Genomic DNA, 57,671 nt, shown 5'->3' on the forward strand with positions numbered 1-57,671 from the left:
TCTCAAGGAACGGACGCTTCCTTTGTACTCACCCTCTCGGGCTTTCCTCCGGGCTTTTCCCTTCGGTCTTGCGTTTCCGACTCTATCAGATCTTTCCGACCCGATTTCCTCGGTGCTTTCCGGTCCCTTTCGCTTTCGCTCCGGGGGCCTTTCGGCGTTTCCGACTTTATCAGAAGTTCTGAGTCGGATTTCCCGCCTCCCGTTCGGCCTTCCGGGCGCACGTCGGCGTCGGGGCTTCCTGTTCTGGCGGAGCCGTAAACGTACTGGAGCGGGGCGCCCCGATGCAAATCGAGGTGCCCCGCTCCCCTACTGCGCTGGTCAGACCTCTACGACGACCGGAAGGATCATCGGGCGCCGGCGGTAGGTGTCGGAGACCCACTTGCCGACGGAGCGGCGGATCAGCTGCTGGAGCTGGTGCGGCTCGACGACGCCGTCCTGGAAGGACTTGTTGAGCGCCTGGTCGACCTTCGGGAGCACCGCGTCGAAGGCGGAGTCCTCGATGCCCGAGCCGCGGGCGTGGACGTGGGGGCCGCCCACGATCTTGCCGGTCGACGAGTCGACCACGACGAAGACCGAGATGATGCCCTCCTCGCCGAGGATCCGGCGGTCCTTGAGGGAGGTCTCGGTGACGTCGCCGACCGAGAGGCCGTCGACGTACACGTAACCCGCCTGGACCTTGCCGGTGATCCGGGCGCGGCCGTCGACCAGGTCGACGACGACGCCGTCCTCGGCGATGACGATGTGGTCCTTGGGGATGCCCGTCATCGCGCCGAGCTCGGCGTTGGCGCGCAGGTGGCGCCATTCGCCGTGGACCGGCATGAGGTTCTTCGGACGGCAGATGTTGTAGAAGTACAGCAGCTCGCCGGCCGAGGCGTGGCCCGAGACGTGGACCTTGGCGTTGCCCTTGTGGACGACGTTCGCGCCCCAGCGGGTCAGGCCGTTGATCACGCGGTAGACCGCGTTCTCGTTGCCCGGGATCAGGGAGGACGCGAGGATCACGGTGTCGCCGGGGACGATCCGGATCTGGTGGTCGCGGTTGGCCATGCGGGACAGGGCCGCCATCGGCTCGCCCTGGGAGCCCGTGCAGACGAGCACGACCTCGTCGTCCGGCAGGTCGTCGAGGGTCTTCACGTCCACGACGAGGCCGGCCGGGACCCGGAGGTAGCCCAGGTCTCGGGCGATGCCCATGTTGCGGACCATCGAGCGGCCGACGAAGGCGACCCGGCGCCCGTACTCGTGGGCGGCGTCGAGGATCTGCTGGATGCGGTGCACGTGGCTGGCGAAGCTGGCCACGATGATGCGCTTCGGCGCGTTCGCGAAGACGTTCCGCAGGACGTTCGAGATGTCCCGCTCCGGCGGGACGAAGCCCGGGACCTCGGCGTTCGTCGAGTCGGACAGCAGGAGGTCGATGCCCTCCTCGCTGAGCCGCGCGAACGTGTGCAGGTCGGTGAGGCGGCCGTCCAGCGGCAGCTGGTCCATCTTGAAGTCGCCGGTGGCGACGACCATGCCCGCGGGGGTGCGGACCGCGACCGCGAGCGCGTCCGGGATGGAGTGGTTGACCGCGATGAACTCGCAGTCGAACGCGCCCAGGACCTCCCGGTCGCCCTCCTTCACCTCGAGGGTGTAGGGGCGGATGCGGTGCTCCTGGAGCTTGGCCTCGATCAGGGCGAGGGTCAGCTTGGAGCCGATCAGCGGGATGTCCGGCTTGAGCCGGAGCAGGTAGGGGACGGCACCGATGTGGTCCTCGTGGCCGTGCGTGAGCACGATGCCCTCGATGTCGTCGAGGCGGTCCCGGATGATGGTGAAGTCGGGCAGGATCAGGTCGATGCCGGGCTGCTCCTCCTCGGGGAAGAGGACGCCGCAGTCGACGATGAGCAGACGGCCGTCGAATTCGAAGACCGTCATGTTGCGGCCGATCTCGCCGAGGCCGCCGAGCGGGATGACGCGCAGGGCTCCCTTGGGCAGCTTCGGCGGGGCGCCGAGTTCGGGATGCGGATGACTCAAAAGACTCTCCTCACCACGCGCGCCACGTACCCCTTGGCACGTGGCGCGCATGACAATCGTGCACTTGCTGTTGTGGGTGTTCAGTTGTCCAGACCGTGTTCAGTTGTGAAGTCCGTTGTCAGAGTTCTACCCCGCCGGCGGCCAGGTCGAGCCTGAGCTGCTCCGTCTCCTGTGCGGAGAGTTCCACGAGCGGCAGCCTGAGCGGGCCCGCGGGGAGGTTCTGGAGGGCGAGGGCGGCCTTGGTGGTCATGACGCCCTGGGTGCGGAACATGCCGGTGTAGACCGGGAGCAGCTTCTGGTGGATCTCGGTCGCCTTCTGGACCTCGCCGCCCAGGTGGGCGTCGAGGAGGGCGCGGAGCTCCGGGGTGACCACGTGGCCCACGACGGAGACGAAGCCGCAGGCGCCCACGGAGAGCAGCGGCAGGTTGAGCATGTCGTCGCCGGAGTACCAGGCGAGGCCGGAGCGGGCGATGGCCCAGCTGGCGCGGCCGAGGTCGCCCTTGGCGTCCTTGTTGGCGACGACGCGCGGGTGCTCGGCGAGGCGGACGATCGTCTCGGTGTCGATCGGGACGCCGCTGCGGCCGGGGATGTCGTAGAGCATCACCGGGAGCTCGGTGGCGTCGGCGATGGCCGAGAAGTGCTGGTAGAGGCCCTCCTGCGAGGGCTTGTTGTAGTACGGCGTGACGGCGAGGAGGCCGTGGGCTCCGTCGCGCTCGGCCGTGCGGGCGAGTGCGATCGAGTGGCGGGTGTCGTTGGTGCCGATGCCGGCGACGACGTGGGCGCGGTCGCCGACCGCCTCCAGTACCGCTCGTACCAGCTCCGATTTCTCCGCGTCGCTGGTGGTGGGGGACTCGCCGGTGGTGCCGTTGATGACGAGGCCGTCGTTGCCCGCGTCCACCAGATGGGTGGCGAGCCGCTGGGCACCGTCGAGGTCGAGTGCGCCGTCCGCCGTGAAGGGCGTGACCATGGCGGTGAGGACCCGCCCGAAGGGGGTCTGCGGAGTGGAGATCGGAGCCATGGGTAACACGCTACTCGCTGCTCAGCGCCGGGTGTCCCCCTGGGGGACGGGAGAAAGGGAGCCCGGCGCTGCCTGCTCGGGGGTTCAGCCAGCGCCGGGTCCGTTTGATCAGCCTAGATGAACTTCGTGAAACGTCGCAATACGGACACTTCGCGTCACGAGTCGGACATGTGTGCCCTACGGGGCCACGCGCCCGTTCTTGTTGAAGGCGGCGTGGGTCAGCGGCATCAGCCGGGCCCAGTGCTCCTCCATCCGCTCGCCGACCATCTCGATCTCCCGCTGCGGGAAGGACGGGACCGCGGCCAGTTCGTGCTGGGTGCGCAGGCCCAGGAAGTGCATGAGCGAGCGCGCGTTGCAGGTGGCGTACATCGAGGAGAAGAGGCCGACCGGGAGGACCGCGCGGGCGACCTCGCGGGCGACGCCCGCGGCCAGCATCTCCTGGTACGTCTCGTAGGCCTGCCGGTACGAGTCCTCCATCGAGCGGCTCACCAGGTCGTGCTGCTCCCGGGTGCCCTCGACGAAGACGTACTTGCCGGGGCGCCCCTCCTGGACGAGCTTGCGGGAGGCGTCGGGGACGTAGAAGACCGGCTGGAGCTCCCTGTAGCGGCCCGACTCCTCGTTGTACGACCAGCCCACGCGGTGCCGCATGAACTCGCGGAAGACGAAGATCGGGGCGCTGATGAAGAAGGTCATCGAGTTGTGCTCGAACGGGCTGCCGTGGCGGTCCCGCATCAGGTAGTTGATGAGGCCCTTCGAGCGCTCCGGGTCCTTCTGGAGCTCTTCGAGGGACTGCTCGCCCGCCGTGGAGACCCGGGCGGCCCACAGGACGTCGGAGTCCGCCGCCGCGCTCTTGACCAGGTCGACGGTGACGTCGCTCCGGAAGTCGATCTTCACGTTCTCGGTGGGGCTGTCGCTCACCAGCGGTCCTTCCAGTCGGGGTGCAGCGGCCCACTTTAACGAGGGACCGAGGGGGGATCCTCCGGAGGGCGGACCCCCTCCTACCGGAGGACTACATTCGGCCGGTTTGGTGAAATCCTTGGCGAAATCGGGCACCAAAGGACCGGTTCTGTCGTCTGTACCTGTGAAGCACGACGACACCCGAGGAGAGTGGACCTGATGTTCCGCCGGCGAGAGCCCGTACCGTTCGCGTTCGTCGCGGAGGCCGACCACTTTCGCAGTAACGTCACTCCACCGCCCCGGGAGCGCCCCAGCGCCTCGCAGCTCGTGGGACGCACCCTGCTCGGGCTGACCGTCGTGGCCGGCCTCGTCGGGGCGCTCGTCCTCGGGATGCCCTCGCTCCAGTCGGGTGACTCGGCCACTCGTCAGCAGCAGTCCGAGGCCTCCGACAACCGCTGAGGTAGCCTCACCGGGCACCGCCCCTTCGAGCGTGCTTGTGAGTGAGGATCTGTCGTGCCCCTGCCCTTTCTGACGGCCGACCGTGCTTTTGACGCGAACGACCAGGTCGCCCTGCCGTTCGACGACCACGACCAGTGGCGTCGTCCGTACCGGCCGGGGTCCTGGCGGGTCGGGGCGGCGGCGCTTTCGCTGCTGCTCGCCTCCTTCGTCCTGCTCGCCGCGGTGATCGTCGCCGCGGCGGGCTCCGTCGGCGGCGCGACCGTCACCTTCGGCATCGCCGGACTGATCATCCTGTCCACCCTGCGGATGCTGCGGATGGGCACCTGGGTGAGCCGGGCCGGTGTGCGGCGCGTGGGCTTCCTGTCGACCGTCACCGTGCCGTGGGCCGAGGTGACGTCCGTACGGACCGTCCAGCAGCCGGTGCGCTGGCTGGGACTCCCCCGCACCGTCCAGGGGCAGGCCCTGGTGCTCGGCCGGCAGGGTGGTGAGCAGCGGGTGCTGCTCACCGACCACAACGCCGACTTCCTCTCCCGGGTCGAGGCCTTCGACCGGGCGGCCGACACGGTCGAGGCCTGGAGCGCCGAGTACGGCCCGGTGCCGGCCCCGGCGTCGGCACCGGCCGCCGCTACGCGCTGACCGGTCGCCCCTCGTGGAGCGCGATGGCCCGCTGCATCGCCTTGCGGGCCCTGGGGGTGTCGCGGGCGTCGTGATAGGCGACCGCGAGCCGGAACCAGCAGCGCCAGTCCTCGGGTGAGTCCTCCGTCTCGGCCTTGCGCCGGGCGAAGACCTCGTCGGCCGAGTCCCGGTCGATCCGGCCGCCCGCCGTGCGCGCCGGCTCGTCGACGGGCAGACCGCCCTCCGCCTCCAGTTCGGCGGCCAGGCGGTTCGCCCGGCGGGCGAAGCGGGTGTTCTTCCAGAGGAACCAGGCGCCGACCAGGGGCAGCAGGAACGCCACCGCGCCCATGCCCATGGCGGCCGGTTCGCCGGTGAGGAGCAGCAGGACGCCCTCCATCGCCACCACGCCGAAGACCAGCACGAGCACGGTGGAGAGGAAGACGTACGTGATCTTTCCGCCCATGGCCGTCAGCCCAGGTCCAGGAAGTGCTCCAGGCCGAAGGTGAGGCCGGGAGTACCGGTCACGCGACGGGCCCCGAGCAGGATGCCCGGCATGAAGCTGGAGTGGTGCAGGGAGTCGTGCCGGACGGTGAGGGTCTCGCCCTCGCCGCCGAGGAGCACCTCCTGGTGGGCGAGGAGCCCGCGCAGGCGCACGGCGTGCACCGGGACGCCGTCGACGTCGGCGCCGCGCGCGCCGTCCAGGGCCGTGGTCGTGGCGTCGGGCTGCGGGGCGCAGCCTGCCTTCGACCGGGCCTCGGCGATCAGCTGGGCGGTGCGGGTGGCGGTGCCCGAGGGGGCGTCGACCTTGTTCGGGTGGTGCAGCTCGACGACCTCGACCGACTCGAAGTACGGGGCCGCGATCTGGGCGAACCTCATCGTGAGGACCGCGCCGATGGAGAAGTTCGGGGCGATGAGGACGCCGGTCCCCGGGGAGGCGTCGAGCCGGGTCCGCAGCTGCGCGAGGCGCTCCTCGGTCCAGCCGGTGGTGCCGACGACGGCGTGCATGCCGTGCCGCAGGCAGAAGTCGAGGTTCTCCATCACCGAGGCGGGCGTGGTCAGTTCGACCACGACCTGGGCGTCCGCCTCGACGAGCTTCTGCAGCCCGTCGCCGCGGCCGAGGGCCGCGACCAGTTCCATGTCCTCGGCGGCCTCGACGGCCCGGACCGCTTCGGAGCCGATGCGGCCCCGTGCTCCGAGGACCGCCACGCGCAGCTTGCTCATTGCTCTTCCTTAAGGGGACTCGTGGGTCAGGAGACCGCTCGCTGGAGGCGGTCGGCCTGCTTGTCCTTCAGCGGGCCGATCACCGCGAGCGAGGGCCGCTGCTCCAGTACATCGCGGGCGACGTCCCGGACCTCGTCCGGGGTGACGGCGGCGATCCGGGACAGCATGTCGTCGACCGACATCTGGGTGCCCCAGCACAGCTCGCTCTTGCCGATGCGGTTCATCAGCGCGCCGGTGTCCTCCAGGCCGAGCACGGTCGAGCCGGAGAGCTGGCCGACGGCGCGGCGGATCTCCTCGTCCGTGAGGCCGTCGGAGGCGACCTTGTGCAGCTCGTCCCGGCAGATCTTCAGGACGTCGTGGACCTGGCCGGGCCGGCAGCCCGCGTACACCCCGAAGAGGCCGCAGTCGGCGAAGCCCGAGGTGTACGAGTACACGCTGTAGGCCAGGCCGCGCTTCTCGCGGACCTCCTGGAAGAGGCGGGAGGACATGCCGCCGCCGAGGGCGGTGTTCAGCACGCCGAGGGCCCAGCGGCGCTCGTCGGTGCGGGCCAGGCCCGGCATGCCGAGGACCACGTGGGCCTGCTCGGTCTTGCGGTTCAGGAGCTCGACGCGGCCCGCCGCGCGCAGGGTGCGCCGGCCGTCGCGGGGGGCGACGGGGACGGCGTCGGTGCGGGTGAGGGCGCCGGCCTTATCGAAGGCGCGGCGGACCTGGCGCACCACCGTGGCGTGGTCGACGTTGCCGGCGGCGGCGACGACCAGGTGGGTCGGGTCGTAGTGCTTCTTGTAGAAGCGGGCGATCTGGCCGCGGGTGAGCGCGTTGACGGTGTCGACGGTGCCGAGGACCGGGCGGCCGAGCGGGGTGTCGCCGAACATCGTCTGCGCGAACAGCTCGTGCACGACGTCGCCGGGGTCGTCCTCGGTCATCGCGATCTCTTCGAGGATGACGCCGCGCTCGGCGTCCACGTCCTCTTCGAGGACGAGCGAGCCGGTGAGCATGTCGCAGACGACGTCGATCGCGAGCGGCAGGTCGGTGTCGAGGACCCGCGCGTAGTAGCAGGTGTACTCCTTCGCCGTGAAGGCGTTCATCTCGCCGCCGACCGCGTCGATCGCGGCGGAGATGTCGAGGGCGGACCGCTCGTGGGTGCCCTTGAAGAGGAGGTGCTCCAGGTAGTGGGTCGCGCCGTTGAGCGTCGGAGTCTCGTCACGGGACCCGACGTGCGCCCAGATGCCGAAGGTGGCGGAGCGGACGGAGGGGAGGGTCTCGGTGACGATGCGGAGGCCGCCGGGGAGGGTCGTGCGGCGGACCGTGCCGATGCCGTCCCTGCCCGGGAGAAGCGTTTGGGTACGGGCGACGGCCCGCCCCTCCGAGGAGGGGCGGGCCGTCGCGCGGGAACTACGGGACGTCACTTGGCGGTGTCGTCCTTGTCACCCTCGGCGTCCTCGTCCGCGATCACGGGGATCAGGGAGAGCTTGCCGCGCTGGTCGATCTCGGCGATCTCGACCTGGACCTTGGAGCCGATCGCGAGCACGTCCTCGACGTTCTCCACGCGCTTGCCACCGGCGAGCTTGCGGATCTGCGAGATGTGCAGCAGGCCGTCCTTGCCGGGCATGAGGGAGACGAAGGCACCGAAGGTGGTGGTCTTGACGACCGTACCCAGGTAGCGCTCGCCGACCTCCGGCATGGTCGGGTTGGCGATGCCGTTGATCGTGGCGCGGGCGGCCTCGGCCTGCGAGCCCTGCTGGGCACCGATGTAGATGGTGCCGTCGTCCTCGATCGTGATCTCGGCGCCGGTGTCCTCCTGGATCTGGTTGATCATCTTGCCCTTGGGGCCGATGACCTCGCCGATCTTGTCCACGGGGATCTTGACGGTGATGATCCGCGGGGCGTTCGGGGACATCTCGTCCGGCGTGTCGATCGCTTCCATCATCACGTCGAGGATGTGGAGGCGGGCGTCGCGGGCCTGCTTGAGGGCCGCGGCCAGGACGGAGGCCGGGATGCCGTCCAGCTTGGTGTCGAGCTGGAGGGCGGTGACGAAGTCCTTCGTACCGGCGACCTTGAAGTCCATGTCGCCGAAGGCGTCCTCCGCACCGAGGATGTCGGTGAGGGCGACGTAGTGCGTCTGGCCGTCGATGTCCTCGGAGATCAGGCCCATGGCGATGCCGGCGACGGGGGCCTTGAGGGGCACACCGGCGTTCAGCAGCGACATGGTGGAGGCGCAGACCGAGCCCATCGACGTCGAACCGTTGGAGCCGAGGGCCTCGGACACCTGGCGGATCGCGTAGGGGAACTCCTCGCGGGTCGGGAGGACCGGCACGAGGGCGCGCTCGGCGAGGGCGCCGTGGCCGATCTCGCGGCGCTTGGGCGAGCCCACGCGGCCGGTCTCGCCGACGGAGTACGGCGGGAAGTTGTAGTTGTGCATGTAGCGCTTGCGGGTCACCGGGGAGAGGGTGTCCAGCTGCTGCTCCATGCGGAGCATGTTGAGGGTGGTGACGCCCAGGATCTGGGTCTCGCCACGCTCGAACAGCGCCGAGCCGTGCACGCGCGGGATGGCCTCGACCTCGGCCGCGAGCGTACGGATGTCGGTGAGGCCACGGCCGTCGATGCGGACCTTGTCCTTGATGACGCGCTCGCGGACCAGCTTCTTGGTCAGCGCGCGGTAGGCGCCCGAGATCTCCTTCTCGCGGCCCTCGAAGGCCGGGAGGAGCTTCTCGGCGGCGAGCTCCTTGATGCGGTCGAGCTCGGCCTCGCGCTCCTGCTTGCCGGCGATGGTGAGCGCCTTGGAGAGCTCGCCCTTGACGGCGGCGGTGAGCGCCTCCAGGACGTCGTCCTGGTAGTCCAGGAAGACCGGGAACTCGCCGGTGGGCTTGGCGGCCTTGGCGGCGAGGTCCGACTGGGCCTTGCAGAGGGCCTTGATGAAGGGCTTCGCGGCCTCGAGACCGGCGGCGACGATCTCCTCGGTCGGCGCCTCGGCGCCGTCCTTGACGAGCTGCACGGTCTTCTCGGTGGCCTCGGCCTCGACCATCATGATCGCGACGTCGCCGTCCTCCAGGACGCGACCGGCGACGACCATGTCGAAGACGGCGTCCTCGAGCTCGGTGTGCGTCGGGAACGCGACCCACTGGCCCTTGATCAGGGCGACGCGGGTGGCGCCGATGGGGCCGGAGAAGGGCAGGCCCGCCAGGATCGTGGAGGCGGAGGCGGCGTTGATCGCGACCACGTCGTACAGGTGGTCGGGGTTGAGCGCCATGATCGTCTCGACGATCTGGATCTCGTTGCGCAGGCCCTTCTTGAAGGAGGGGCGCAGCGGCCGGTCGATCAGACGGCAGGTGAGGATCGCGTCCTCGGAGGGGCGGCCCTCCCGGCGGAAGAAGGAGCCGGGGATCTTGCCGGCCGCGTACTGCCGCTCCTCGACGTCCACCGTCAGGGGGAAGAAGTCGAGCTGGTCCTTGGGGCGCTTCGAGGCGGTGGTCGCCGAGAGGACCATCGTGTCGTCGTCCAGGTAGGCGACGGCGGAGCCGGCGGCCTGCTTGGCCAGACGGCCGGTCTCGAAGCGGATGGTGCGGGTGCCGAAGGTGCCGTTGTCGATGACGGCCTCGGCGTAGTGGGTCTCGTTCTCCACTATGGGGTTCTCCTACGTGTTCGTCTTTGCGTCCGGGGCCCGTGTGGCCGGGGACGGTGTGCGACGGCGGCGCAGAAGCTCGCACTCGGGGGCGGGCCGGTCTTCGATCGAAGCACCCGGGATTCGGTTCCGGGGGCCACTACCGAGGACCGGCGGCTGGCCGGCGGCTTCTCGCTCGTCGTATGGGGTTGTAGCTACCAGACTAAATGTCCGGACGCACTTCGCGCACGTACAGCAGCACGTGCGACAGCGCGCAAGGCAGGGCGTACGGCAAAGGGAGCGGCCCCCTGACAGGGGGAACCGCTCCCTTCACGGCGTCTTACTTGGCGCCGCCGGCCGCACCGCGGCGGATGCCGAGGCGGTCGACCAGCGTACGGAAGCGCTGGATGTCCTTCTTGGCCAGGTACTGCAGCAGGCGGCGGCGCTGGCCGACCAGGATCAGCAGACCACGACGGGAGTGGTGGTCGTGCTTGTGCTGCTTGAGGTGCTCGGTCAGGTCCGAGATGCGACGGGACAGCATCGCGACCTGGACCTCGGGGGAGCCGGTGTCGCCCTCCTTGGTGCCGAACTCGGCCATGATCTGCTTCTTGACGGCGGCGTCGAGAGCCACGCGGATCTCCTCTTGGTTCGTGCGCCCGCGAGTGCCCCTGGTCCAGTTCTCAGGGGAAGCTTCCGTGACTCGGCGGGCGAAGGTCCGATGGGCGCAGCTTCCAGAGGCTCGGAGGCTTCCGGGAGCGCGTACACAAACGGCCGTCACACAGCGTACCAGGGCTCAGGATGTCATCGCCCGGACGGAGTGGTAGACGTCGAAGACCGCGAGGCAGAGCGGCAGCAGCGTGAGCAGGACGAAGGTCTCGGCGATCTCCAGGAAGCGGCCCCAGAAGGGGGTGACGCCCTTGCGCGGGACGATCAGGCCGATGGCGGTGATCAGCGCGGCGACGCCCGCGACGGCGGCGGAGAGCCAGATCGTACGGATGTCCAGGCCGGTGCCATCGCCCTTGAGGGCCTCCTGGATCAGCTCCGGGGGCGGGTTGAGGCAGAGGCCGAGGCCGAGCAGCACCAGGGCGCCGAGGCCGGCCCCGAGGGCGCAGCCGACCTGCGCGGTGTAGCGGAAGAGGTGGGCGCGCATCAGCATGGCGACGCCGGTGGCGAGCGCCAGGAGCTGTCCCCAGACGTTCTCGGAGAAGCCGAGGACGGCGGAGGCGGTGACGGCGACGAGGGCGCAGCCGCCGACGAGGCCGACCATGAGCTCGTGGCCGCGGCGGGCCTGCGCGGCGATGCGGACGGCGTCGACCGGGCCCTGGGGCTCGGCCTCGGTGCCGTAGCCGCCGACGGCGGTCCTGGGCGGGTCGAAGCCGATGGGGAGCCGGGCGAACCGGGTGGAGAGCCCGGGCAGGAAGGCGAGGGCGCCGACGGCGAGGGGCGCGCAGACGGCGGCGGTCTCGGACGGCTCCAGGTTCGTCAGCACGGCCACGAAGCCGACGAGGAGGCCGACGGCCGAGGCGAGGACGAACGCGACGAACGGGCCGTCGCCGCCCGGGGAGACGATCGTCAGGATCACGGCGAAGACGAGGACGGCGGCGCAGGCGAGGAGGAACTGGAGCTTGCCGATGCCCTGCCCGGCCGCCAGCGGCAGCAGTCCGGCGCCGGCGACGGCGGCGTTCGCCATGGCGCCGGTGCCCAGCGCCACGGCGGAGCCCCTGTCGTCGTAGACCCGGGCGCGGACGCCGGCGAGCGCCAGGAGCAGTACGCCGGTGACGGCGGCGAGGATGCCCGGCAGGCCGTGCGTGTCGTGCCGGGGGTCGGCCGTCCACAGGACGAAGGCGAGCAGGACGAGGAGGACCGCGCCGCCGAAGAGCCCGGCGCCGCGCATCAGGGCGTCGGACCACAGCGTGCGGTCGCGGGCCACGGCGGAGGCCACGGCGTCGGAGACGTCGTCGAAGACGGCGGGCGGCAGGGACTCGGCGAAGGGGCGCAGCGAGAGCAGTTCGCCGTCGAGGATGCGCTGGGCCGCGAGCGAGCGGCCGCCGTCGAGGACGGTGCCGTCGCGGCGCACCAGGTGGTAGCCGACCGGGGCGCCCGGCGCCGGGGTCTGGCCGGACAGGCGGAGGACCTCCGGATAGAGGTCCGCGACCGCGACGTCCTCGGGCAGGGCGACGTCGACGCGGCCGTCGGGCGCGACGACCGTGACCCGGCAGAAGCCGGTGCCGCCGTGGAACACGGCCGCGGGGGCCGACTGGCCCGGTCCGCTGGCCGTGGCTGGGGCCGTCATACTCACCTGCTGCTTCCCCTCGTGGTGGTCCTGGCCGGCAGGCCTGGCGGCGCACTCCGAGCGCTGTGGGATCCCGGTGCGACGCGCCCTGGACGATGCGCTCCGAACGATGCGTTCCGAATGACCCTTTTTTGCGATAGCTCATGGGCGCGCAAACGTTTCGGGTCACCCTACCGCCCACCCGCGACGGTGCACCAAAGTAAGATCCCTCCCCGCGGATGGAACTCGTCGCCACGGGGGCGCCCAGAGGAACTTTCCGTCCGGCAACGGAAATTGGTGAGCTGTGAGTCAGATCGTCGTCAAGCGCCCACCACGGGCTCTGCCCTCCGAAGTGCCGAGCGAGCAGGTGCAGTTGCAACCCCCTCCGGAGCTGCCCAGGGGACAGCAGGAGGGCGCCCTGATGCAGCTCCTGCCGATGCTCGGCATGGGCGGTTCGGTGGTCTTCTTCTTCATGACGCCGAACCCGATCATGCGCATCATGGGCATGATCATGATCGCCTCGACGGTCGCCATGGCGATCGCGATGCTGGTCCGCTACCGGCGCGGGACGCAGGGGCAGCTCGCCGACCTGCGGCGCGACTACCTGAAGTACCTGACCCAGACGCGGCGCGCCGTCCTGAGGACCGCCCGCCTCCAGCGCGACGCGCAGTTCTACCTGCACCCGGCGCCCGAGCAGTTGTGGGCGCTGGTCGCCGAGGGCAGCCGGGTCTGGGAACGGCGCATCGGCGACGACGACTTCGCGCAGGTCCGCGTCGGACTCGGCAGCCAGCAGCTCGCGACTCCGCTCGTCGCCCCCGAAACCGCCCCCGTGGACGAGTTGGAGCCGCTGACCGCCGGTGCGATGCGGCAGTTCCTCACCGCGCACGGCACCCTGGACGGCCTGCCCATGGCCGTGTCGCTGCGCGCCTTCTACCACCTCACCGTGAGCGGGGACGGCGACTCCGCGCGTTCCACCGCGCGCGCCATGATCGGCTCGCTCGCGGCGCTGCACTCCCCCGAGGACCTGGTCGTCGCCGTCGCCGTGGACGGCGGGGCGGCGCCCGCGTGGGAGTGGGCGAAGTGGCTGCCGCACGTGCAGGCTTCGGGGCCCGGGGACGGCGCGGGCAGCCGGCGCCTGATCACCACGGACGCGCGCGAACTGCAGGACATGCTCGACGCCCGGCTCGAAGGACGCCCCCGCTTCCAGGGCGCCGGCCATCCGCTGCTCGACCACCCGCACCTCGTCGTCGTGCTCGACGGCCAGTCGGTCCCGCAGACCTCGGCGCTCGCCTCCCCCGAGGGCATCCAGGGCGTGACGATCATCGAGGTCGTGCAGGGCCGGAACACCGGGGCCCGCGGCGACCTGTCCGTGATCGTGGAGGGCGACTCGCTGCGCCTGGAGTCCGGGCACGGGCACGTGTACGACGGGGCGCCCGACCGGCTGGGCCCGGACGTCGCCGAGGCGCTCGCCCGCCAGCTCGCCCCGCTGCGGGTCGCGTCCGGTGCGGACGACGACGAACCGCTGCTGGCCAACCTGGACTTCACCGACCTGCTGAACCTCGGCGACGCGGCGTCGGTCGACGTCGCCCGCACCTGGCGTCCCCGTTCCCGCTCGGAGCGGCTGCGGGTGCCGATCGGCGTCGGCGAGGACGGCGTCCCGGTGATGCTCGACCTCAAGGAGGCGGCACAGGAGGGCATGGGCCCGCACGGCCTGTGCGTGGGCGCGACCGGTTCCGGCAAGTCGGAGCTGCTGCGCACGCTCGTCCTCGGCCTGGCGGTGACGCACTCCTCCGAGACGCTGAACTTCGTCCTCGCGGACTTCAAGGGCGGCGCCACCTTCGCCGGCATGTCGCAGATGCCGCACGTCGCCGCGGTGATCACCAACCTGGCGGACGACCTCACGCTGGTGGACCGCATGGGCGACTCCATCCGGGGCGAGCTGAACCGGCGCCAGGAGATGCTGCGCGACGCGGGCAACTACGCCAACATCCACGACTACGAGAAGGCCCGCGCGGCGGGCGCGCCGCTCCAGCCGATCCCGTCGCTCGTCCTCGTCATCGACGAGTTCAGCGAGCTGCTCACGGCCATGCCGGACTTCATCGAGATGTTCGTGCAGATCGGCCGCATCGGGCGTTCGCTCGGCGTGCACCTGCTGCTGGCCTCGCAGCGCCTGGAGGAGGGCCGGCTGCGCGGCCTGGAGACGTACCTCTCGTACCGGATCGGTCTGCGGACCTTCTCCGCCGCCGAGTCCCGCGCGGCCATCGGCGTGCCCGACGCCTACACGCTGCCGAACGTGCCCGGTTCCGGGTACCTCAAGTACGGCACCGACGAGATGGTCCGCTTCAAGGCGGCGTACGTCTCCGGGGTGTACCGGACGAACCAGCACGCCGTCGTGCCGGGCGGGCCGCTGCCGGTGGACCGCCGGCCGGCCCTGTTCACCGCGGGGCACGTCCCGGTCCACCACGTCGAACCGGTCGCCCGGGGGCGGGTGCCCGAGGCCCGCAGGCCGGAGGACGACGCGCTGGCCGACTCGGTGCTCGACGTGATCGTGCGCCGGCTGGAGGGGCGCGGCGTCGAGGCGCACCAGGTGTGGCTGCCGCCGCTCGACAACCCGCCGCCGCTCGACTCGGTCCTGCCCGGTCTCGCGGGTGTGGAGGGCCGGGGCCTGACGCAGCAGGGGTACGAGGGGGCCGGCAGGCTCGTCGTACCGCTGGGCGTCGTGGACAAGCCGTACGAGCAGCGCCGCGACACGCTCTACCGGGACTTCTCCGGCGCCGCGGGCCACATGCAGATCATCGGCGGTCCGCAGTCCGGAAAGTCGACGCTGCTGCGGACGATCGTCTCCGCCTTCGCGCTGACCCACACCCCGCACGAGGTGCAGTTCTACGGCCTCGACTTCGGTGGTGGCGGTCTGTCCTCGGTCGCGGGGCTTCCGCACGTCGGCGGGGTGGCGTCCCGGCTCGATCCCGAGCGGGTGCGCCGCACGGTGGCCGAGGTCTACGGCGTCATGTCGCGCCGCGAGGAGTACTTCCGCAGTGCGGGCGTCGACTCCATAGCGACGTACCGCAGGCTCCGGGCCCGCGGCGACATCTCGGTGAAGGACCAGCCGTGGGGCGACGTCTTCCTCGTGATCGACGGCTGGGGCAACTTCCGCACCGAGTACGAGGGTCTGGAGGCCGCCGTCGTCGACATCGCCGCGCGCGGGCTCGGCTACGGCATCCACGTGATCCTGACGGCCTCGCGCTCCATGGAGGTCCGCGCCAACCTCAAGGACCACCTGATGAACAGGCTGGAACTGCGGCTCGGCGACACGATGGACTCCGAGCTGGACCGCAAGATCGCCGCCAACGTGCCGACGGGCGTGCCCGGCCGCGGTCTGACGCCGGAGAAGCTGCACTTCATGGCGGCCGTGCCGCGCATCGACGGCATCAGCTCCGACAGCGACCTGTCCGAGGCGACGGCCGCGATGACGCAGGAGGTCACGCGCCACTGGACGGCGCCGGGCGCGCCGGAGGTGCGGCTGCTGCCGCGCGAGCTGGACGTGCGCGAGCTGCCCGCCGGTCACGCGGAGCCGGGGCGCGGCGTCGCGTTCGCCATCGACGAGAACGGCCTGGAGCCGGTCTTCGTGGACTTCGACCGCGACCCGTTCTTCCTGGTCTTCGGCGAGAGCGAGTCGGGCAAGTCGAACCTGCTGCGGTTGCTCATCAAGCAGATCTCGGAGCGGTACGACGGGAGCACGGCGAAGTTCTTCGTGATCGACAACCGGCGGGCGCTGCTCGACGTCGCCCCGGCGAGCCACCTCGCGGAGTACGTGCCCATGTCGAACAACATGGAGCACCACGTGGACGCGCTCGCCGACCTGATGCGGCGCCGCTCGCCTTCGGCGGACGTCACGGCGCAGCAGCTGCGGGAGCGCAGCTGGTGGCAGGGACCGTCCCTCTTCGTGGTCGTGGACGACTACGACCTGGTGTCCACGTCCAGCGGCAACCCGCTGGCGAAGCTGACGGAGATGCTGCCGTTCGCGCGGGACGTGGGCGTCCGCTTCATCATCGCGCGCAGCGCGGCCGGTGCGAGCCGGGCGGCGTACGAGTCCTTCATGCAGCGGATGATGGAGCTCGGCGCCCAGGGCGTCCTGCTCTCCGGCGACCCGCAGGAGGGCGACGTGCTCGGCGGCGTCCGCATGCGGCCGATGCCGGCGGGCCGGGGCGTCTACGTGTCGCGGCAGCGGGGGAACCCGCTGGTGCAGACCGGCCGCGTGCCGGAGGTGTGACGGTGCGGACGATCGCGTTCTGGTTCGGGGGCCCGGCCCTGCTGTTCCTGCTGCTCGCGTGCGTGGGCCCGGCGAGGTTCGACGTGTATCTCCGGCGCTCCACCGACCCGGAGGTCCGGGCCTCCCGGCTCCGGACGCACCGCTTCGCGAGGGGTGTTCGCGGTGCTCGCGGCGGTGTCGGCGTGGCAGTGCGCGGACCGCTTCCGACTGGCGGCGAAGTGGGGGACGGACGGGCGCGGGGCGGTCGTGCGGTACGTGGACGAGGCGGACGCGGCGGCACGACCGGCCGGTGACGGAGGCCCACCGTAGGACGGGCCCACAACGACAGACCATCCACGAGCACGGGGGAAGGAACCACGGCATGGCGTGGGAAGAACGGGAGCGGCCGAAGTCCTCGGCCGCCGGACAGGATCCGACACGGATGCGGCTGAACCGGCTGCCCGACGAGCGGGAGGAGAACCGCGGCGGCGGCACCGAGGGCGACCTCACGGTGGACGACCAGGACCTCGCCGCGGTCGGGAACAGCGCGTTCGAGCTGTTCGAGGGCCTGGGGAACCACGGTCGTGACGCGTGGTCCAGCAGCCAGACCGCGGCCAAGGACCTCACGGCGCAGGAGTTCGAGCTGGGCGGCGACTCGACCGCGGCCCGGGTGCTGCGGACCGTCGCTGAGCAGACGGACCACGGCTTCTCCGGCGTCTCGTACAAGGACCGGGACTCCGCCGCCGAGGCGATGCGGCGCGCCGACGACCTGGCGAAGCTGGCGAAGCACCCCGAGAAGATGTCCGGCGCGGAGCTGAAGGAGTTCAACGAAACCCTGGCGAAGTACAAGGACGACCAGCTCTTCTCCGCCCGGTTCGCGACGCAGCTGGGGGCCGGGGGCACGCTCCGGTTCTGGACCGAGATGGCGGACCTCCACATGGGCGCCCGGGACGGCGAACTCAAGTGGATGGAGGAGTTCCAGAAGAACCTGAGCATGACGCTCGCCACCGCGACGCTCTCCGACACCGACGCGATGCAGTCCTGGAAGAAGGACCTGGTCGACCAGTCGAACAAGAACTTCGTCTCCGGCGCCGTCAGCGTGCCGGGGCGGACGGTGGGCGCGTACGGCCACCAGGTGATCAGCGGTCTGATGCACCACGGGAAGTACGACGCGGAGTTCCTCGACGCGTACGGCAAGCAGCTCCTCAAGCAGGACATGGCACCGGCCGGCGCCCCCGGCATCGGCTCCAAGGGCCTGTGGCGGGGCGACAACCACCAGCTCACGGACCTGGTGTTCGGCAAGGGCGACGGGCGCGACCCCCTGGTGGGCTTCATGGGGGCGCTGTCCCACAGCCCGGAGGCCGCCACGAACACCTTCGACGACAGGAAGGTCCTGGAGCACGTCCTGGAGAGCGCGAAGTACACCGACCGGGACACGGCGGTGGGCCGTGCGCCGGAGGCCGCCGTCATGGGCGTCGGCGCGGGCGAGAAGCCGGACGGGCCCGCTCCGCACACCGCGACCCAGGTCGGGATCATGAAGAACGTCACGCACATGGTGGCGCAGCCGGGCGGCGGATCGGACCTGGTGGGCAAGGGGCTCGGGGACAGCTTCGGGAACATGGCGAGCGCGTACGTGCCGGAGATCAGCCGCGCGATGGCCGGCAAGGGAGCCGAGTCCATCTTCCTGACGGACAGCGCCCTCCCCGACGGACTCGACAAGACGGACGTGACGAGATTCCTGTACGAGGTCGCCCAGGACACCGACGGCCGAGCGGGCATCGTCCTCGGCCAGAGCGTCTACACCTCCAGCCTGATGGAGGCGCACATCGCCAATCCGTCCTTGTACGACGGGGGGCCCGCGGAGGCCGTCCGGACGGTCTCGGAGAGCGCCGGCGTCATCCAGGGCGTCGTCGGACACGCCAACGCGGATGCGGCCATAGCGGGTGAACTCGCCAGCGAGAAGGACCAGAACGACGCGCTGAAGACGAAGGGGGACCTGTTCAAGGGCATCGCCGGTGCGGGAATCGGCGTGGCAGCGGCGGCTTTCGTTCCCCAGACCATGGTCGGTGGGGTGATCGGGGCGTCGGCGGGCGGCTACTTCGGCGGTGTCGCCGGCACAGCGATCGACCGTCTCATGGAGGGCCGGCAGGCGCAGGGCGCCTTGGACCAGATCCGCGACGCGGTGAAGGACGGCTGGGTGGACAGTGACTCGATCCTCGAGGACGCTCATGCCCGGCCGGCGGCGTGACCCCGCGCACGGAAGGCCTTCGGGACGCTGCGGACCCGGTGCCGACGGCGGTCGACGAGTCTCCACGTACGGAAAGGGCCGGAAAGGCGATGCGGGGCGTGATCGGGAAGCGGACGGCGGCGGTGGGAGCGGCCTGCGTCCTCATGGCCGGGGCGGTCTTCGGGTACGTGGAGGTCTTCACCAAGGGGATCGACCGGCTTCCCGAGAGGCCGTGCGGGGGCGCCGTCGACCGCGGGCTGGCGGCCGACGCGCTGCCTTCCGCGGGGAAGGCGGAGGAGCGCGGGAGGCTCAACACGCGCTCGGACGGAGACTTCCTGTTCGCCTGCTACGTGCGCACCGCGGATTCGACGATCTCCGGAGAGGCCCAGACCGGAGGAGCGACGGAAGCCGAGTGGCGCGAGGCGCACCGGTCCGACCTGGGGGAAGGCGCCGTCCAGGTGTCGGAGGGCGGGGTGCGGGCACTGGCCCTGCCGACCGTCGCCTGGGTGTACGTGCCCTGTACCCCTCGCCGATTCACGGAGAAGACGAGAAGACCGCATTCCCTGACCGTCGAAGCCAGGACCATCGGAGAGACCGGGCTGCACGGCGATGCCCTGCGTCAGGTGGTGCTTGACTTCGCCTACCAGCTGGCGCGGCATTCGTACGGGGCCGGTGAATGCCAGGAGCAGCGGAAATTCTCTGAGGAACTGCCCCGAATAGGTTCCAACCAGCCCTAAACCGCAAGGAGAGGTGACGTCCATGGCATGGGACGAGTGGGAACAGTTGAAGGCCTCGGCGGCCGACAAGGACGCGGCGCGGATGCAGTTGAACGGGTTGCCGCCCGAGGACAGGCCCAACGCGGGCAGTGCGTCCGGGGGGTTCCTCAAGGTCGATCAGCAGGATCTCGCCGCGATCGGTGACGAGGCGTTCAAGTTGTACAACCGGCTGTGGAAGGAGGCGCGGGTCACCTCCACGGACTCGGCCGGGTCCGACCTCTCCTCCCAGGGCTTCGCGCTCGGCGGCGCCCTCCAGCACGTGTCGACGCGCTGGGACAAGCAGCTCGGTTCGGTGATGGACGCGTGCGCGCTCATCTCGAACCACATGGACTTCACGAAGAACGCGCACGCGGGCGACGAGATCTTCATCGAGCGGCACGTCTCCGGCATCCAGACGCTGGACTCGGGCTTCGACGAGGACTGGGCGGGCCAGGGGAAGCCCAATCCGGTCTACGCCGAGAAGGACAAGAAAGACAAGAAGGACTAGAGGAGACCCTGATGGATTTCGAAGCCCTTCACTCGGCGAACTTCAAGCTGCTCGACGACACGGTCTCGGACTGGACGAGCATGCTCACCAAACTCCAGTCCCTGAAGAAGGACGCCCACGACGGTCTGCAGGGCAAGGCCCTGAAGGCCGACTGGGCCGGCGACAACGCGGTGATCGGCCGCGAGTTCGTGGGCAAGACCGCCGGGGAGTTCGGCGACGCCCTCACCCAGGCGACGTCGATACGCGACATCATGCTCGACACCCGGGACGAGCTGAAGACGCAGCAGCGGCTCCTGAAGGAGGCCGTCGAGCGCGGCCGGGGGAAGAACCTCACCGTCACCGCGAGCGGCGGCGGGTTCACCGTACGGGAGAACCCCGACAAGAAGGCCCCCAACGGGCAGAGCGACGTCGACGGACTCCGGGACGAACTCCAGGGGATCCTGAACACGGCGACGGAGATCGACAGCTCCGCCGCCACCTCCCTGAAGGCGCTGGTCGACCTCACCGACCACGGTTTCTCCGACGCGGTGTACAAGGACCGCGACTCGGCGGCGAACGCCGTGAAGGAGGCCGAGAAGCTGGCGGCGATCGCGAAGAAGAAGCCCGAGGACCTCACGCCGGCGGACTTCGACGCGCTCAACGCCGGGCTCGGGAAGTACTCCGGGGATCCGATCTTCGCCGAGCACTTCGCGACCACCCTCGGCCCGAAGGGGACGCTCGACTTCTGGGCCGGTCTGAACGATCCCCACCTCGCCTACAAGGTGGGCCGTGAAAGGGTCGAGCAGTACGACGACCTCCAGAAGAACCTGAGCCTCACGCTGGCCACCGCGACCCAGGCGGACACCCCCGAGATGTCGCGCTGGAAGTACGACATGGTGAACACGGCGGACCAGCCCCTCTCCAAGAACAGCACCACGTTCGGGGCGCAGGTCATGAGCAACCTGATGCGCTGGGGCAACTTCGACGACCAGTTCCTCAAGGACTACGGCACGAAGCTCATCGACACCGAGAAGAAGATGAGCGACAACGGCCGCCACATGCCGGTCGGCTGGCAGCACATGGGCATGGACCCGCTCCTCAACCGCACCGGCACCGACTCCGGCTCGGACCCCATGACCGGCTTCCTCAAGGCGCTCGCCAACAGCCCGGACGCGGCCACGGACTTCTTCAACGCGGACTTCGTGACCAAGGACGAGGACCACGACTTCGAGGAGGACGCCGACGGCAACGGCAAGAACGAGAAGCGCGAGCTGAGCAACTTCGACTACCTATTCGAGGAGCGGGACTGGCCCCAGGACCGGGACGACAAGGGCAAGGACAGCACCGAGGGTCGCAACAACCTCGCGATGGCCCTGGAGGCGGCGACGACCGGGCACCCGGCGGGCGAGATGCCGACCGTGAACACTCCGCCGCACAACAAGGACCAGGCGGAGCTCATGCAGAAGGTCGTCTCCTCGATCTCCGACGATCCCGAGCGGCTGACCAAGCACAGCTACATGACGGACAGCGTCGGCCAGATGGCGTCCGAGTACCTGCCGGACATCAACCGGGCCGTGTCCGACGACAGCCGGGGCAACACAGAGAAGCTGTTCCCCATCGCCGGCACGCCCGCCGCCCTCGATCACTCGGACGTCACGCGCTTCCTGGTCACCGTGGGTCAGGACCCCAAGGGGAACGCGGCCGTCGAGATCGGTCAGGCCAAGTACATGGCCGACCTCATGGATTACCAGCTGAATCCGAACACGCCGGCGGACATGAAGTACCCGCATTCGCCACAGGACACCATCGAGGAGATCTCACGCCGTTCCGCCGAGATCGGCGGCACTCTGGCGGTCGGTCGCCAGGAGGCGATCGTCGGTCCGGCGGCCAAGGAAGCCAAGGACTTCGCCGATTCCGTCGCGCAGCAGAAGAACGCCTGGTCCGGAGCGATCGGTACGGGCATCGGCGTCGGCGTGAGCTTCGTCGCCACGCCCGTCGGCGGAGCGGTCGCGAGCGGTGTCGCCGGCACGGTCAGCTCCGTGGTCCTGGAGCACATCTTCCAGCAGTCCGAGACCGACGTCCTGAAGGACGCGGGAAAGAGTGCCGGGGACCTCTGGCAGGACAGCAAGAAGAAGAACGTCGACATGAGCCAGATCGCGGCCATCGAGGCGGCCAAGGCCCATGGTCTCCCGGATGCCGACCGGGTCGCCGACTGGGCCCGGACCGGAACGTCCGACGGCTTCTCCGACGCCTCCGACAACGCCCGTCACATGGCAGACGACCTGGAGACCGAGATCCAACCCGACTGATCCGCCGCACCGTCACCACGGTGACATCTCATCCGTCCGGCCGCTCCGTTCCGAGGGGCGCACTCAGAAGGCAGAGAATGAAGCACGCAAAAGCCCTGGCAGTACTCGCGCTCGCCCTCGCGGTTTCCGGGTGCTCGCAGCCGGAGGAGGAAGCGGTGCGGGCGTTCGAGGTACCGGACTCCTTGTGCGGCACACCGGTCGCCCCCGACCTTCTGTCCCCCCTGCTTCCGGCAGGGGGCGAGAAGATCGAGGTGAGGCAACGGGACGCGGCTGTCCGCGACGCTCTGGGCTGCTCCGTCGTAGTGGACAACACCGTTGTCCTGTCGTCCTCCTGGGGATGGGAGGAGATCGAGACGAATCCGGGCAGGGAGGCACGCGAGAATCCGTACGTGAGGCGCGACAAGTACGAAAGCAAGGACGGCACTTACGTTTACGCGGAGAGGGGCGGAGTCGGCAAGGTCACCTGCGAACCGGTGAAGCAGCATCGCAAGGGAGAAATGGAGCTGTACCTCGGCATCATCGTCTCGGATCCGGGCAGGCCTGACGCGGCTGCCGTGGAGAAACTACTCAAGGCCTATGCGAAAGCCCTGGAAAAGTTGCCCCAGTGTGTTCAGAAGTAGGAATGCCGTTCCCTTTTCGATCCCGGTAGGGAAAAGGGCGATTTCTTAGCCTGTCCGCCGGTCCGGCACGCACGTCGGGGATCCCTCCGTTCGCCGGACGCGGAGCGATCGGCTCCGAGAACGTCTGTACCCAGGCCAGGGATCCCGGCGGACCGAGGGAACCGAGGAGTTCAAGGCGGGTGTACTGCGCGGCGTCGATCTCCCGAGCCAGGAGGCGGCGGTACTCACGCCCTGTTCGGCTCCGGGTACCGTCGCCTGCGGCAGCTACGGCATCAGCACCGTGGTGCGCCTGCGGCTCCATGACGGAGCGGACGGTGCGGAAGTGAAGAGCAGGGCGCTCGGTGGACCTGGCCGTGGAGGCGGCACGGTCCGCCCGCGAGAGCGCCGAGTGTGGTCTGCCGTCGGGGCCTTCCCTCCGAAGGCGCCTCTTTCGGTGCGGATTCATCCGAGTGACCGGCAGGCAAGCCGTCGGTTCGCTACGGACCGCTCGTCGCCCGGTCCGGACACCTGCCCAGGAGCACAGCACCCACGTCGCCGGCCGCCGGGCCGCCCGGCGGTCGACCGAACCGGAAGGACCCGTGAAGTCGATGCGCACAGCCCCGCGCCGCCTGGCGCGGGGCTGTGCTCGTGCTAACGGTCTCGTGCTCGTCGCCCACGCGTGAGTACGCCGTGCCCGCCGACCTCTGCGGCGTCGAGGTCCCGGTCTCGGTGTTGGAGCCGGTCCTGCCGCCTGCACGTCGACGGCGAGTCCGTGTTCTCGGCGAGCGTCGAGCGGTGGGAGAAGGACACGTCCGCCCGGGACGTGGCCGAGCTGGCGCGGTCGGTCGACCCCGGCGACACGCGGAGCGAGGACGGCCGGTTCGTCCACTCGGCCACGGGCGCCGTCGGGAGGGTGGACTGCCGGGTCGCGGACGGCGCGGGCAGGTCCGTGTGGGCGACGGTGCGCGTGACGCGCGACGGGACGACCCCGGAGCAGACGAAGAACCTCGTCACGGCGTACGCCGACTCCGCCGCCGCGTCGGGCGCGTGCGACGAGGTCCTGGGCCGGTAAGGACATGCGGCCGGTAGGCGCCCCGTCATCGCGGTGACGGCGGCGCCCACCGGCCGGGCACGGAACAGGGTGGACGCCTCCCGCGCGCGTCCACCCTGTGTGCTGCTGGTTCGAACCCGGCTTAGAAGAAGCCCGCGGCCCGCTTGTCGCCCGCCTGGTAGGCCGGGGAGGCCTGGCGGACCGCCTTGGCGATGCCCTGGAGGGCGGTGTGGATGGCGCGGGTCTCCTTGTCCCACTTGGCGTGCGCGCCGTCCGCGGCGGTCTTCGCCTCACCCTCCCAGGTGCTGGAGACCGAGCGGATCTTCGTCTGGATGTCCTCCAGGGCCTGGTCCAGGCGCTTCGCCTGCGCCTCGATGGTGTTCGCCGCGTCATCGAGCGAGGAGTACGTGACGAGCATGACGCCGTCGTTCTTGGACGACATGGTTCCTCCGGGTTTCGGTGGTGTGTACGGGTTGGCTGGTGCCGTGTCCGACGCCGGGTCAGAGACCGGCGATGTTCGACCTGGCCGCACGCTCGGCCCCGGCGTCACCGGAGAAGCCCGCGGTCACGTCGACGCCCCGCAGGGCCGCCTCGACCTCGTCGTCGGTGTTGCCGGAGGTCGTCCGGGTGACCTGGATGGCCTCCTGGAAGTTCAGCATCAGCTTGGCGATGCGCACCATGCCCTGGTTGATCTCGGTCTGCTTGGCGTCGAAGGCGCCGGCGCCGATGCCCTTCCAGCGGCCTTCGAGGCTGTCGATGACGCCCTGGAGGGACTGCAGCTGCCCCTTGACGTCGTCGAACTTGCGGGTGAGCTCGTCCTGGAAATCCTTGAGACTCTGATCGCCAACCTTCAAGACTGACATGTGTCCCTCTCCCTCTCTGGGTTTCTCGTTGAGATCGCGTGCGCCCGGTTCACGCGCACGTGGTTCGGTCGGTTCGGCCCGTGCCGTCGGTTCCGCCGGCGCCGGGCACGGGTCAGGCGGTGCGCCGGCGGCGCACGATCAGGAAGCCCGCTCCGGCCACGACGGCCACGGCCGCGACGGCGCCGACGACGAGCCCCGTCCCTCCGCCGCCCGCCGCGCTCGCGCCGGAGCCTGCCACAGGAGCGTTGGAAGACGACTTGCCGTCGGGAGCTTGTGTCACGTCCGATGCGGACGGGGCCGCCGGGGAGCCGGTCGAGGACGGCGTGTCCGAGGGCGCCGACGCGCCCGACGACGGGGTCGACCCGGGCGCGCCGCCGCCGGTCCTCTTGTTGGTCAGGGGGCTGATGTTGGGGTCGCCCGGCTTGCCGAGGCCACGGCTGATGTGGGCGTTGGGCCGGACGATGCCGTGGCCGAGGTAGTTGCTGAGCGTCCCCGGCTTCCAGTCGTCGCCTCGCGCCGCGGACTCGAACATGACCCGGAGGACCTGGTTGGCGGTCCAGTCGGGGTGCGCGGACCAGATGAGGGCGGCGGTGGCGGAGGCGATGGCGGTGGCGTTGCTGGTGCCGCCCTCCGTGCAGTAACCCTCGAACTTCTCGTCGCACCAACCGGGGATGTCGCTGCCCGGCGCGGCGAGATCGATGTGCTCGCCGTGCTGCGAGTAGTCGGCCACGACGCCGTTCCGGTCGGTCGCCGCGACGGAGACCACATCGGGGAAGGCAGCCGGGTACTGCGGCTTGTTGCCCTTCTTGGCGTTGTTTCCGGATCCCGCGAAGATCAGCTTTCCCTTGGCGACGGCGTACTCGACAGCCTCTTTCTTGAAGGGGTTGGCGTAGTCGGAGGCCATGGAGATGTTGATGATCCGCACGTCGCTGTCGGCGGCGCGCTTGATCGCCTCCACCATGTCGAAGGCGTTGACGGCCTGTTCGTTCTGGAGGTCGGTGTCACTCACCCGGTAGGGGACCACCCTGGCATCCGGCGCCAGTCCCCTCACACCACCGTTCGCTCCGGAGCCGACGATCAACTCGGCCATGGACGTTCCGTGGCCGCTGTAGTCGTCCGTCTCGTCGCCCTTCGTCTCGGAGGCGTCCCAGCCCTTGAGCACCTTGCCCTCGAGCGAGGGGGTGTTCGGGTTGACCCCGCTGTCGATGACGGCGACCTTGATGCCCTTGCCGGTGGACTTCTTCCAGATCTCCTCGGCGTGCATGGCGTCCAGGTACCACTGCTGCGAACGGGCGTCGGCGGCGACCGCCGCCGGAGCGGCCCCGACGAGGGCCGCCGTCAGCGCCGTTGCCGCCGTGGCGCCGAGCAGCGCTCGCCGGAGCTTGCCGCTCCCGATCATTCCTGCCGTCATCCTGTACTTCCGAGCCTTCCGGGTGGTTAGCCGATCACCGGCGGTACGGTGCCGTGCCGCCGGTTCGTCCAGGTCTCCTCGTCCTCCGTCAGGTAGTCGGGGCGCGAGGAGCCGTCGCGGTCCTGTTCGTCACGGGGCGGGCGCTGGTTGCCGCGTCCGCCGCCGACGGGCGTGCCGGCGCCGCGGGGGCTCCCGACGACGCCGTTGGCGCTGGGGGTGCCGCGGCCGGCGGGCCGTGCGGCCCCCTTGCCGTTGTTGGCGCCGACCACCCCTGACTGGCTGGGCCGTGCCGCGGCTGTACGACCCGCTGCCGGGCCGTCGGCGCCGACGACGGTGCCCTTGGGGATCCGCGACCCGACGCCTCCGGTGGAGGTGCGCTGCTGGGTGCCGCCGACGATGGGGTTGGACCGCCCGCCGCCCGCACGGCCGGTGGCGGACTGCCCCGGGCCGCCGGGGCGGCCGGCCTGGGGCGTGGCACGCCCGGCCTGGGCGGTCTGGCCGGTGGCCTGCGGTCCGCCCGCCCGTCCCATGGGACCACCGGAGCGCCCCGCCGCCGGGGAGCTGGTCGGGTTGCCGGAACGGCCCGTGGCGGAAGAGTTCGTCGGTCCGCCGGAACGTCCCACGGCCGGAGAGCTCGTCGGCCCGCCCGCGCGGCCCACGGCGGAGGAGGTACCCGGTCCGCCCGAGCGCCCCACGGCCTGCGAGGTCCCCGGACCGCCCGAACGTCCCACGGCGGTCCGCCCGTTGCCGTACGGCCCGCCGGGCGTTCCGGTGATCCGGGGGCCTCCGGTACGCGGCGGGGTGCCGAGCGCGACCGGCGGAGGCAGCGTGGGGCCGGTCGGGTTCGGGGTGTTCGTGGGCGCGGTCGGCGTGGGCGCGGTGGTCGTGATCGTGGGCGCCGGAGGCGTGGCGACCGAGTCGATCCTGACCTTCGTGCCCGTCTGTTGCTCCCGGATCGGCTCGGAGCCGTCGAGTTCGTGCCCGGTGCGGGGCGCCGCCTGGGTGGCGCGGTCCTCACTGGCGCCGATGTGCCCGGGCGCCTCCCGCGACAGACCGCCGTCACGCGAGGTGCTTCCGTCACGCGAGGTGGCGGAACCGCCGCCGTTCCGGACCGAACCGGCCGGATCCGGCACCGCTGCCCCGTAGGCCTTCGGCGGCTTCGGCAGCGTCTGAGCCCCCAGGACGTTCTTGGAGACCGCGTAGAACGAGGCCAGGCGGTTCATCTGGTTGATGGCCTCCTGGCGGTCCTTCTCGACCTGGAGGGCCTTCTGGTAGTCCTTGTTGTCCTGGGTGCGTTCCGGGAGCGCGAACTCCTCGGGCTTCTTCTGGACGAGGCGGTTGTCGCGGGGCGGCTTGGCGTTGCGGACCGAGGCGAGGCCGGTGCTGGCCACCTTCATCTGGGCGCCGACCGCGTTGGCGACCTTGCCGATGCCCCAGGCGTAGGAGACGACCTCGGAGCCGTAGCGCTGGAACTCGGTGGCGGCGGCGCCCTTCCAGTCGACGCCGCGGACGAAGGTGTCCAGGTCCTTCGCCGCCTGGTTGAGGGCGGTCGTCGCCTTCTCCAGGGCCTCGCCGGCCTGTTCCAGGTCGGCCGGGTTCGCGCTGTCGAGGAGGTCGAGCATCGCGTTGAGCCGGTGGCCCTCGAACGACGTCTCGCCGAAGACGCTTCCCTTGGGCCCCAGGCCGAAGGGGAGGATCTCGTCCAGGTTCTCCAGGAGGTTCGTGGCCGCGTACCGCTTGTGGATCTCGGTCGTGTCGTTCGCCTGCTGCTGTTCCTGAGGCGTCAGGTTCGGGTTCGGCTGCTTCTCGTCACTCATCGATCGTCACCCCAGGCCCTTCTCGCCGCTCTTGGTGTCCTCGCGCGGCTGGGCGGGCTGGGCGAGATCACCGTTCCGCGTCTCCTGCTCACGCTTGATCGCCTTCTCGCGCTCGTCCGCGAGGCGCGCCTGGATCCCGTGGAAACGCCGCCGCTGTTCGTCCTCCACGTTGTCGTAGCCGACGTCGGCCGCGTAGACCCCGATCTGCAGCAGCTCGATCTGACCGCCGAGGGACTTCGACAGCGCCACGAGCGCCCCGTGGACCCGGTCGTACTCCGCGGAGAAGCCGTCCGCCTCCGTGAAGGGGATCCCGACACCGAGGGACGCGCGCGTCATCCGGTTCCGGTTCAACCCGGCCGCGCCGCCCGCGCCGCTCGCCAACTCGGTGATGATCCCGTCGACCCGGTCACGGAACTTCTTCAGCTCGCCGACACCGCGCTCAAGGTCACTCGTCACCGTCGCCCCCGTCACCCGTCGCCTCACACACGAGCCATTCCTCCCCGTTTACTCCTACTGCCCCACATTGCGATCGTGACGACTCGTCATCCGCCGATCGCGCACGTACCACTGTAATGACTGGGACCGACAGTCCCAAGTGACTTGTGCCGCACAAGACTTCTTCCAAACGACGCTATCAGCCGTGTGCGGCTGCAACCCTCACCGGGCGGCTCCCCGCACCGTTCTGCGCCGGTGGTCCCGCAGTGCCACCGCCGTGCCGGCGATCGCCGCCACCAGGACGCCGCCGCCGACCACCACGTAGGTCGCCAGGCGGGACGCGCGCTGTTCCGGGGTCTCCCCCAGGTGGAGCGCCGCCGGGGTCGGGGCCTCGGCGCGGGTCACCCCCTCGTGGGCCACGGGCTTCTCGATGGGCTTGTCGTCCTCGGTGAGGGCCCTGACCGGGTCGACCACGCCCCAGCCGACCAGGCGGTCGTGGCCCGCGACCGAGCGTTCGGCGGTCTGCTGGATCTGGGCGACGATCTGCTTCTGCGTCCAGCGGGGGTGCTCGGCCTTGATGAGGGCGGCCAGACCGGCGACGTACGGCGCGGAGAAGCTGGTGCCGTTGTCGGCGCAGTGGCCGCCGAGCGGCACCGTGGAGACCATGTCGACGCCGGGCGCGGCCACGCCGACGAAGTCGCCGGACTGGGAGAACTGCGCGCGTTCGTTGTTGCGGTCCGAGGCGGCGACGGCGAGGACGCCTTCGTACGAGGCCGGGTACGTGCGCTTGACGTTGCCGCCCAGGCCGTCGTTGCCCGCCGACGCGACGACCACGATCTCCCGCTCCAGCGCCTCCTTGACGGCCCGTTCGAGGAGTTCGGTGGGCTTCACGGCGTCGGCCGTGTCCTGGGAGATGTTGATCACGTCGGCCTTCTTGGCGATGGCGTGCCGGATCGCCGTCGCGAGCGTCTCCGCGGTGCCGTGGCCGTCGGCGTCGTTCTGCTGGACGGGGATGATCGTGGCGTCCGGCGCCAGGCCGACGAATCCGGTGCCCTTGGCGGGGCGGGCGGCGATGATGCCGGCCACCTTGGTGCCGTGGCCCACGGTGTCCGTGGTGCCGTTCTCGTTGCCCCGCTTCAGCTTGTACCCGTTGGCGTCCTTGGCGTCCTTGGGGATGAGGTTGATCCCGCTCTTGACGTCCACGGCCTTGGCCAGCTGCGGGTTCTTCACGTCGACGCCCGTGTCGATGACCGCGACCCGGACGCCCTTGCCGGTGGACCTCGACCACAGTTCGTCCAGCAGGACGCGCTGGAGCGACCAGGGGCGGCCCTCGTACGTCTTGCCCGGGTAGGTGCACTGGGAGCCGTCGTCCGCCGCCGCCGTGGAGAGCGGCGGGCCGAGGGCGCAGAGCGCCGTCGCGGCCGCGACGGCGAGGACGCGCCGGGCGGGTCCGGAGAGCCGGTGCACCGGCGTCCCGGTCCTCACGAGCCCTGCGGCTGACGTGCGCCGCCCGTGGACAGGCGGGGGCCGGTGGGCAGGAACGTCGACCACTCGGCGGGTACGGGAAGCGGCTCGACGTTCTTGTAGCCGAGGCGGTTCTGGGCCTGCTGGGCCTCCGCCTGCCGGGCCTGCTTCTCCTCGTCCGAGCCGGACGAGCCGATCCCGGAGTCGTCGGTGGCGCTGTCGCCGTTGGACTGCATCGCGTAGCGCAGGCCGGTGTCGGTGACGAGGAACAGGAAGCCGCTGGACGTGGTGGAGCCCTTGAACTGCCGGAACAGCTGGCCCGATCCGGGGGTGACGTACGCGCTGCTGGAACCGGTCGGCAGGGCGGCGGGGAAGTCCTTCCCCGCCCAGGTGCTCAGCGTGGTCGCCCCGTTGTCGGCGTCGACCCCGCGCAGCACGTTGCACACGGTGTTCCGGCTGCCTTCGGTGGTCTTCGCCTCGTTGACGGGCTCCGGGACGGCCTCGGGCCACTTCTTGTCCCGGCCGAAGGCGCGCCCCGGCCGGAAGGCGCCGCCGCTGACCGAGGTCGCCTGGCCCGCCTGGCCGAGTTCGACCAGCTGCCGGCTGTTGAGCAGCAGCTTGGCCGTGAAGTCCGAGACGGGGGCCACCGTGCCCCGGAGCACGACGTACATCTGCTTCCGGGTGCCGTCCGTCGCGGACAGCACCGTCCCGATCCGGTCGGCCCCGGACGGGAGGTCGGCGATCCCGGCGGGGTCGCCGACCCGGCCCGGGACGGTCGGGAAGGAGATGGCGTCGCCCTTGTGGAGGGTGTTCAGCCACGCCTCCGAGACCCGCTGGGCGGCGCGGCCCTGGCCGACGAGCTGGCGCAGGAGCAGCTCGTCCTTCTCCACGGGGTACGCGGTCCCCCTGGCGTCCACCACGTAGCGCTTGCGGTCGGTGCCCTCGACGTATAGCAGCTGGCCGCCGGTCAGCCGCTCCGCGCCGTCCGTCCTCCCCTCCTCGCGCGCGGCGAGGACGAACGCCGCCTTCTGTATCGCCCGGCCGCCCTCGCCGGGACGCTCGCAGACGGCCCAGCGCTTGGCGGCGCCGGCCTCCTTGTCGCCGGGGAGGCGGTCGGGGGCGTAGGGGATGCCGAGGGTGGCGCCGTGCGGGATCTCGCCGTTGTCGAGCACGGACTCGTCGACGCTGATGACCTTGCCCTTGTCGGGGTCGAGGAGCAGCTTGGCCGACGACATGTTGAGGACGGGGTGGAGCTGCGTCTTGTCACCGGTCTTGAGCACGACGTAGCGGGTGGTCGACTTGCTCGCGATGATGACGTTCTCGCCGGGCTTGTCCCAGTTCTTGGGGGCGACGGGCTTGAACATGCCCCAGGCTCCGAAGACCGCGAGGACCACCGCGCCGACGATGGCTCCCGGCACCACCGCGCGCAGGGGGCGGGGCGCGCCTTCCTCCGAACCCGTCGCGTTCGGTTGCACGAACTGTGCGATCAGCCTCCGCTTCGCGAAGGTGTAGGCGTTCAGTTCGTCCCGACGTGATGCCATCTGTTCGCTTGTCCCTCTCCCCGATGGGCGACCAGGGTCCCACAACCCGTGGGCCCGGTCAGCCGTCCCGCCGCCCCCTACTATGCCTGTCGGCGCTTGCGTCCCACTGCTCAGGTAGGGTGATCGCCCAGTCAACGCCCATGGGAATTCGGCTATTACGGACACGAGGGGGCAACGTGGCGACGGGTACGGCGACGCGTGCACAGCACGGGCAGGCCGGCGACCCGGCACCCGGAACTTCCCGACGGCAACGCAGCAATGACCGCGGCGACGTTCGAACGACGGCCGCTCCGCCGGATGTCCCCGCGACCACCACCCCGCGTCCGCTGTCGCGCGCCGCCCGGGTGGGTCCGTTCCAGCTGCGGCAGCTCGTCCTGGTGGAGTCGGCGCTGGCCCTCGTCGCGGTCGGTCTGGTGATGGGCGGCCTCTGGCTCGTGCCCACCTGCGTCGTCGCCGGCGTCCTGGTCCTGCTGGCCGTGATACGCCGCCGCGGACAGGCCGTACAGGACTGGCTGGGGAGCGTGCTCGCGCTCCGCGCGCGCCGGAGCGCCGCCGCCCCCGCCGCGGCCGACGCGGACCCCTCCCTCGCCCCGGTGGGCGAGAACGTGCCGGGCTTCCGCGCCTCGCCCTACGTCGACCGCAACCACCGCACCGTCGGCATGCTGGGCGACGGCACCTTCCTGACCGCCGTGCTGCGCGTCGAGGCGAGCGGCTCGGCGCTGCGTCCGGTCTTCGGCGCGCGCGCCTTCCCCCTCTCCGTGCTGGGCGGCGCCCTGGAGGTCGACGACATCGTCGTGGAGTCGGTGCAGCTGGTGCAGCAGGTGCGCCCGGCCCCGGCCCTCCACCTCCCCCAGCAGGCCGTGGCCCGGCTCTCCTACGCCCCGCTCCAGGAGCGGACCGGCGCCCCCGCGCTGCGGCTGACCTGGGTGGCCGTGAAGCTGGACCCCGAACTCTGCCGGGAGGCCGTGGAGGCCCGCGGCGGCGGCCTCGAAGGCGCGCAGCGCTGTCTGGTGCGGATCGCCGACCACCTGGCCAGCCGCATCACGGGGGCGGGTTTCCAGGCCACCGTGATGGACCAGGAGGAACTCAACTCCACCATCGCCACGGCCGTCTGCACCAATCCGCGCGCCGCCGCCCGCGCGGGCCGGCCCGACGCCGCGCCGCAGCGGCGGACGGCCGAGACCTCCCGGGTCTGGCGGTGCGACGACCGCTGGCACACCACGTACGCGATCGGCCGCTGGCCCGAGCTCGGGCGGGGGGCGACGCCGCTGCCCCGGCTGGTCTCGCTGCTCACCTCCGTGCCCGCGTACGCCACGACGCTCAGCCTCACCGTCCGGCGCGGGACGCGCCAGGGAGCCATGGACCTCGACGGCCACGTGCGGGTCACCGGTGGCTCCGACAACGAACTGGTCCGCGTGCGGCGGACCCTGGAGCAGGCGGCGCGCGCCGCGAAGGTCGGCCTGCTGCGCCTGGACCGCGAACAGCTGCCGGGCGTACTGGCGACGATGCCGCTGGGAGGCGCCCGATGATCGGACGTGGTCGCAAGCAGGGCCGACCGCGCGGCCTGGTCGGCCCGCGGCACGCGGGGCACACCCTGCCCGCGGACCACCTCTCCGCCCTGTCCCTGCCCGTGGGCGACGACGGCGTGGTCATCGGCGAGGACGCCGAGGGGCGGTCGCAGCTGGTGGGGTTCCACCGCTCGACGCCGTACGACGTGCTGCTCGTCGGCGGCCTGTGGACGGCGCAGGTGCTGGCGCTGCGCGCGGCCGGCACCGGGGCGCGGGTGGTGGTGGAGACCGGGCGCCCGCACGGATGGGTCGGCCTGGCGCAGGCGGCCGGGGCGGGCCTGGAGTGCATCACGCTCCACGACGTGGGGCGGGTGCCCCCGCTGGGCGCGACCGTCGGCAGCCCCGCCGTGGTGGTGCGCGACTGCGGCATGCGGCCGCCGCGCGGACGTGTCGTCTCCTCCCCCTGGCAGTCGGTGCTGACCCTCCTCCCCTATCTCAGCCCGGTGGCGCCGCGCCTCATGCGGTCCGCGACGCTCGTGGGCGTCCAGCGGGTCTCCCCCCAGGAGGCGGAGCAGATCGGGGGCATCCTGGGACTGACGCGGGGCGAGGTCGAGGCGCTGCCGACGCTGGCGGACGGGGTCACGCTCTGGTCCTCCGGCGGGGAGCGGCAGTGGGTCATGACGAGCCCCACGGACGCGGAGGCGGGCCTGCTCGGCACGGCCCGCCGGATGGACTGAGCCACCACCGGGTGAGCGGGCGGCCGAACCGCCCCCGCCCGGAACCCGGGCTGCCTACTATGGCCCCGGTGACCGCCGGGCCACGGCGAACGGCCCGGCACCGTGCGAGACGTGGGCCGTTCGGCCGGCCGTGAGCGAAAGGAATCCCCATGGGGAGCGCGCAGGAAAAGGACGAGCTGTACGCCCTCGACATCTCCGGCGTCGAATGGCAGGGCGCCCCGGGCACGAGCCCGGACGAGGAGCGTGTCGAGATCGCCCATCTGCCGGGCGGAGGCGTCGCCATGCGTTCCTCGCTGGACCACGACACCGTGCTGCGGTACACCGAGGCCGAGTGGCGGGCGTTCGTACTGGGCGCGCGGGACGGGGAGTTCGACCTCCGCTGAGGCGTCGGGGCGTTCGGGCGCCGGGGGGTTCCGGGGATCTCCCGGTGGTTCCGCGGACCGGTGGTTCCGCGGACCGGCGGTCGTGCGGCCGAAGGGGCCCACGGCCGCCGGTCCGTCGTCGCGGGCCCGAAACCGTGCGCGGTCGTGCCGTTTCGTCCGCCTTCTCCTCCACGCTCCGGCGTACCGGTGTCACTTCGGGGCACGGTGTGACGCGGGGGACGGTCACGAGGGGCGGACGGGCCTGCCGGAGTGGCGACGGGGGCGATTAGGCTGGGCCGGGGCACGGCAGGAGAACCCTCGGACCCGTCCGCCGTGCTCCAGGGGGAGAGCCGGGCCCATCGGAAGTGAACGGTGGCCCCCACCCACGACGGCACAAGGGTGCTCGACCACACCAGGAGGCAGAGTGAGCGGCGATCGGGACGACATCCACGGGGGTTGGAACCCTCCTGCCGACGATTCCGACGTGGACCCCGTGGAGCTGACGGGCGAGTTCACCATCGACTACACGCCGCCCGCCTGGTACGCGCAGAGCGCGTCGGGCGAAGCCTCCGGCGCGGCCGCCGGACAGCAGTACCCGCCGCCGCCCACGGGCGCGCCGGTCCCCGTGCCCGGCCTGCCCGCCGCCGGCGGCTTCCGGCCGAACCCGCCGGCGTCCCCCGTGCCGACCGCCCCGGCGTCCGTCCCCGTCGCGCCCCTGCCGGGGGAGGCGTCCTCGCAGCCCTTCGGCGACGGCGACCTGGAGAGCGGCGCGACGATGCGGTTCTCCCCCGTGACGATGCGGCGGGAGATGGAGGAGATCGCGGAGCGCGCCGCGGCGGCGCGGTCCGCCTCGGCGGACGGCGAGGACAGGGCCCCGGCGGATCCTTCGGACGCGGATCCCGCGCCGTCGGCGCCGACGGTGGGTCCGGCCGCCGCCGAGCCGCCGTCCGGCGATGCGGACGAGCGGCCCGACGGCGACGCGCCCGCCACCGCGGTACGGGAGGAGCCGGCCGACCCGGCCACCGGCGACGCCGACGCGTCCGGACGGGCCTCCGGGGACGACGACGGCACGCCGGCCCCGGCGGACCGGGACGCCGAGGACACGACGGACTCCGCCGCGGGCGAGACCCCGGACGAGACCGGTCCGACCGCCGACGACGCCTCTCCCGTCCTCGTCTCCGCCGACGGCGCCGCCCCCGGCGGCCTGCCCGCCGAGGAGGCCCCGGCCCCCGGGCAGCCCGCCCCGCAGCAGGTCTCCCCGGCGCCCGAGGCCGCTTCGGCTCCCGCGCCGCAGGCCGGGAGCGCGCTGCCGCCGCTGCCGCCGTCGTTCCGTCCCGCGGCGCCCGCCCCCGCGCAGCAGTGGCCCGCGCCGCCGGTCGCGGAGGGCCGGCCCGTGCCCCCGGCCGCGCCGCTGCCGCCCACCGCCGCCTGGCCGTCGCCCGCGTCCGCGCCCGCCGCGCCCGGCCCCGTACCGCCGCAGGCCCAGGAGCCCGGCGGGTACGGCTACCCGCAGGCCCAGGAGCCCGGCGGGTACGGCTACCCGCAGGCCCCGCGGCCTCCCCAGGCGCCCCAGCCCGCGCCCCCGGCCCCGGCCCCGCAGGGCGGTTACGGCTTCCCGCACCCCGGGACGCCCCCGCAGCAGCCCGGTTACGGCTATCCGCAGCAGCCCGGCGGCGTGCCGCCGCAGGCCCGGGAGCCGGGCGGGTACGGCTACCCGCACCCCGGTGCCGGTGCCGTGCCCCCGCAGGCTCCCCCGGCCCAGCCGCAGCCGCAGCCCCCGTACGACGCGCAGCCGCCCGTCGACCCCCGGACCGGTGCCGCCTGGCCCTCGCCCGTGACGCACGACCAGCGGGAGCGGTCCGTGCCGGGCGCCCCGCTCGGGTACAACGCGGCCGTCGAGCTCTCCTCCGACCGGCTGCTGCGGAACAACAAGCAGAAGCCCAAGTCCAGCCGCACCCCCGGCGCCGCCTCCCGCTTCAAGCTCGGCGGCAAGAAGGAGGAGGCGGAGCGGCAGCGGAAGCTGGACCTGATCCGGACGCCGGTCCTCTCCTGCTACCGGATCGCGGTCATCTCGCTCAAGGGCGGCGTCGGCAAGACCACGACGACCACCGCGCTCGGCGCGACCCTGGCGACCGAGCGGCAGGACAAGATCCTGGCGATCGACGCCAACCCGGACGCCGGCACCCTCGGCCGCCGGGTGCGGCGCGAGACCGGGGCGACCATCCGCGACCTGGTGCAGGCGATCCCGTACCTCAACTCGTACATGGACATCCGCCGGTTCACCTCGCAGGCGCCCTCGGGTCTGGAGATCCTCGCCAACGACGTGGACCCGGCCGTCTCGACGACCTTCAACGACGAGGACTACCGGCGGGCGATCGACGTCCTGGGCAAGCAGTACCCGATCATCCTCACCGACTCGGGCACGGGCCTGCTCTACAGCGCCATGCGCGGGGTGCTCGACCTCGCCGACCAGCTGATCATCATCTCGACCCCCTCCGTGGACGGCGCCTCCAGCGCGTCGACCACCCTGGACTGGCTCTCCGCGCACGGCTACGCGGACCTGGTGCAGCGCTCCCTCACCGTCATCTCCGGGGTCCGCGAGACCGGCAAGATGATCAAGGTCGAGGACATCGTGCAGCACTTCCGGACCCGCTGCCGGGGAGTCGTGGTCGTGCCCTTCGACGAGCACCTGGCGGCCGGTGCCGAGGTCGACCTCGACATGATGCGGCCGAAGACCCGCGAGGCGTACTTCCACCTGTCGGCGCTGGTGGCCGAGGACTTCGTACGGGCGCAGCAGGCGCAGGGCCTGTGGACCGGCGACGGCCAGGGCGCGGTGCCTCCGCACATGGCCCCGCCGATGCCGGGACAGCCGGGCCCCGGCCAGCCGTACCCCGGTCAGCCGTATCCCGGTCAGGGGGTGCCGGGGCAGCCGTACGCCGCACAGCAGGCCCCCGGGCAGCCGGCCCCCGGACAGTTCGCGCAAGGTCAGCCGGGACAGTTCGCACCGGCCCAGCCGGGAGCGCACGGCCAGCCCGGCCAGCCGGGGCAGCCCGGTCAGCCGCTGCCCGGCCGGTTCGCGCCCGGTCAGCCCTCCCCCGGGCAGCCGTACGCCCCCCAGGCTCCCCAGCCCGGTCAGCCCTACCCGCCGCAGGCGTACCCGGCGCCGGGGCAGGGGCCCGGCCCGATGCCCGGTCAGTTCGCCCCGGCCCAGCCCGTACCCGCCCAGGCCGCGCCCGGCCACCCGGCACCCGGTCAGCCGTACGCGCCCCAGGCGCCGTACCCCGGTCAGCCCTATCCGCCGCAGCCCGCCCAGCCGGGTGCTCCGGGCGTGCCCCCGGCCTGGCAGCAGCAGCCCGCCCCGGCGCAGGTTCCGCCGCAGGAGCTTCCCGAGCAGCGGCCCGGGCAGCCGCTGCCTCCGCAGGCCGGCCCGCAGGCCCCTCCGCAGGCGCCGCCAGCCCCTCAACAGTAGGGCGTCACAGGAGTAGACCAATGAGGCTCCGTATCGGTTCTCCGATACGGAGCCTCTTGGCGTTCCCGCAGACCACAAGGGGTTTGAGTCATCGTTGACGACGGCAGACCACCGCTGATACACCTTCGCTTCACTCACCGTCAGCCCAAGATCCACGACAGAAACCCCGACGCGAGGTCACGTCCCATGGTCATGGTCACGAAGGTTCCACCCCGTCCCGCGCCCGCCCGCAGAGCCCGCGGAGCCCTCCGGTTCCTGCTCGCCTCCGGTGTCGCCGCCGCCTCGCTCGTCGTCGTCCCCGGCACCGCGCGGGCGGAGGACGACAAGCCCGGCGGCACCACCCTCACGGTGGCGGTCTCGCAGAGCGTCGACTCGCTGAGCCCGTTCCTCGCCCAGAAGCTCACCTCGACGAGCATCCACCGCCTGGCCTACGAGTACCTGACGAACTACGACCCGAAGGACGCCCGTGCGGTCCCGGGCCTGGCGACCGAGTGGAAGCCCTCGCCCGACAAGCTGACGTGGACGTACACGATCCGCGGGGACTCGTTCTGGTCGGACGGGACGCAGGCCACCGCCGCGGACGCGGCCTGGACCTTCAACAAGATGATGACCGACCCGAACGCCGCCACCGCCAACGGCAGCTTCACGGCCAACTTCGAGAAGGTCACCGCGCCCGACCCGCGGACCCTCGTCATCAGGCTGAAGAAGCCCCAGGCGACGATGACCGCGCTCGACGTGCCGATCGTGCCCCGGCACGTCTGGGAGAAGGTCGGCGACTTCTCGAAGTTCAACAACGACCAGCAGTTCCCCATCGTGGGCAACGGGCCCTTCGTCATCACCGACTACAAGGTCGACCAGTACATCAAGCTCAAGCCGAACAAGAAGTTCTGGCGGGGCGCCCCCAAGTTCGACGAGCTGGTCTTCAAGTACTACAAGGACGGGGACGCCGCCGTCGCCGCCCTCCAGAAGGGCGAGGTGTCCTTCGTACCGAACCTGACGCCGGCCCAGGCCGACGCGCTGAAGGCCCAGAAGAACATCAAGGTCAACGACGCCCCCGGCCGCCGCTTCTTCGCCCTCGCCACCAACCCGGGCGCCCGGGCGCGGGACGGGAAGACGTTCGGCAACGGGCACAAGGCGCTGCTCGACCCGGCGGTGCGCAAGGCGCTCTTCCTCGCGGTCGACCGCGCCACCCTCGTCGACAAGGTCTTCCAGGGCCACGCCGTCGAGGGCGAGGGGTACGTCCCGCCCCGCTTCGGCACGTACTTCTGGCGGCCCGACGGGGACCAGAAGCGGGCGTACGACCCGGAGGAGGCGGCCAGGGTCCTCGACGCCGCCGGGTACCGGAAGAACGCCGACGGCAAGCGGGCCGGCAAGGACGGCAGGCCGCTGGACTTCCGGATCCTCTGCCACGCCACCGACCCGAACGACAAGGCGGTCGGCAAGTACCTCCAGGAGTGGTGGGGCAAGCTCGGCATCGGCCTGAAGGTCGAGTGTCTGGACAGCGTCTCGGACCCGTGGGTCAAGGGCGACTACGACCTCGCCTTCGACGGCTGGTCGGTCAACCCCGACCCGGACTACGTGCTCTCCATCCACACCTGCGGCGCCCTCCCGGCCACCCCGAAGGACAGCGGGGCCACCGACAACTTCATCTGCGACGAGGAGTTCGACGGGCTCTACGCGCAGCAGGCGGTGGAGTACGACGCGGCCAAGCGGGCGGATCTGGTGAAGCGGATGCAGTCCCGCCTGTACGACACGGGGTACATGAACGTCATGGCCTATCCGAACGCCCTGGAGGCGTACCGCACGGACCAGATCGCGTCCATCACGACCATGCCCGAGGCCGCCGGGAACCTGTGGGGCCAGGACGGCTACTGGAGCTGGTGGTCGGCCGTGCCGGCGGCCTCCGCCTCCGGCGGGTCCGAGGGGAGCGGCTCCTCCACCGGGGTGATCGTCGGCATCGGCGCGGCCGTGGTGGTCGTGGTCGGCCTCGGCGTCTTCCTCGGCCTGCGCCGCCGGTCCACCGCCGACGACCGCGAGTAGTCCGTGACGACGACCAGCACCCCCGCCGACGTGGTGCGGGCCGACCAGGCCCGCACCACGGGCGGCGCGCCCCGCACCGGCGCCACCTCCGGCTACCTCCGCCACGCGGCGGGGAAGCTGGGCGGCGCGCTCGTCTCGCTCCTCGCCGTGCTCGTCACCAGCTTCTTCCTGTTCCGGATCATCCCCGGCGACCCGGTGAAGGCGATGACCCACGGCATGCCCACGTCGGCCGAGCAGCTGGCGACGCTGAGGCGGCAGTTCGGGCTCGACCTGCCGCTCTGGCAGCAGTTCACCGACTACTGCGCGAAGGCCCTGACGGGCGACCTCGGCACCTCGTTCCAGTTCCGCGCCCCCGTCGGGGAGCTGATCTGGGAGAAGCTTCCGGCGACGCTGCTGCTCACCGGGGTCGCCGTGGTGATCTACTCGGCGCTCGGGCTGTGGCTCGGCACCCGCTCGGCCTGGCGCCACGGCGGCCTCGGGGACAGGCTGAACACCGGGATCGCGCTGACCCTGTGGTCGGTGCCGTCCTTCTGGCTCGGCCTGCTCCTCATCATCGTCTTCTCCGTCGGCGCGGGACCGGTCCCGGGGCTCTTCCCGACCGGCGGCATGGAGTCGGGCACGGGCGAGACCGGTCTCGCGTACGTCCTGGACGTCGCCCACCACCTGGTCCTGCCGGTGGTGACGCTGGTGGCGGTCGGCTACGCGCAGACGCTGCTCGTGATGCGCTCCTCGCTCCTGGACGAGATGGGCGGCGACTACCTGACGACGGCGCGGGCGAAGGGGCTGCGCGACGACGCCGTGCGCCGCCGGCACGCCGTGCCGAACGCGCTGCTGCCGACCGTGACCATGATCTTCATCAATCTGGGCCACGTGGCGGCCGGTTCGATCCTGGTGGAGACGGTGTTCTCCTGGCCGGGGCTCGGCGGGCTCTTCTACCAGGCGCTCAGCGTGCCCGACCTGCCGCTCGTGCAGGGCCTGTTCGTGGTCTTCGCCGGAGCGATGATCCTGATGAACCTGCTCGCCGACCTGCTCTATCCGCTGCTCGACCCCCGGGTGGGCCGATGACCTCCTCCACGACCTCCACGACGCCCGCGCCGGAACCCGTCCCGGAGCCCCCGGCGGAAGCCGCCCCCGAGCCCGCGCGGAAGCCGCCCTCGGCGGCCTCCCTGGCCCGGCAGCGCCGCAAGGCCTCGGCGGTCCGCTTCTGGAAGCGGTACCGCACCCACCGCGCCGGCCTCTACGGTCTCGCCGGGCTCGTCCTGATCGCCCTGCTCGCGCTCGCCGCCCCGCTGCTCGTCGGCGCCGACGTGCAGTCGGTGACGAAGGCGCCGGGCACGGCCCTGGAGTCCCCGAGCGCCGAGTTCCCGCTGGGCACCGACCAGTTCGGGCGCCCGCTGCTCGGGCTGCTGATCTGGGGGGCGCGGATCTCGCTGCTCGTCGGTCTGCTCGCGGCGGTCCTCTCGGTCGCCATCGGCACCCTGGTCGGGATCGTCGCCGGGCACTACGGCGGCTGGTCCTCGACCGTCGTCATGCGGATCACCGACTGGTTCCTGGTGATGCCGACGCTGGTCCTGGCGATCGTGCTCGCCACCGTGATGTCCCGCTCGATGTGGACGGTGGTCCTGGCGATCGGGGTGACCTCGTGGCCGACCACCGCCCGGCTGGTGCGGGCGCAGACCATCGCGGTGGAGTCCCGTCCGTACATCGAGCGGGCGACCGCCCTCGGCGGCGGCCACCGGCACGTCATGACCCGGCACGTGCTGCCGAACGTGATGCCGCTGGTCCTCGCGCAGACCACGCTCGGCATCTCGACCGCCATCCTCACCGAGGCCACCCTCGCCTTCCTGGGCCTGGGCGATCCGACGGTGGTCTCCTGGGGCGGGATGCTCCAGGACGCCCGCGAGGCCGGCGCGGTCTCCTCCGGGCACTGGTGGTACCTGGCCCCGCCCGGGATCGCGATCGCCCTGGTCGCGCTGGCCTTCACGCTGTGCGGCCGGGCCGTCGAGTCCGTGCTCAACCCGAAGCTGGGGGTGGGGCGATGAGCCTCCTGGAAGTGCGGGACCTCAAGGTGACGTACGGGTCGGGCGCGGCGGCCGTGCCCGCCGTGCGCGGGGTCGACCTGACCCTGGAGGCCGGCACCAAGCTGGGCGTGGCCGGGGAGTCCGGCTGCGGCAAGTCCACGCTCGCGCTCGCGCTGCTCCGGCTGCTTCCGGCGTCGGCGCGCCTGGAGGGCGAGATCCTGCTCGACGGCGAGGACGTCCTCGCGATGTCGTGGGGGCGGCTGCGGGCCGTGCGCTGGGCGGGCGCGTCGATCGTCTTCCAGGGCGCGATGCACTCGCTGAACGCGGTGCACCGGATCGGGGACCAGATCGCGGAGCCGCTGCTCGTGCACGGCCGGGCGACCCCGGCGGCGGCCCGCAAGCGGGTCGGCGAGCTCCTCGACCACGTCGGTCTGCCCGCCGCCCGCGCCGCCGCGTATCCGCACGAGCTGTCCGGCGGGCAGCGGCAGCGCGTGATGATCGCGATGGCGCTCGCCTGCGATCCGCGGCTGATCGTCGCGGACGAGCCGACGACCGCCCTGGACGTGATGATCCAGGCGCAGATCCTGCGCCTGATCGAGGGCCTGGTCGCCGAGCAGTCCATCAGCCTCCTGATGATCAGCCACGACCTGGCGGTCCTCGCCGACACCTGCGACCGGCTCGCCGTGATGTACGCGGGCCGGATCGTCGAGGAGGGTCCGGCGCGGGAGGTGTACGAGGCGGCCGCGCACCCCTACGGGCGGGCGCTGTCCTCGGCGTTCCCGCGCATCGGGGACCTCACGTCCCGGCGGGCGCCGCGCGGTCTGCCGGGCGACCCGCCGGACCCGGCCGACCTGCCCGGCGGGTGCGCCTTCCATCCGCGCTGTCCGGTGGCGCTCGACGCCTGCGGGGACCTCGACCAGGAACTGCGGGAGGCGGGCGCGGGGCGCCGGGCCGCCTGCGTGCACGTGGGGAGCGCTTCATGAGTACGGACACCTCCGCGCGTCCGGAGACGGGCACGGCGACCGGAGCGCTGCTGTCGGCGCGGGACCTGCGCGTGGTCTTCCCCGGACGCCGCGGCGCGCCGCCCGCGCGGGCGGTGGACGGGGTGGACCTGGACGTCGGCGCGGGCGAGATCGTGGCCCTCGTCGGGGAGTCGGGCTGCGGCAAGACGACCCTGGCCCGCTCGCTGCTCGGCCTGGTCCGGCCCACGTCGGGCACGGTCGCCTTCGACGGGGAGCCGCTGGCGTACTCCTCCGGGGCCCTGAAGTCCTACCGGAAGCGGGCGCAGCTGGTCCTCCAGGACCCGAGCGGTTCGCTGAACCCCCGGCACACCGTGTACGACGCGGTGGCGGAGGGGCTGCGGATCCACGGGTACGCGGGGGACGAGCGGGCCGCCGTCGCCGGGGCCCTCGCGCGGGCCGGGCTGCGCCCGCCGGAGCGCTTCTTCCTGCGCTATCCGCACGAGCTGTCCGGCGGGCAGCGGCAGCGGGTGGTGATCGCGGGCGCGCTGGTCCTGGAGCCCGAACTGATCGTGGCGGACGAGCCGGTGGCCTCCCTGGACGCGTCCGTACGGGGCGAGATCCTGGCGCTGCTGCTGCGGCTGCGCGACGAACTGGGCCTGTCGGCGCTGGTGGTGACGCACGATCTGGGCCTCGCGTGGAACATCGCGGACCGGGTGGCGGTGATGTACCTGGGCCGGGTCGTGGAGACGGGCCCGGTGGAGTCCGTCCTGACGAACCCCCGGCACCCCTACACGCGGGCGCTGTTGTCGGTGCTCCCGGAGTCCGAGGGGGAGCCGGTGGTGCTGACCGGGGAGCCCCCGGACCCGTCGCGGATCCCCTCGGGGTGCCGCTTCCACGTCCGCTGCCAGGTCCTGGCCTCGGGCGCGGCGGCGGCGGTCGCGGACCGGTGCCGGGGCGAGGACCTGCCGGTCCTGCCGGGCGGCGGGGCGGGCGCGGTGGCCTGCCACTGGGTGGCGGGGAGGAAGGCGGACTGACCGGACCCGACGGGTCAGACCTGCTCCGGGTGCTCCCGGTCGTACTCCCCGGTCAGCTCGCGGCAGCGCTCCACGTCGCCCGCCATCGCCCGGAGCAGGTCGTCCAGGGTGTCGAAGCGCAGCATCCCGCGCACGTACGCCAGGAAGTCGACGGCCACGTGCAGCCCGTACAGGTCGAGCCCCTCGCGGTCGATCGCGTACGCCTCGACGGTCCGTTCGGTGCCGTCGAACTGCGGGTTCGTGCCGACCGAGACGGCCGCCGGCATCCGCTCCCCGGCGGCCGTCAGCCAGCCCGCGTAGACGCCGTCGGCCGGGATCGCGGTGTGCGGCAGGGTCTCGACGTTGGCGGTCGGGAAGCCGAGCTCGCGGCCGCGCTGGGCGCCGCGGACCACGACGCCCTCGACGCGGTGCGGGCGGCCAAGGATCTCGGCGGCCCCGGCCATGTCGCCCTCGGCGACCAGGCGGCGAGTGAGGGTGGAGGAGAAGGGTTCGCCGCCGCCCGCGCTGCCGCTGACGTACAGGTCGACGACCTCGACCTCGTAGTCGTAGGTGGCGCCGAGCTCGGCGAGGAAGGCGACGTTGCCGGCGGCCCGGTGGCCGAAGCGGAAGTTGGGGCCCTCGATGACGGCCCTGGCGTGCAGCTTGTCGACGAGCACCTTGACGATGAAGTCGGCCGGGGAGAGCTGGGAGAACTCGGCGGTGAACGGCAGGACGAGGACCGCGTCCACGCCGAGCCCGGCCATCAGCTCGGCGCGCCGGTGGTGCGGGGCGAGCAGCGGCGGGTGGCTGCCGGGCCGCACCACCTCGGAGGGGTGGGGGTCGAAGGTGACCACGACGGAGGGGACGCCGAGTTCGCGGGCGCGCTCGACGGCGCGTCCGACGATCAGCTGGTGCCCGCGGTGCACCCCGTCGTAGGAGCCGATGGTGACGACGCTGCGCCCCCAGTCCTGGGGGATGTCCTCCAAACCACGCCAGCGCTGCACTGTGACCGCTCCTCGTCCGCCTGTTCGCCGATTAAGCAGGTCTAAGACTGCCATGCCCACGCCCGTCGGCACGCATCGGCATGGGGGTGCCGGGGGTGCGCAGCGCGTCGAGGGTCCCGATGCCGAGCAGCGGTGCCCAGTCGCCGGGGGCGGCGACGATCCAGCCGCAGAGGAGTTCGGTGAAGACGGGCCGCTCGTGGACGAGGGCGGTGAGGAGCCGGTCGAGCCGTGCGGCGCCCTCGGGGGTGCGGACGCACAGGAGGCCGGCCCGGTGGGCGAGCCGCCGGGTGCGGGCCTCGCCGTTCCGCTCCGCGTCCCCGGCGGCGGCCGTCAGGAGGGCCTCCGGGACGGCGGGCTCCCCCGGCCCGGGGTCGTACCGCTCGTGCTCCAGGAGTACGTCGAGCAGCTCGTCGCGCAGATGGCGGGAGGCGCCGGTGCCGGGGGCGGCGAGCACGGGGGCGAGAGCGCGGCGGAGCGGGACGGACCGGCTCCGGATCAGGTCGCCGACCAGCGGGAGGAGCACGGCCCCGGCCCCGGGTCCGGCTTCGAGGCGCCGGTCCACGAAGGCGGCCACGTGCGGGGCGGCTTCGGGGTGGCGGAGGGCGTGGTCGCGGACGAGGGCGGCGGCGCGGCGGGCGAGGGCGGGCGCGTCGATCCCGGCGAGGGCCTCCAGGACGGCGGCCGGGTCCTCGCCGGGGGCGTCCAGCCGGGTCCGGAGGGCGTCGAGGGCCTGCTCGGGGTGGGTGGCGAGGGCCTCGACGAGGGCGTCCACGGGGACGCCGGGCTCGGTCGCGGCGCGGGGCAGGTGGCGGGCGCGGGTCTCCGGGTCGCGGACCAGGAGGCCGAGGGCGGCGCCGTGCAGGTCCCGGTCGGCGGGGCGGGCGAGGAGGGCGAGGGCCGCGTAGCGCAGCAGTTCGCGGTCGGCGGGGGCGGTGGCGCGGCCGGTGGCCAGGTGTCCGTACGCGGCGGCCGCGGCGCGGCGCTCCGGGCGTCCGTCGTCGTGGGCCCAGCGGTCGACGGCCCGGCAGAGGGCGGAGGTCTCGTCCCGGGCGAGGGCGGCGAGGAGGCCTTCGGCGAGGGGGTGGGCGGTGGCGACGAGCGCCTCGCACAGGTCGTCGACGGCGAGCGCCCGGTGGGCGTGCAGGAGGGCCTGGGCGGCGGTGGCGACGGTGGCGTGCGGGGCGGCGGGCAGCGGCCGGGCGTCGCCGAACCAGCGGCACAGGAGCGGCTGGACGCCCCGGGGGTCGGCGGCGAGCAGCTCGGCGACCGTGCCGAACCAGCGGTCCTCGCCCGGCGGGTCGGCGGTGACGAGCCGCCGGAGCAGGTCGGTCCGCTCGTCCTCCCCGACCGCGAGGCCCCGCCAGAAATCCGGCCCGAAGGCGGCGAAGGCGGGGCGGTGTCCCGGGCGGGCGCCGATCCGGTCGGCGAGCAGCCGCAGGACGGGCAGGCAGGGCCGGGGGTCCGGCATCCGCCGCAGGCTCTCCCCCAGCAGCCGCGCGGCCCACCAGGCGCCGTCCCCGTCCTGCCCGGCGTCCGCGAACCGGGCGAGCGCCTCGACGAGCCGGGCGAGCCGCGGCACGGACCCGCCCGCGCCGCGCTCCCGGTGTTCGAGCAGCAGCGCCTGGAGCACGGGCCCGATCCGGTGCCGGGGCACGGGCGGCGGCGCCGGGGCCCCGACGGCCCGGGGCTCCCCGCCGGACGGGCCGGGGAGGACGGCCGGGGGTACGGCGGGGACGGGGGCGCCCGGGTGGCCCGGATCGCCCGGGGCGTCCGGGGGCGCGTCCGGCGCCCGGTCCTCGTGGTGGGTGTGGACCAGGGCGTGGAGGGCCGTGTCCAGGTCGAGGTGGGCGGCCTGGAGCCAGTCGGCGAGTTCCTCGTGGGCGAAGCGGTAGCCGGAGCCCGCCGGGACGAGGAGGCCCTCGGTGAGGACGGCCGGGGCCCAGCCCTCCCGCCAGGGGAACAGCTCCTCGAAGGAGGCCCGGTCGAGGACGCCGTGGCCGGGGCCGAGGCAGCGGCGGGCCGCCTCGTGGACCCGGCCGGTCACGCGCGCGGCGAGCCGGCGGACGGCGGTCCCCCGGACGAGGGGCCGGGTGCCGGCGGCGATCCGGACGGCGGTCCGCAGGCACATCAGGTCGAGGTGGGCGGTGAAGACCTCCTCGCGGCGGGGCCGTCCCGGCACCTCGCCGGGCAGCGCGGCCCGGACCTCGGCGAGCAGCCGCAGGGCGAGCGGGTGCCGGGCGTCCGCCTCGGCGAGGTCCGTCTCCCCGATCCCGTACCCCTCGCGCACGGCCCGGGCCTCCGCCTCGGTGTACGGGCCGAGGACGACGGCGGCGGGCAGGCCGTCCCCGCCGCCGGCCGCGGGGCGGTGCAGGGCGTGCGGGCCGTAGAGGGCGCCCGCCCGCTCCCAGTGCTCGGGGCGGCAGGCGGTGGCGAGCCGGGCCCCGTGGGCGCGGAGCCACCGCTCGGTGGCCGCGGTCCAGGCGGGGAGCCGGTGGGCGAGGAGCGGGGGCATCTCCTCGGGGCCGTCGAGGACGACGAGGAGCGGCCGGCCGGCCTCCCGGGCGAGGGCGGCGGCCCGCTCGGGGGTGGCGGTGGTGGTGTCGCCGAGGGCCCCGGAGGCGGTGACGATGCGTCCGGCCCGGTCCAGGGCGCGGCCGACGGCGTCGGCGAGGGAGTGGTCCTCGGCGCGCAGGTCGGCGCCGCGCAGCCGGACGGTGGGGGCGGGTTCGGCGCCCAGGGCGCGGCGGGCGCAGAGCGCGGCGAGGGCGGTGGTGCGGCCGGTGCCGGGGGTGCCGACCAGGGCGAGGACGGGGGCGTCCCCGGCGGTGAAGCGGTCGAGTTCGCGGGCGCATCCGGCGCGCTCGACGGGTTCGGGCCAGGGGCCGGGGTCCCGGACGGGCCCGGAGGAGGTGGCGGTGAGCTCCAGGATCCCGGCGAGGTTGAGGTCGGGGCCGTAGGCGGGGACGGTGGCGGCGTTGCGGCGCAGCAGGGCGGTGAGCGGGCCGTCGGGCCGGAGCGGGACCGCGTACCCGGCGGCCCGGCGGCCGCCGTGGAGGGCGGTGCCGAGGACGGCGAGGACGGTGCCGGTGGTGGTGTCGAGGACGGGGCTCCCCGCGGCCCGGCCGCCGCGGCGGAGCGCCTCGGCGCCCTCGGTGCCGATGGCGAGTGCGAGGGCCTCGTCGAGGTCGTGGAAGCGGTCGGCGGCGGTGTACGTGACGGTGGCGGGGCCGAGGACGCGCGCCTCGCGCCAGCCGTGGGCCTCGATCCGGACGTACGTGCCGGGCTCGACCTCGGGGCGGGTCGCGAGCGGCAGGGGGCGGACGCCGAGCCCTTCGCTGTGGACGAGGGCGAGTCCGCTCTCGGGCAGGGGGACGACGGCCCCGGCCTCGGCGAGCCAGCTGCGGTCGCCGGGAGCGCGCAGCAGGACGCGGCTGAGCCCGTCGACGGCCTCGTGGCTGGTGACGACCGTTCCGTGGTGGTCGGCGAGGAAGCCGGTGCCGCGCGTCCGGCCCGCCGGATCGCAGATCCGCACCAGCGTCGCCAGGTCCCCGCGTCCCATGGTGACGACGGTAGGCCGCCGGTGATCACCCCACGGCACGCGCAGGGGAACGCGCCCCCTTCCGCTCCCCCTTTCGCTCCGAGCGCCTCCCCGTCGGAGTGAATTTCCGTGACTTCCGCGGACAGGGTCCCGCCGGGGAACGAGAGTGGGGCGGGTACGCGCGCGTACCCGCCCCACTCGGGGCCCGGGGGCCCGTTCCCGTTCCGTCAGCCGAAGACCGCGAGGCTCTTCGCCTTGCCCCGCTGGTCCTCGACCAGGGCGAGCAGCTTCCCCTCCGGTCCGAAGACCGCGACGGGACCCTTCGGGTACTCCGGCATCTCCAGGCGGACGCCGTTGAGCAGCAGCCGGGCCCGCTTCTCGTCGACGTCCCAGCGCGGGAACGCCGCCGAGGCCGCGTCCGCGACCGGCATGACCGTCAGCTCCTCCTGGAGCTGGTCCAGGGTCCTGGCCGAGTCCAGCTTGTACGGGCCGACCCGGGTGCGGCGCAGCGCGGTCAGATGGCCGCCCACGCCGAGCCCGGCGCCGAGGTCCCGGGCGAGCGCCCGGATGTACGTACCGGAGGAGCAGACCACCGAGACGACCAGGTCGACCACGGGGGTGCCGTCCTCGGCGACGGCCTCGCGGACGTCGTACACCCGGAAGGAGGAGACGGTGACCGGCCGGGCCGGGATCTCGAACTCCTCGCCGCCGCGCACGCGCGCGTACGACCGCTTGCCGTCGATCTTGATCGCGGAGACCTTCGACGGCACCTGCATGATGGCGCCGGTCAGCTCCGCCACACCGGCGTCGATCTGCTCGCGGGTGACCTTCGAAGCGTCGACCGACGCCGTGATCTCGCCCTCGGCGTCGTCGGTGATCGTGGTCTGGCCCAGGCGGACGGTGCCCAGGTACTCCTTCTCGGTCAGCGCGAGGTGACCGAGGAGCTTGGTCGCCCGCTCCACGCCGAGGACGAGGACGCCCGTGGCCATGGGGTCGAGCGTTCCGGCGTGGCCGACGCGGCGGGTCTTCGCGATCCCGCGCATCTTGGCCACGACGTCGTGCGAAGTGAAGCCCGACGGCTTGTCGACGATGACAAGGCCGTCGGGCGTGGGGGCTGTGTTGCTCATTCGGCGGCTTCGTCCTCGCCCGGCTTCTTGTAGGGGTCGGCGTCGCCCGCGAAGCCGGCGCCCGAGGACGCCTCCCGCACCTGGGCGTCGGAGGCCCGCGCCTTGTCGAGGAGGTCCTCGATGGTGCGCGCGTTCTCCGGGAGGGCGTCGGCCACGAAGGTCAGCGTCGGGGTGAACTTGGTCCCCGCCGCCCGGCCCACGGCCGAGCGGAGGACGCCCTTGGCGCTCTCCAGGCCCGCCGCGGCGCTCGCCCGCTCCTCGTCGTCGCCGTAGACCGTGTAGAAGACCGTGGCCTCCCGCAGGTCACCGGTGACGCGGGTGTCCGTGATGGTCACGTGCGTACCCAGGCGGGGGTCCTTGATGCCGCGCTGCAGCTTCTCGGCGACCACCTCCCGGATGAGGTCCGCCAGCTTCTTCGCCCGCGCGTTGTCGGCCACTGGTCCTTCTCCTTCTTCGCCTTGCTCAATCAGTCTTCATCAGTGTGGAGCCTGCGGCGCACCGACAGCAGCTCCACCTCCGGCCGGGCGGCGACGAGCCGCTCGCACCGGTCCAGCACGTCGCTGAGGTGTCCCGGGTCCCCCGTCACCATCGCGACGCCGATCTCGGCCCGCCGGTGGAGGTCCTGGCCGCCGACCTCCGCCGCGCTCACCGCGAACTTGCGCTGGAGCTCGGCGACGATCGGCCTGACGACGGAGCGCTTCTCCTTCAGCGAACGTACGTCGCCGAGGAGCAGATCGAAGGACAGTGTCCCCACATACATGTGTGTCCGGATGTCCCGCCGGTTCGGGGTCAGTGGTCCCGCCCTCGACAGGGCGGGAACACCAGAACCGTACACGCAACGGCCGGGGCCGATCGACGGAATAAGTTCCGCCGACCGGCCCCTGCTCACTGCTGCGATCGGACGCGATCAGGCGCGCGGCTTCTCGCGCATCTCGTACGTCGCGATGACGTCGTCGATCTTGATGTCGTTGAAGTTTCCGAGGTTGATACCACCCTCGAAGCCCTCGCGGATCTCGGTGACGTCGTCCTTGAAGCGGCGCAGACCGTGGATCGTGAGGTCCTCGGCGATGACCTTGCCGTCGCGGACGAGGCGCGCCTTGGTGTTGCGCTTGACCTCGCCCGAACGGATGAGGACACCGGCGATGTTGCCCAGCTTGGACGAGCGGAAGACCTCGCGGATCTCCGCCGTGCCGAGCTCGACCTCTTCGTACTCCGGCTTGAGAAGGCCCTTGAGCGCCGCCTCGATCTCCTCGATCGCCTGGTAGATGACCGAGTAGTACCGGACGTCGACGCCCTCGCGCTCCGCCATCTGCGCGGCACGGCCGGCCGCACGGACGTTGTAGCCGATGACGATGGCGTCGGAGCCCATGGCCAGGTCGATGTCCGACTCCGTGACCGCACCCACACCGCGGTGCAGGACGCGGATGTCGACCTCCTCGCCGACGTCGAGCTGGAGCAGCGAGGCCTCCAGGGCCTCGACCGCACCGGACGCGTCGCCCTTGATGATGAGGTTGAGTTCCTGGACGAGACCGGCCTTGAGCACCTTGTCGAGGTCCTCCAGGGACACCCGGCGGACGCGCTTGGCGAAGGCGGCGTTGCGCTCGCGGGCGGCGCGCTTCTCGGCGATCTGACGCGCCGTACGGTCCTCGTCGACCACCAGGAGGTTGTCGCCGGCACCCGGCACGTTGGTGAGACCGAGCACCAGGACGGGAGTCGACGGGGCCGCCTCCTCGACGTTGTTGCCCTTGTCGTCGAGCATCGCCCGGACGCGGCCGTACGCGTCGCCGACCACCACGGTGTCGCCGATGCGCAGCGTTCCGCGCTGGACCAGGACGGTCGAGACGGCGCCGCGACCGCGGTCGAGGTGGGACTCGATCGCGATGCCCTGCGCGTCCTGGTCCGGGTTGGCCCGCAGGTCGAGCGAGGCGTCCGCGGTGAGGACCACGGCCTCCAGCAGGGAGTCGATGTGCAGACCCTGCTTGGCGGAGATGTCGACGAACATGGTGTCGCCGCCGTACTCCTCGGCCACGAGACCGAACTCGGTCAGCTGGCCGCGGACCTTGGTCGGGTCCGCGCCCTCGACGTCGATCTTGTTGACCGCGACGACGATCGGGACGCCGGCGGCCTTGGCGTGGTTGAGCGCCTCGATCGTCTGCGGCATGACGCCGTCGTTGGCCGCGACCACGAGGATCGCGATGTCGGTCGACTTCGCACCACGGGCACGCATGGCGGTGAACGCCTCGTGACCCGGGGTGTCGATGAAGGTGATGCGACGCTCTTCGCCGTTGACCTCGGTGCCCACCTGGTAGGCGCCGATCTGCTGGGTGATGCCACCGGCCTCGCCCGCGACGACGTTCGTCTTGCGGATCGCGTCGAGCAGTCGGGTCTTTCCGTGGTCGACGTGACCCATGACGGTCACGACCGGCGGACGGGCGACCAGGGCCTCTTCGCCGCCCTCGTCCTCGCCGAACTCGATGTCGAAGGACTCGAGCAGCTCGCGGTCCTCCTCCTCGGGCGAGACGATCTGAACGGTGTAGTTCATCTCCTCGCCGAGCATCGTCAGCGTGTCGTCGGAGACCGACTGCGTGGCCGTGACCATCTCGCCGAGGTTCATCATCACCGCGACGAGCGACGCCGGGTTGGCGCCGATCTTCTCGGCGAAGTCGGTGAGGGACGCACCGCGCGACAGGCGGATGACCTCGCCGCCACCGCGGGGAAGCATCACGCCGCCCACGGACGGGGCCTGCATGGCCTCGTACTCCTGGCGCCTCTGACGCTTCGACTTGCGACCGCGGCGCGCGGGACCGCCGGGACGGCCGAAGGCGCCCTGCGTGCCACCACGGCCACCCGGACCACCGGGACGACCGCCGAAGCCGCCGGGACGACCGCCGAAGCCGCCGCCACCGCCGGGACCGCCCGGACGACCGCCGCCACCGCCACCGGGACCACCGGGACGGCCGGCGAAGCCGCCGCCGCCACCGCCGGGACCGGCCGGACGACCGGCGAAGCCGGGACGACCGCCGCCGCCACCGCCGGGACCACCCGGACGGCCGCCGGGGCCACCGGGACCACGACCGCCGGGGCCGGGACGCGGGCCGGCAGCGGGACGCTGCGGCATCATGCCCGGGTTCGGACGGTTACCGCCGGGCGCGCCGCCCGGACGGGGAGCCTGCGGACGGGGCATGCCGCCCGGAGTCGGACGGGCACCGCCCTGACCCTGCGGGCGCGGGGCGCCGCCGGGGCCGCCCTGCGGACGCGGGGCACCCGGAACGGCACCGGGGCCGCCGGGACGGGGAGCGCCGCCGCCCGGACGCGGCGACTGCGGCCGCGCCATGCCGGTGGAGCCGCCCGAGGTGAACGGGTTGTTGCCCGGACGGGGACCGGCCGGACGGGCACCGCCCGGACGGGGGGCCTGCTGGCCGCCGGGGCGCGGAGCGCCCTGGCCCTGCGGGCGGGGCGCCTGCTGGCCCGGACGGGCGGCCGGGCGGGGGCCCGGGGTCGCGCCGGCGGGACGCTGCTGCTGGGCGGCCGGGGCCGCCGGAGGCGCGGTGAACTCCGGAGTCGTCGGAGCCGGGGAGGCCGGCGCCGGCTTCGGCGCGGCCGGGGGCTTCGGACCCGGGGTGGGACGACCGCCGGCGGGGGCCGGGGTCGAGGGCTTCTCCGCGGCCGCGGGCTTGGGCGCCGGGGTGGGCGCGCCAGGCTTCGGGGCGGCGGGTCGAGCCGTCTGCTGCGCCGGGGACGGCGCGGGGGAGGCCTGCGCCGGCTTCGGCGCGGCAGGGGTGGGCGTCGCCTTGCGGGGCGCGCCGGGCTTGGCAGCGGTCTTGCCGGCGTTGCCGCCGGGACCCTGCAAAGCGTCAGTCAACTTGCGCACGACCGGCGCCTCGATCGTCGAGGACGCCGAACGGACGAATTCACCGAGTTCTTGGAGCTTGGCCATGACGACCTTGCTCTCCACACCGAACTCCTTGGCGAGTTCGTATACCCGGACCTTAGCCACTTCGCTCCTTTGAGGTCCGGTTACCGCCGGACCGTCGCTACTTCATGGGCGTACTCATCGCGTACTCATCGAGTGCTCATCGCAATCTCGACCTACTTCCAACTCGCGAGGTACCTGACCGCACGGTGATCCGTGCCGTACTTCTTCACTGCTGTGCCGATCGCTCGACGTGGTGGCGGAGTGCCGCGGTGTCGAGCGGGCCCTGGACCCTGAAGGCCCTCGGGAACGCTCGGCGGCGGACCGCCAGATCGAGACAGACCACGGCGGGGTGCAGGTACGCACCCCGGCCGGGCAGCGTACCGCGATGATCCGGAACGCACTCGTCCTTGTTCACCACGATCCGCAGCAGATCGCTCTTGGCCGCTCGCTCCCGGCATCCCACGCAGGTTCGCTCAGGGCACACGCGGGCGTGCGTCCGGCCAGACACGATTAAGTCTACCTCCCCGTACCGACCCCGCCCGTTTGGGGCAAGAATCGAACAGTCGTTGGCCAAAAACGGTCTCAGGCCTGGCCGGCCTGCTCCGTCTGCTCGGTGTCCGGACGGATGTCGATCCGCCAGCCGGTGAGGCGGGCGGCGAGGCGGGCGTTCTGGCCCTCCTTGCCGATCGCCAGCGACAGCTGGTAGTCCGGCACCGTCACCCGGGCCGAACGGGCGGCCAGGTCGACGATCTCGACCTTGGACACCCGGGCGGGGGAGAGCGCGTTCGCCACCATCTCGGCCGGGTCGTCCGACCAGTCGACGATGTCGATCTTCTCGCCGAGCAGCTCCGCCATCACGTTGCGGACGCGGCTGCCCATCGGGCCGATGCAGGCGCCCTTGGGGTTCAGGCCCGAACGGGTGGCGCGGACGGCGATCTTGGTGCGGTGGCCGGCCTCGCGGGCGATGGCCGAGATCTCGACCGAGCCGTCCGCGATCTCCGGCACCTCCAGGGCGAAGAGCTTCTTCACCAGGTTGGGGTGGGTGCGCGACAGGGTGACGGAGGGGCCGCGGACGCCCTTGGCGACCCGGACGACGTACGTCCGCAGGCGCAGGCCGTGGGTGTACTCCTCGCCCGGCACCTGCTCCTGGACCGGGAGGATGGCCTCCAGCTTGTCGTCCAGCCTGACCAGGACGTTCTTCGGGTCCTTGCCCTGCTGCACCACACCGGCGACGACGTCGCCCTCGCGGCGCGCGTACTCGCCGAAGGTCACGTCGTTCTCGGCGTCCCGCAGCCGCTGCTGGATGACCTGGCGGGCGGTGCTCGCCGCGATCCGGCCGAAGTCCGAGGGGGTGTCGTCGAAGTCCTTGGGCTCCTGGCCCTCCTCCAGGTCGGAGGGGTCCTCCTTGGCCCAGACGGTGACGTGGCCGGTGTGCCGGTCCAGCTCCACGCGCGCGTGGCGGCGGGCGTCGGGGGTGCGGTGGTACGCGATGAGGAGGGCCGACTCGATCGCCTCGACCAGCAGGTCGAAGGAGATCTCCTTCTCATGCGCCAAGCCCTTGAGAAGCTTCACGTCGATGTCCACGGCTACGCCTCCTCTTCCTTCTTGTCCTTGCGGTTGAACTCGATCTCGACACGCGCCTTGGAGACGTCGGCGAACTCGATCCGGCGGGCGGTGGGCCTGCGCCCCTTCACGCCCGGCACTTCGAGGTCGAGGCCGTCCTCGTCCACGGCGAGGATCCGGGCGACCAGCTCGCCCTCGTCGGCCAGCTGGAGCCGGACGAGCCGGCCGGTGGCGCGCACGTAGTGGCGGTGCTCGGTGAGGGGGCGGTCGGCGCCGGGGGAGCTGACTTCGAGGACGTACTCGCCCTCGCCCATCGCGTCGGTCTCGTCGAGCTTCTCGGAGATCGCGCGGCTCAGCTCGGCGCAGGCGTCCAGCTCCACGCCCTCGTCCGAGTCGACGACGATCCGCAGCAGTCCGCGGCGGCCCGCCCGGGACACCTCGATCTCTTCCAGATCCAGGTCCTTCGCGCGGACGAGCGGCTCGACGAGTCCGCGCAGCCTGTCGCTCTGGGTGGTGCTCATCCGGGTGACTCCTCGGCCGCGTGTGCTGTTGTGTTTCGTCGCGTGTCAGACCAAAGGGTATCCGGTCCGGGAGGGTGTTGCCGTCCATCGCCCGGGGGGCCGCGGGTACGCTCGCCTGCGGTGATCCGAACGATCTTCCGATGCGTACGGATCTTCGACTGTGGACGGCGGCCGAGGGAGAAGGCGTGACGACGACGGGCAGACGCGCGCTCCTCGCGGCGGGGGCGGCCGCGGGGGCGACGGCCCTGGTGGGCTGCACCTCCTCCGGCGGGGAGGGGCCCCGGCGGCCGAGCGCCGCCGAGCGGGAGGCCGAACGGGTGGCGCGCGCCGAGGCGGCGCTGCGGGCACGCTCGGTGACGGCCGCGCGCGGGCTGCTCGAACGGTACGACGCGGTGCTCGCCGCGCACCCCGCCCTGGCGCCCCGGCTGGCGCCGCTGCGGCGCTCGGTGGCGGCGCACGTGAAGGCCCTCGGCGAGGGCGGGACGGACGCGGTGAAGCCCGCCGCGGCCTCCCCGGCGCCCTCCGCCTCCGCGCGCCCCACGGCGGCCTCCCCCGCGCCCGTCCCGGTGGCGACCGACCCCGCGACGGCCCTCGGGGAGCTGGCGGCGGCCGAGCGGACCGCCTCCGACGGCCATGCGGACGCGCTGCTGGCCGCCCCGCCGGAGTACGCCCGGCTGCTCGCCTCGGTGGCGGCCTCGGGCGCCGTCCACGCCTATCTGCTGACCGAAGGAGCCCGGGCATGAGCGCCCTCGACGCCACCCAGGCGGCGCTGGCCGCCGAGCACGCGGCCGTGTACGGGTACGGGGTCGTCGGCGGCCGGATCGCCCCGGAGCGCCGGGCGGAGGCCACGGCCGCGTACGAGGCCCACCGGGCCCGCCGGGAGGTGCTGCGCCGGGCGGTGCGGGACCTCGGCGGCGCGCCGGTGGCGGCGGCCGCCGCGTACGGGCTGCCGTTCCGGGTAGGGGATCCGGCGGGCGCGGTGCGGCTCGCCGCCGTCCTGGAGGACCGGGTGGCCGGCGTCTACTCCGACCTGGTCCGGGCCACCGAGGGCCCGGCCCGGCGGGAGGCGGCCGCCGCGCTCAGGGAGGCGGCGGTACGCGCCGTGCGCTGGCGCGGCGGCGACGTAACCTTTCCTGGGCTCGCCGAGCGGGCCTGAGCCCCGCCCCGACCGAAGGAACAACGTACGCATGGCTTTCGAACCGCCGCAGCGACTCGTCCGGGCGCTCGGCGAGACGTACGGGGAGACCGTCGCGGCCGAGTGGCTCGGGGAGCTGCCGGAGCGGGCGCGGACCGCGCTCGACCGGGACTCCCTGGACGCCGAGCGGGTGATGGCCCCCGGCGGGCGGAGCAGCCTGGTGGTGCTCGTCCGGCGGTCCGACGGCTCCCCCGCCGCGCTCAAGGTGGCGCCGCCGTTCGCCCGGCCCGACCGGGAGCGGGAGGCGCTCGCCCACTGGAACGGCTGGGGCGCGGTGCGGTTGCTCGAAGGGGCCGGCGAGGAGGGGATCCTGCTCGAACGGCTCCACCCCGAGGTGTCGCTGCGCTCCCTGCCGGAGGCGAAGGCGCTCCTGGAGGCGGCCGGGACCGTGCGGAAGCTGTGGGTCGAGCCCCCGGCGGAGCACGGCTTCGAGTCGGTGGCCGGGCGGACGGCCCGGCAGGCCTCGGTGATGGACCACTACCGTGCGGACGCGACCGCCGGCGAGCTGACGGCGGCGGCGCTCGCGGCGCGCGAGGAGCTGGTGGCCGGGGAGGCCGAGACGGTGCTCCTGCACGGCAACTTCCGGCAGGGCAAGGTCCTGGCCGGTGACCGGGCGCCCTGGCTGGCCGTGGGGCCCGAGCCGCTGGTCGGCGAGCGGGCCTACGACCTGGCCCGGCTGGTGCGGGACCGGGTGGAGGACCTGGTGGCGGCCTCGGCGGGCGCCTCGGCGGCCCGGCGGCGGGTGAACAGGCTGGCGGACTCGCTCGACGTGGACCGGGAGCGGCTGCGGGGCTGGACCCTGTTCCGCGCGGTGGAGTCGGGGACGCGGGCGCTGACGGCGGGGCGGCGGCAGGACGCGGAGCTGCTGCTGGAGTTCGCGGGCTGGCTGTAGGCCGCCGACCGGTCGCACGTTCGCGGGCAGACTGGAGGGGAATACCCTTTTTGTACCGTTCGCCGTGCAGCCGGGCATCGGCGTTCGGACCGACCCCTGGGGGCCGTGATGGTCGAAGAGCTGCTGATGGCGGTGGCCGGCGCGGGCGCGGCGGCGGCGGTGTACGCGGGCGCGGCGGCGCGGGTGGTCAAGCAGTACGAGCGCGGGGTCGTCTTCCGCTTCGGCCGGCTGCGCGGCAAGGTGCGCTCCCCCGGCTTCACGATGATCGTCCCGGTGGTCGACCGGCTGCACAAGGTGAACATGCAGATCGTCACGATGCCGGTGCCCGCGCAGGAGGGCATCACCCGGGACAACGTGACGGTCCGGGTGGACGCGGTCGTCTACTTCAAGGTGGTCGACCCGTCGGACGCCCTCGTGCGGGTGGAGGACTACCGGTTCGCGGTCTCGCAGATGGCGCAGACCTCGCTGCGGTCGATCATCGGCAAGAGCGACCTCGACGACCTGCTGTCCA

At 72.4% G+C, this 57,671-nt stretch carries 47 protein-coding genes (1 of these 47 running past the window's edge); 22 read left to right on the plus strand and 25 right to left on the minus strand.

Annotated elements, in window-relative coordinates; all coding sequences use genetic code 11:
* Positions 1-318: 318 nt before the first annotated feature.
* The 3 genes from ADL08_RS15695 to thyX all read right to left on the minus strand — a co-directional run bounded on the left by ADL08_RS15695 (position 319) and on the right by thyX (position 3,940).
* On the minus strand, positions 319-2,004 hold the full coding sequence (locus ADL08_RS15695) for a ribonuclease J (protein WP_053643274.1): 1,686 nt from the start codon (positions 2,002-2,004) through the stop codon (positions 319-321).
* 118 nt (positions 2,005-2,122) lie between these two features.
* Complete coding sequence (dapA, locus tag ADL08_RS15700) at positions 2,123-3,022, minus strand: 4-hydroxy-tetrahydrodipicolinate synthase (protein ID WP_053643276.1); 900 nt, start codon at positions 3,020-3,022, stop codon at positions 2,123-2,125.
* A gap of 177 nt (positions 3,023-3,199) precedes the next feature.
* On the minus strand, positions 3,200-3,940 hold the full coding sequence (thyX, locus tag ADL08_RS15705) for an FAD-dependent thymidylate synthase (RefSeq protein ID WP_053643278.1): 741 nt from the start codon (positions 3,938-3,940) through the stop codon (positions 3,200-3,202).
* Positions 3,941-4,138: 198 nt separating this feature from the next.
* On the opposite strand from thyX, the gene ADL08_RS15710 reads away from it, so the two are divergent.
* Both ADL08_RS15710 and ADL08_RS15715 read left to right on the plus strand, forming a co-directional pair.
* Positions 4,139-4,378 (plus strand): hypothetical protein, encoded by a 240-nt coding sequence (locus ADL08_RS15710; protein ID WP_053643280.1) that lies wholly within the window; start codon positions 4,139-4,141, stop codon positions 4,376-4,378.
* A gap of 54 nt (positions 4,379-4,432) precedes the next feature.
* Positions 4,433-5,014: a hypothetical protein gene (locus tag ADL08_RS15715; RefSeq protein ID WP_053643282.1), complete on the plus strand. Its 582-nt coding sequence runs from the start codon at positions 4,433-4,435 to the stop codon at positions 5,012-5,014.
* Here the strand turns inward: ADL08_RS15715 and ADL08_RS15720 are convergent.
* The 6 genes from ADL08_RS15720 to eccD form a co-directional block, all read right to left on the minus strand.
* Entirely contained in the window at positions 5,004-5,456 is a 453-nt protein-coding gene (locus tag ADL08_RS15720; protein ID WP_053643284.1) for a hypothetical protein, read from the minus strand. The two genes, ADL08_RS15715 and ADL08_RS15720, sit on opposite strands and share 11 nt — an antisense overlap.
* Before the next feature lie 5 nt (positions 5,457-5,461).
* Complete coding sequence (gene dapB, locus ADL08_RS15725) at positions 5,462-6,214, minus strand: 4-hydroxy-tetrahydrodipicolinate reductase (RefSeq protein ID WP_053643286.1); 753 nt, start codon at positions 6,212-6,214, stop codon at positions 5,462-5,464.
* 26 nt (positions 6,215-6,240) lie between these two features.
* Positions 6,241-7,620 carry a M16 family metallopeptidase gene (locus tag ADL08_RS15730; protein ID WP_053643288.1) on the minus strand — a complete coding sequence of 460 codons (1,380 nt, stop codon included), beginning with the start codon at positions 7,618-7,620 and terminating at the stop codon, positions 6,241-6,243.
* The gene (locus ADL08_RS15735) at positions 7,617-9,833 is read right to left on the minus strand and encodes a polyribonucleotide nucleotidyltransferase (RefSeq protein WP_053643291.1); all 2,217 of its coding nucleotides are present in this window, start codon (positions 9,831-9,833) and stop codon (positions 7,617-7,619) included. The genes ADL08_RS15730 and ADL08_RS15735 overlap by 4 nt, the downstream gene beginning before the upstream one ends.
* Before the next feature lie 319 nt (positions 9,834-10,152).
* Positions 10,153-10,443, minus strand: a complete 291-nt coding sequence (gene rpsO / locus ADL08_RS15740) for a 30S ribosomal protein S15 (RefSeq protein ID WP_015036567.1) — start codon at positions 10,441-10,443, stop codon at positions 10,153-10,155.
* A 162-nt stretch (positions 10,444-10,605) separates the two neighbouring features.
* On the minus strand, positions 10,606-12,105 hold the full coding sequence (eccD, locus tag ADL08_RS15745; RefSeq protein WP_053643293.1) for a type VII secretion integral membrane protein EccD: 1,500 nt from the start codon (positions 12,103-12,105) through the stop codon (positions 10,606-10,608).
* A gap of 283 nt (positions 12,106-12,388) precedes the next feature.
* On the opposite strand from eccD, the gene eccCa reads away from it, so the two are divergent.
* The 7 genes from eccCa (at position 12,389) to ADL08_RS15780 (ending at position 23,782) form a co-directional block, all read left to right on the plus strand.
* Positions 12,389-16,354 (plus strand): type VII secretion protein EccCa, encoded by a 3,966-nt coding sequence (eccCa, locus tag ADL08_RS15750; RefSeq protein ID WP_053643295.1) that lies wholly within the window; start codon positions 12,389-12,391, stop codon positions 16,352-16,354.
* A 361-nt stretch (positions 16,355-16,715) separates the two neighbouring features.
* The gene (locus ADL08_RS15755) at positions 16,716-18,581 is read left to right on the plus strand and encodes a hypothetical protein (RefSeq protein WP_053643297.1); all 1,866 of its coding nucleotides are present in this window, start codon (positions 16,716-16,718) and stop codon (positions 18,579-18,581) included.
* Positions 18,582-18,679: 98 nt separating this feature from the next.
* On the plus strand, positions 18,680-19,297 hold the full coding sequence (locus ADL08_RS15760) for a hypothetical protein (RefSeq protein WP_159043085.1): 618 nt from the start codon (positions 18,680-18,682) through the stop codon (positions 19,295-19,297).
* A gap of 22 nt (positions 19,298-19,319) precedes the next feature.
* Positions 19,320-19,823, plus strand: a complete 504-nt coding sequence (locus tag ADL08_RS15765) for a hypothetical protein (RefSeq protein WP_053643302.1) — start codon at positions 19,320-19,322, stop codon at positions 19,821-19,823.
* Between the two features lie 11 nt (positions 19,824-19,834).
* The gene (locus ADL08_RS15770) at positions 19,835-22,111 is read left to right on the plus strand and encodes a DUF6571 family protein (protein WP_053643304.1); all 2,277 of its coding nucleotides are present in this window, start codon (positions 19,835-19,837) and stop codon (positions 22,109-22,111) included.
* A 77-nt stretch (positions 22,112-22,188) separates the two neighbouring features.
* Positions 22,189-22,731 carry a hypothetical protein gene (locus ADL08_RS15775; RefSeq protein ID WP_159043086.1) on the plus strand — a complete coding sequence of 181 codons (543 nt, stop codon included), beginning with the start codon at positions 22,189-22,191 and terminating at the stop codon, positions 22,729-22,731.
* Between the two features lie 751 nt (positions 22,732-23,482).
* Positions 23,483-23,782, plus strand: a complete 300-nt coding sequence (locus ADL08_RS15780; protein WP_053643308.1) for a hypothetical protein — start codon at positions 23,483-23,485, stop codon at positions 23,780-23,782.
* A 121-nt stretch (positions 23,783-23,903) separates the two neighbouring features.
* On the opposite strand, the gene ADL08_RS15785 is transcribed toward ADL08_RS15780, so the two are convergent.
* From ADL08_RS15785 to eccB, 7 genes are all read right to left on the minus strand, one after another.
* Positions 23,904-24,203 carry a WXG100 family type VII secretion target gene (locus ADL08_RS15785; RefSeq protein WP_053643310.1) on the minus strand — a complete coding sequence of 100 codons (300 nt, stop codon included), beginning with the start codon at positions 24,201-24,203 and terminating at the stop codon, positions 23,904-23,906.
* Positions 24,204-24,261: 58 nt separating this feature from the next.
* Positions 24,262-24,624 carry a WXG100 family type VII secretion target gene (locus tag ADL08_RS15790; protein WP_053643313.1) on the minus strand — a complete coding sequence of 121 codons (363 nt, stop codon included), beginning with the start codon at positions 24,622-24,624 and terminating at the stop codon, positions 24,262-24,264.
* Between the two features lie 112 nt (positions 24,625-24,736).
* Entirely contained in the window at positions 24,737-26,035 is a 1,299-nt protein-coding gene (locus tag ADL08_RS15795) for a S8 family serine peptidase (RefSeq protein WP_053643315.1), read from the minus strand.
* A gap of 26 nt (positions 26,036-26,061) precedes the next feature.
* Complete coding sequence (locus ADL08_RS15800) at positions 26,062-27,852, minus strand: hypothetical protein (RefSeq protein ID WP_053643318.1); 1,791 nt, start codon at positions 27,850-27,852, stop codon at positions 26,062-26,064.
* 6 nt (positions 27,853-27,858) lie between these two features.
* The gene (locus ADL08_RS15805) at positions 27,859-28,308 is read right to left on the minus strand and encodes a hypothetical protein (protein WP_063885298.1); all 450 of its coding nucleotides are present in this window, start codon (positions 28,306-28,308) and stop codon (positions 27,859-27,861) included.
* Positions 28,309-28,509: 201 nt separating this feature from the next.
* Positions 28,510-29,754 (minus strand): type VII secretion-associated serine protease mycosin, encoded by a 1,245-nt coding sequence (gene mycP, locus ADL08_RS15810; RefSeq protein ID WP_053643319.1) that lies wholly within the window; start codon positions 29,752-29,754, stop codon positions 28,510-28,512.
* Between the two features lie 14 nt (positions 29,755-29,768).
* The gene (gene eccB / locus ADL08_RS15815) at positions 29,769-31,292 is read right to left on the minus strand and encodes a type VII secretion protein EccB (protein WP_053643321.1); all 1,524 of its coding nucleotides are present in this window, start codon (positions 31,290-31,292) and stop codon (positions 29,769-29,771) included.
* Positions 31,293-31,432: 140 nt separating this feature from the next.
* Between eccB and eccE the strand changes: the two genes are divergently transcribed.
* From eccE to ADL08_RS15860, 9 genes are all read left to right on the plus strand, one after another.
* A complete protein-coding gene (gene eccE, locus ADL08_RS15820; RefSeq protein ID WP_199837018.1) occupies positions 31,433-32,821 on the plus strand; it encodes a type VII secretion protein EccE in 1,389 nt (462 codons plus the stop codon).
* Complete coding sequence (locus tag ADL08_RS15825; protein ID WP_053643323.1) at positions 32,818-33,537, plus strand: hypothetical protein; 720 nt, start codon at positions 32,818-32,820, stop codon at positions 33,535-33,537. Before eccE ends, ADL08_RS15825 begins: the two co-directional genes overlap by 4 nt.
* 149 nt (positions 33,538-33,686) lie before the next feature.
* Positions 33,687-33,920, plus strand: coding sequence for a DUF397 domain-containing protein (locus ADL08_RS15830; protein WP_053643325.1), 234 nt, complete (start codon positions 33,687-33,689; stop codon positions 33,918-33,920).
* A gap of 403 nt (positions 33,921-34,323) precedes the next feature.
* Positions 34,324-37,368 (plus strand): SCO5717 family growth-regulating ATPase, encoded by a 3,045-nt coding sequence (locus ADL08_RS15835; protein ID WP_053643327.1) that lies wholly within the window; start codon positions 34,324-34,326, stop codon positions 37,366-37,368.
* A 192-nt stretch (positions 37,369-37,560) separates the two neighbouring features.
* Positions 37,561-39,408 carry an ABC transporter substrate-binding protein gene (locus ADL08_RS15840; protein ID WP_053643377.1) on the plus strand — a complete coding sequence of 616 codons (1,848 nt, stop codon included), beginning with the start codon at positions 37,561-37,563 and terminating at the stop codon, positions 39,406-39,408.
* A 3-nt stretch (positions 39,409-39,411) separates the two neighbouring features.
* Positions 39,412-40,473: an ABC transporter permease gene (locus ADL08_RS15845; protein ID WP_053643329.1), complete on the plus strand. Its 1,062-nt coding sequence runs from the start codon at positions 39,412-39,414 to the stop codon at positions 40,471-40,473.
* Entirely contained in the window at positions 40,470-41,450 is a 981-nt protein-coding gene (locus tag ADL08_RS15850) for an ABC transporter permease (RefSeq protein ID WP_053643330.1), read from the plus strand. The genes ADL08_RS15845 and ADL08_RS15850 overlap by 4 nt, the downstream gene beginning before the upstream one ends.
* The gene (locus ADL08_RS15855; RefSeq protein ID WP_053643332.1) at positions 41,447-42,412 is read left to right on the plus strand and encodes an ABC transporter ATP-binding protein; all 966 of its coding nucleotides are present in this window, start codon (positions 41,447-41,449) and stop codon (positions 42,410-42,412) included. The genes ADL08_RS15850 and ADL08_RS15855 overlap by 4 nt, the downstream gene beginning before the upstream one ends.
* A complete protein-coding gene (locus tag ADL08_RS15860) occupies positions 42,409-43,425 on the plus strand; it encodes an ABC transporter ATP-binding protein (RefSeq protein WP_053643334.1) in 1,017 nt (338 codons plus the stop codon). The genes ADL08_RS15855 and ADL08_RS15860 overlap by 4 nt, the downstream gene beginning before the upstream one ends.
* 14 nt (positions 43,426-43,439) lie before the next feature.
* Here ADL08_RS15860 and ADL08_RS15865 read toward each other — a convergent pair whose 3' ends face one another.
* The 9 genes from ADL08_RS15865 to rimP form a co-directional block, all read right to left on the minus strand.
* Positions 43,440-44,408: a bifunctional riboflavin kinase/FAD synthetase gene (locus ADL08_RS15865; protein ID WP_078968237.1), complete on the minus strand. Its 969-nt coding sequence runs from the start codon at positions 44,406-44,408 to the stop codon at positions 43,440-43,442.
* A 31-nt stretch (positions 44,409-44,439) separates the two neighbouring features.
* Positions 44,440-47,967 carry a serine protease gene (locus ADL08_RS15870; RefSeq protein WP_053643339.1) on the minus strand — a complete coding sequence of 1,176 codons (3,528 nt, stop codon included), beginning with the start codon at positions 47,965-47,967 and terminating at the stop codon, positions 44,440-44,442.
* Between the two features lie 206 nt (positions 47,968-48,173).
* The gene (gene truB / locus ADL08_RS15875) at positions 48,174-49,073 is read right to left on the minus strand and encodes a tRNA pseudouridine(55) synthase TruB (RefSeq protein ID WP_053643341.1); all 900 of its coding nucleotides are present in this window, start codon (positions 49,071-49,073) and stop codon (positions 48,174-48,176) included.
* Positions 49,070-49,510, minus strand: coding sequence for a 30S ribosome-binding factor RbfA (gene rbfA / locus ADL08_RS15880; RefSeq protein WP_053643343.1), 441 nt, complete (start codon positions 49,508-49,510; stop codon positions 49,070-49,072). The genes truB and rbfA overlap by 4 nt, the downstream gene beginning before the upstream one ends.
* A gap of 29 nt (positions 49,511-49,539) precedes the next feature.
* On the minus strand, positions 49,540-49,833 hold the full coding sequence (locus ADL08_RS15885; RefSeq protein WP_030217805.1) for a DUF503 domain-containing protein: 294 nt from the start codon (positions 49,831-49,833) through the stop codon (positions 49,540-49,542).
* Positions 49,834-49,980: 147 nt separating this feature from the next.
* Entirely contained in the window at positions 49,981-53,070 is a 3,090-nt protein-coding gene (infB, locus tag ADL08_RS35575) for a translation initiation factor IF-2 (protein ID WP_078968238.1), read from the minus strand.
* 145 nt (positions 53,071-53,215) lie between these two features.
* The gene (locus ADL08_RS15895) at positions 53,216-53,497 is read right to left on the minus strand and encodes a YlxR family protein (protein ID WP_078489512.1); all 282 of its coding nucleotides are present in this window, start codon (positions 53,495-53,497) and stop codon (positions 53,216-53,218) included.
* 74 nt (positions 53,498-53,571) lie between these two features.
* The gene (gene nusA, locus ADL08_RS15900; RefSeq protein WP_053643347.1) at positions 53,572-54,573 is read right to left on the minus strand and encodes a transcription termination factor NusA; all 1,002 of its coding nucleotides are present in this window, start codon (positions 54,571-54,573) and stop codon (positions 53,572-53,574) included.
* Between the two features lie 2 nt (positions 54,574-54,575).
* Positions 54,576-55,073: a ribosome maturation factor RimP gene (gene rimP / locus ADL08_RS15905; protein WP_053643349.1), complete on the minus strand. Its 498-nt coding sequence runs from the start codon at positions 55,071-55,073 to the stop codon at positions 54,576-54,578.
* Between the two features lie 140 nt (positions 55,074-55,213).
* On the opposite strand from rimP, the gene ADL08_RS15910 reads away from it, so the two are divergent.
* The 4 genes from ADL08_RS15910 to ADL08_RS15925 form a co-directional block, all read left to right on the plus strand.
* Positions 55,214-55,816 carry a hypothetical protein gene (locus tag ADL08_RS15910; protein ID WP_053643351.1) on the plus strand — a complete coding sequence of 201 codons (603 nt, stop codon included), beginning with the start codon at positions 55,214-55,216 and terminating at the stop codon, positions 55,814-55,816.
* The gene (locus ADL08_RS15915) at positions 55,813-56,229 is read left to right on the plus strand and encodes a ferritin-like domain-containing protein (protein WP_053643353.1); all 417 of its coding nucleotides are present in this window, start codon (positions 55,813-55,815) and stop codon (positions 56,227-56,229) included. The genes ADL08_RS15910 and ADL08_RS15915 overlap by 4 nt, the downstream gene beginning before the upstream one ends.
* Positions 56,230-56,260: 31 nt before the next feature.
* Complete coding sequence (locus ADL08_RS15920; protein WP_053643355.1) at positions 56,261-57,160, plus strand: aminoglycoside phosphotransferase family protein; 900 nt, start codon at positions 56,261-56,263, stop codon at positions 57,158-57,160.
* 108 nt (positions 57,161-57,268) lie between these two features.
* On the plus strand, positions 57,269-57,671 hold the beginning of the coding sequence (locus ADL08_RS15925; RefSeq protein ID WP_053643357.1) for a slipin family protein. The gene runs 518 nt beyond the window's last position; 403 of the gene's 921 nt are visible here — the first part of the coding sequence; it begins with the start codon at positions 57,269-57,271; its stop codon lies beyond the right edge, outside the window.

The sequence above is a fragment of the Streptomyces sp. NRRL F-6492 genome, assembly GCF_001280125.1.
Lineage (GTDB): Bacteria > Actinomycetota > Actinomycetes > Streptomycetales > Streptomycetaceae > Streptomyces.

Coding starts and splice junctions, on each gene's coding strand:
- dapA (WP_053643276.1), bottom strand. CDS start 3,022: ATGGCTCCGATCTCCACTCCGCAGACCCCCTTCGGGCGGGTCCTCACC.
- ADL08_RS15710 (WP_053643280.1), top strand. CDS start 4,139: ATGTTCCGCCGGCGAGAGCCCGTACCGTTCGCGTTCGTCGCGGAGGCC.
- ADL08_RS15720 (WP_053643284.1), bottom strand. CDS start 5,456: ATGGGCGGAAAGATCACGTACGTCTTCCTCTCCACCGTGCTCGTGCTG.
- dapB (WP_053643286.1), bottom strand. CDS start 6,214: ATGAGCAAGCTGCGCGTGGCGGTCCTCGGAGCACGGGGCCGCATCGGC.
- eccD (WP_053643293.1), bottom strand. CDS start 12,105: ATGACGGCCCCAGCCACGGCCAGCGGACCGGGCCAGTCGGCCCCCGCG.
- ADL08_RS15755 (WP_053643297.1), top strand. CDS start 16,716: ATGGCGTGGGAAGAACGGGAGCGGCCGAAGTCCTCGGCCGCCGGACAG.
- ADL08_RS15765 (WP_053643302.1), top strand. CDS start 19,320: ATGGCATGGGACGAGTGGGAACAGTTGAAGGCCTCGGCGGCCGACAAG.
- ADL08_RS15770 (WP_053643304.1), top strand. CDS start 19,835: ATGGATTTCGAAGCCCTTCACTCGGCGAACTTCAAGCTGCTCGACGAC.
- ADL08_RS15775 (WP_159043086.1), top strand. CDS start 22,189: ATGAAGCACGCAAAAGCCCTGGCAGTACTCGCGCTCGCCCTCGCGGTT.
- ADL08_RS15785 (WP_053643310.1), bottom strand. CDS start 24,203: ATGTCGTCCAAGAACGACGGCGTCATGCTCGTCACGTACTCCTCGCTC.
- ADL08_RS15790 (WP_053643313.1), bottom strand. CDS start 24,624: ATGTCAGTCTTGAAGGTTGGCGATCAGAGTCTCAAGGATTTCCAGGAC.
- ADL08_RS15795 (WP_053643315.1), bottom strand. CDS start 26,035: ATGACGGCAGGAATGATCGGGAGCGGCAAGCTCCGGCGAGCGCTGCTC.
- ADL08_RS15800 (WP_053643318.1), bottom strand. CDS start 27,852: ATGAGTGACGAGAAGCAGCCGAACCCGAACCTGACGCCTCAGGAACAG.
- eccB (WP_053643321.1), bottom strand. CDS start 31,292: ATGGCATCACGTCGGGACGAACTGAACGCCTACACCTTCGCGAAGCGG.
- eccE (WP_199837018.1), top strand. CDS start 31,433: ATGGGAATTCGGCTATTACGGACACGAGGGGGCAACGTGGCGACGGGT.
- ADL08_RS15825 (WP_053643323.1), top strand. CDS start 32,818: ATGATCGGACGTGGTCGCAAGCAGGGCCGACCGCGCGGCCTGGTCGGC.
- ADL08_RS15830 (WP_053643325.1), top strand. CDS start 33,687: ATGGGGAGCGCGCAGGAAAAGGACGAGCTGTACGCCCTCGACATCTCC.
- ADL08_RS15840 (WP_053643377.1), top strand. CDS start 37,561: ATGGTCACGAAGGTTCCACCCCGTCCCGCGCCCGCCCGCAGAGCCCGC.
- ADL08_RS15850 (WP_053643330.1), top strand. CDS start 40,470: ATGACCTCCTCCACGACCTCCACGACGCCCGCGCCGGAACCCGTCCCG.
- ADL08_RS15855 (WP_053643332.1), top strand. CDS start 41,447: ATGAGCCTCCTGGAAGTGCGGGACCTCAAGGTGACGTACGGGTCGGGC.
- ADL08_RS15860 (WP_053643334.1), top strand. CDS start 42,409: ATGAGTACGGACACCTCCGCGCGTCCGGAGACGGGCACGGCGACCGGA.
- ADL08_RS15870 (WP_053643339.1), bottom strand. CDS start 47,967: ATGGGACGCGGGGACCTGGCGACGCTGGTGCGGATCTGCGATCCGGCG.
- truB (WP_053643341.1), bottom strand. CDS start 49,073: ATGAGCAACACAGCCCCCACGCCCGACGGCCTTGTCATCGTCGACAAG.
- ADL08_RS15885 (WP_030217805.1), bottom strand. CDS start 49,833: ATGTATGTGGGGACACTGTCCTTCGATCTGCTCCTCGGCGACGTACGT.
- rimP (WP_053643349.1), bottom strand. CDS start 55,073: ATGAGCACCACCCAGAGCGACAGGCTGCGCGGACTCGTCGAGCCGCTC.
- ADL08_RS15910 (WP_053643351.1), top strand. CDS start 55,214: ATGCGTACGGATCTTCGACTGTGGACGGCGGCCGAGGGAGAAGGCGTG.
- ADL08_RS15915 (WP_053643353.1), top strand. CDS start 55,813: ATGAGCGCCCTCGACGCCACCCAGGCGGCGCTGGCCGCCGAGCACGCG.
- ADL08_RS15920 (WP_053643355.1), top strand. CDS start 56,261: ATGGCTTTCGAACCGCCGCAGCGACTCGTCCGGGCGCTCGGCGAGACG.